Origin of the sequence: Paenibacillus sp. UMB7766-LJ446, from assembly GCF_030226665.1 — a bacterium.
Classification (GTDB): domain Bacteria; phylum Bacillota; class Bacilli; order Paenibacillales; family Paenibacillaceae; genus Paenibacillus; species Paenibacillus vandeheii.
Map to the genome: position 1 here is coordinate 230,687 of NZ_JASOYM010000009.1, position 42,880 is coordinate 273,566.

The following is a 42,880-nucleotide window of genomic DNA, read 5'->3' on the forward strand; positions in this document are numbered from 1 at the left end:
ACAGAAAATTCTCATTTTCAGCTGTTACACTAATGGACAAAACCGAATCAACATGGACAGTATGAGCAGCTGATGCCGGTGGTTTCTATGACGATAAAGGAGGATCGGCAAATGGAGTAGTAGACGCATAATCAGGAGGGCTTGATCCAGCCGCCCATGAGCCCGGGAAGACGGATGTTAAACAAAGTCTCGCAAGTCACCATCTTTTTTGGGATCATTAAAATCTTGGCAACGACCGTTGGGGAGACGGCAGCGGACTTGCTGATCCAAAACCTCAATCTTGGCCTGACCGTAACGACGCTGATGATGAAGGTGCTTTTGATCGGGGCTATGGCAACCAGTGTGGGAGAAACAACGCAGACTTCCTTATTAGTGAATGAAATATAATAAAGTTGTGGGAAACCACTTTAAAGAAAGGAAATTATATATGCAAGAAAACCAAAATAAAATGATAATTTTACTTAACAAAGTGCCACAAGTGACGATTTTCTTTTGGATCATCAAAATTTTATGTACCACTGTTGGTGAAACATTTGCTGACTTCATCAATTTCAACATTGGACTTGGTTTAACTCTTACTACCATTATTATGGGAGTTGCGTTTTTTATTGCATTGTTTTTTCAACTTAAAGCAAACAAGTATGTTCCAGCCATTTACTGGGTAACTGTAGTTCTTATAAGTGTATTTGGAACACTGGTAACGGATAATTTGACAGATAATATGAGCATACCACTTGAGGTTAGTACAGCTGTTTTCTCGGTGTTACTAGGACTGACCTTTTTATTTTGGTATCTTAGTGAAAAAACACTATCAATCCACTCGATTTTTACTATAAAAAGAGAAGTTTACTACTGGCTTACGATCCTTTTCACCTTTGCACTTGGAACAGCCGTCGGCGATTTATATTCAGAACAACTTGGTTTTGGTTATCTTAACACAGGGATAGGCGTTGTTATTATTATTGCTCTTGTGTTCTTAGCTTATAAATTTTTGAAACTTGACGGGGTATTAGCTTTCTGGATTGCATATATTTTAACTCGTCCTCTTGGAGCGTCACTTGGAGATTACCTATCTCAACCAAAAGTAAATGGCGGATTAGGACTCGGGACAACCGTTACGAGTGTCATTTTTCTTATCGCTATTTTAGCGATCATCGTTTTCCTTTCCGTTTCAAAAATGGATACAAATGCTAAAAGTGATACAGCGGAAACAAATCAAAGTAATGCAAATAAGAAACATGTGCTAACACAAACGATTGGTGTACTCGTAATTTTCTTAGTTGTTGGTATAGGCGGTTATAACTGGCTCAGTAATTATATTGCATCACAAGGTGCTGCTGAGCAAGTTACGTTAGGAGGTGAATTAAACGATTTTGTTAAAATTGAAAATGATATGCTAAACGCTGTAAATAAAAACGACTTTGCTACAGAAAAAAAAGGGGCAGATGAATTAGAACATCAATGGGATACACAAGAACCTAAGCTTCGAAAAATTGATGGCACTACATGGACGAAAATTGATGGAACAATTGATGTTGTATTAGCAGCAGGTCGTTCATCGAATCCTGATGTAAACAAGTGCAAAACAGCACTTAACAATTCACTTAGTACCATAAACGCAGCAAATAAATAATAATCTTAGGAATCGCCAACCGCGATTCCTTTTAAAATGAACTTTTTATTAGACTAAACTCCGTTAAGAATATTCCTTCACAACATCGATAAATTAACATACTTCATTTGCTAAAATATAAAAAAAATGCGTTTTGATAAAAGGGTTATGGTTCAACTGACTCCCAAGGAGTTTGGGAGTCAACTGGCCTAATAGGACAAGTAGCCCATCCAGAAAAGATTGTGACTAATTATGATAGTAGCGGTAAGCCAATGGATGTTAAACGCCTGTTCGGTGCACATCTCTCATCAAGTGAAATGGAGAAAGTTATGGATAATGTAGATAAACTGGGTGTAGCTACAGCAAGGCACCTTTTTTTACTATTCAGCGTTTAACCCTTTCCCAAGATCGTTTACCTACGTTCGGATCGGCACAACGTACCCAAGATCCCACCGATTCCAATATAGAAAATTTCTTTCATCGTTCAAGCCTCTCCCGGTTCATCGATCTTAAAGCTCTCTGCGCCGCTGCTGGTTTAGACGAATCTTGGATTCATTGCCTTGTTCCGTTGCTTCATAAAATACACGACGCGAAAGCTGCTTCGGTAAGTATTCCTGCTTCACGTAATGGCCCGGATAATTGTGCGGGTATTGATAGCCCTCATGTCCAAGCTTCACTGCACCGGAATAATGGGTATCCCGCAGATGAAGAGGGACCTCAGCAGATTTCACCTCATCAATGGCATTCATCGCTTTTGAGATCGCAGTGTACACCGCATTGGACTTCGGACTTTCAACAGCAAACAGAATCGCTTGGGCAATATTCAGCTTGGCTTCAGGCCAGCCATTATTGCGATAAGCATCCAGCGCCCCGATGGCCTGGGTCATCGCTTGCGGATTCGCAAGTCCAATATCTTCACTGCTCGCTGCAATCAGACGACGTATAAACGTCATCGGGTCCATGCCCAGCTTTTCCACCGCATACAAAAACCAGAACAGAGCCGCATCACTGGAACCCCGAATGCTTTTGTGAAATGCTGACAATACATCATATTGTGTCGATTCATCTGCCTTCACAATCGGACGACGAATAGACTCTTCCGCTACATCGAGCGTGATGTGAATGGAGCCGTCCTTCTCTGGCGGTGTAGTCAGTGCAGCCAGTTCCAAAGCGTTCAGCGCACGCCGAATATCGCCATTGGCCATCGTCGCAATATGCTCTAATGCCTCGTCGTCAGCCTGCAGGTCCATGAATCCCAAACCTTTATCGGCATCTGCCAGTGCCCGGCGCATCGCAATCAGGGAGTGCTCTTTGTTCAAAGACTCCAGCTGAAACAGCGTAGAACGGCTCATCAAGGCCCCATTCACATAATGAAAGGGATTCTCTGTCGTAGCGCCGATAAAAATGATCGTGCCCTTCTCTACTGCAGGCAGCAATGCATCCTGACGTGAACTATTAAAGCGGTGTACCTCATCCAGGAACAAAATGGTTTTTGTTCCGTACAACTGCTTGTTCGTCTGTGCCTGCTCAATAACTTCACGTACATCTTTAACCGAGGCATCCACCGCATTCAGACGAACGAACTGTCCCTGCGTATGCTGGGAAATAATATGTGCGAGGGTCGTCTTGCCACATCCCGGAGGACCGTAAAGCAAAATGGACGAGATCTGATCGGCTTCAATGGCGCGCCGAAGCAATTTCCCCGGTCCTATAATGTGCTCTTGCCCAATATATTCATCAAGCCGCTCTGGCCGCATGCGGTCAGCGAGCAGTCTTGCTTGAGGTTCTGAATCCTGCTGAAACGAAAATAAATCCATTGCTCATCACTTCCTTAACGGATTGCCTTTACTTGATCCTTACCAAAATCCTGATTAATCTCTATTCTCTATCATATCATACTCCTGAGGCATCATACCCATAAATGCGCCAAGAGCACTGCTGACAAAGGCATCCTTGCGCGTAATAAAATGAGTCATCATCCGATTCATGCCTGCGGGGAGAGTGTACTTTCGCAGTGTTCCACTTTCGATCTGGCGCCGAATGACGATCTCAGGTAACAGTGAAATTCCCATGCCGGAGGTGACCCCGCTAATAATCGCTTCAAGGGTTCCAAATTCCATAATGATCGGACGGGTTACGCCGCTAACCGACAACCATTCCTCCAAAACCTGACGATATGAACAACCCATGCTGTAGACCAGAATCGGTTTACTGGTGAGCTCTTCGTCTTCCGGTCCCATACCGGAGGAGACCACATATAGTTCTTCATCAAATACGGGAGTAGAAGCAATATCGGGGTGATCACAGGAACAACCGATAAAAGCCCCTTCCAATTCATACCCAATAACCTGATCCATAAGCACTTGGGAGTTCCCCGTAGTCAATGATAAGGAGACCGCCGGATGCAGTTTATAATATTTTGCAAAAAGCTCAGGCAACCGAACCGCTGCAGCAGTCTGCGTGGAGCCGATGCGCAGCGGGCCAGCTGGCACACTTGTAGAGCTGAGCGCTTTTCCAGCCTCATCAAGCAGGCCAATAATTTTATCTGCATATGTCAGCAGCATCTCACCTGCCGGAGATAATGTCATTCCCCGATTATGACGAATAAACAGCAGTGTCCCTACTTCGGATTCCAGATGTCGTATCCTTGCTGTGACATTGGACTGCACGTAACCGAGGCGCTCCGCAGCTCGGGTCAGATTTCCTTCTTGTGCCACACATTGAAATATCCTTAAATCGCCGCTCTCCATTGAATGAACCTCCCAACGCTGACCTTTATCAGTCAGACATCATTTAAAATGATATCCAATCCATTAACAATCATTATACAGTATAGCTACTTCGAGCTACAATCGGGGTATATCAGAACACAGCAACTTACTTTCGCTGAGTTCACTTAAGGAGTGTTAATGATGATGAACTGGAAGAACACCGTAGCTTTGGTTACTGGAGGGGGGACGGGCATAGGTCGAGCTACCAGTATATTGCTAGCTAATCGTGGAGCTACCGTTGCCGTCAATTACTCCCGTTCCCAGGATGAGGCTGAAGAGACAGTTCAACATATTCTGGATGCGGGAGGCCATGCTTTTGCCATTCGGGCCAATGTGGGCTCCGATGTCGAGGTTCGCCAGATGGTGGCCTCTGTCACTGAACAAGTTGGACCTGTAACTGCACTCGTTAATAACGCCAGTATCACGCATCATATCCCAATGAAAGATCTGGAAGCTGTAACGGATGACATATGGAATGAACTATATGACGTCAATGTTAAAGGCATGTTTTACACCGCACGGGCTGTAGCGAAGGGAATGCAGCAGGTTGGTCAAGGCGCAATCGTTAACCTCGGCAGCATAGCTGGCAGCACAGGATCAGGGTCCTCCCTTCCCTACGCCGTTTCCAAAGCAGCAGTACATGGGTTAACGAAATCATTAGCACATGCGCTTTCTCCCGATATACGGGTTAACGCCATCATTCCGGGTGCAGTTGCGACCCGCTGGTGGGCAGGAAAGGAAGAACAGATGAATCGTCTGGGTGGTACGTTATTGTTACAGCGAATAGCCGCAAGCGAAGACATCGCACATATGATATGCACCGCGCTGGAGCAACCGTCCATGACCGGACAATGGATTACAGTAGATAGCGGTCAGACGTTATGAGCACGGGAAACCAAAGGGAGGAAGGAAACCTGATGAAGTCTCTAAAATATACGTTCCTGATCATCGTAACCACTCTCATCATGGGAACCTCGTTTCCTGTAGGCAAAATCGGTATGATGTATGCTCCTCCCTTTTTGTTAATGGGACTTCGCTATATATTGGCTGGAGCATTACTTGCCTGGATCATCAGAAAACGCCCCTTGCCTGTCGGTTGGAAACACTGGATACAAATCGGTGTAATAGGTCTGTTCCAGTCGGCGGGCGTGATGGGCTGTGCCTACTACAGCATGAACTGGATCAGTTCGGGAGAGTCCGCCATTATCACGTTTACAAATCCTTTGCTTGTCATCATCCTGAGTGCTGCATTATACGGTGTGTCCTATCGTTTTAGCCAATGGACCGGTGTAATTCTCGGATTTGTCGGAGTGGCGTTGACCTTTGGAATGCATCTCAGCTTGAATCCTGGGACAGGGATTGGGTTTGGTGGTGCTATATCCTTTGCTGTATCCACGTTGCTTATTAAGCGCTGGGGGGCTGCTCATGATACATTTGTGCTTACCGCTTATCAAATGCTTGCTGGAGGCGTCGTACTGCTCTTACTGAGCGTTTTTACAGAGCAGCCTCATTTTATCGTAAATACAACGTCTATCGTTGTCCTGGTATGGCTGACGATTTTCTGTTCCATCATTCAGTTCACACTTTGGTTTTATTTGCTGCAAAACACAGATCCAGCCAAAACCAGTTCCTTTCTTTTTCTGGCACCGCTGTTTGGACTGCTGTCGAGCTTTGTCTTGCTGGAAGAGCATGTCGGCTGGATCGTCGGTGCAGGTGGAGTAATGATCTGTCTGGGCATTTTCCTGGTTAACCGTCATCCCAACAGGCATAATTCAACCTTGGATACACCGAGTTTGCCCCAACGAACACCTGCAAGTTAACTCCAGTAAAAGATCAACTACCAGATTGCAAATATACTTCGTGAATAACACACCTCTGATGATAACGTACAAAAGAGCATGGTGCTTGAACAGCGCCATGCTCTTTCCATATGAATACGATGTTCAACAAACAAGAATTCACTCTGACTCGCTGTCAGGCCAACCCTGAATGGCAACGGACTCGCCTTCCGAATTGTGAGTTGCAGCAGCATAGTCAGGCAATGGGCCAGCGTGAAATAACCACAATTCGTGCAATGCCCGTGTACAGCCAACGTATAACAGCTTCGCATCACCCGCATTAGGCAAATAGTGTTTCTCATCTGCGTCCGCTACGATAACGGCATCAAACTCCAACCCTTTTGACAAATAGACAGGTAAAACGGAGTGTCCGCCTGTGTACTGTTTTTTGCCGCCGTCAATCAAGTTCAGCTCCCAGCCTGCTGCCTGGAGTTCATGATGAAGCTCCTTTGCCTCATGCAGGGTACGGGTCAGAATGGAGACGGTGCGATAGTCTTTGACTGTCAACAGCTTCAAAGCCTGTTCGAGGCTTGCTGTACGTCCTTTTTCCCCATAGGACAATGTCCGTACAGGATCACCACTCCGGAATACAGGAATCGCCGTAATCCCGCTCTTGACGCCCCGCTCCAGAATCGTATTAGCATAATCTATAATTTCCATTGTCGAGCGATAACTCCGGGTCAATGCAAAATAAGCATTCTGTTCCTCGGGGAACAGCGAACTCATCTCGTCCCACGCATGAACACCACGGTACTCATGAATACCTTGGGACAGATCGCCCAGTATGGTGAAGGAATGTCCTTTGACGAACTGATCCAATAATGCCACATGAAAAGGAGAAAAGTCTTGTGCTTCATCAATGACGATGTGATCGAACCGCTCTGAACCTTCAATATCATGAACCAAGGTATGAATGTACACCAATGCAGGCAAATCCTCTTCACGGATAATATCCTGCTTCAGATCTGCTGCCGTTTGCTTCATCACCAATTTGGGGATAAGAGCGCTCAGCGAAGCAGGTACCGATCCACCTTTAACGACCTTGAACAGCTGTTTGTACAGCGTAAGCGGTTCATATTGAGGCCATTTTTTGGCGTAGGCTTTCTCACGGGTTGCCGCTTTCTTTTTACGCTCTTTGCGGACGGCTTCCGGGGAAGGCTTCTTGAGCTCCATCTCAATCCAGCGGTGAATACGCGCCATGACCCGCTCTTTCCGTTTCGCCAGCGGATAATGTTTGTATTCTTCCCCGAACCAGTTCTCAATTTCGGCTTTACGGAGCACCGCGCCATCCCATGGACTGAAGTCCATATCGGGTACGGACTCCTCTTCCATCCCGGACAGCCACTCGCGAATTAACTCCATAAAACGGATCGAGCCTTTATACCGCCCAGGCACATCATCATTGAGTTCAGGACGTGCATCCGGGGTTTCAAACCAGGTGTTCAATGTCTCCGACGTATCCGCCAAAGGCTGGTCCAGTCCCAGCAGGTTCATTGCCCAATCCGGGAATGTACGCTGCTGAATATCCCCTACACCGAGCTCTGGAAGTACATCTGATATGTAATCCAGGAACATGTGGTTGGGTGCAAAAATAACCATCTTCTCCGCAGATACCTGCTCCTTGTATTGATACAGCAGGAAGGCAAGTCGATGCAGGGCCACGGTTGTTTTTCCAGAACCGGCCACACCCTGAATGATCAATGCGGTGTTTCTTGCCGCACGAATAATCTGATCCTGCTCTGCCTGAATGGTAGATACGATATCGCGGAGCTTGTTGTCCTTGTTCTCTCCCAGTCGATACACGAGGAATTCATCCGATACGGCTGGCTGGTCGCTGTCCCGATTGTACGTATCTGCCACACGTTCCAAGATACGCTGTCGAATGACCACGTTTCGTTTCAGATAAACCAGGCCCTCAATGAGTCCCTCCGGGGCTTCATACGTTGCGGAGGCTTCCCCTCCTGTAAATGAGTAAAACAGGCTTGCGACAGGAGCACGCCAATCGATGACGAGCGGATGCTCTCCCACCTCTTCGCGGTCTACGCCGATTTTGCCAATATACAGCGGTTTCCGTGCACCACTGCCCTCTTCTTCGAAATCCAAGCGTCCAAAATAGGGTTGCTGCGCGCTCTTGGACAAGGCGGTGCGGCGCTCTTCGCGTCCGGCTTCCAGCACTTGTTCTGTGAAGTCGTGGCCGGTGTACACCGGAATATTGTGCAACCGTTCCAGCTGGCTGTCCACTTCCTTCATCGTTCGCTCTAACCTGTACTCTTCTTCTTGATAGGCACTTTGAAAGCTGTCTGACATGTTTCAGTTACCTCCTAAGAATATGTTTGTTCTGCATAGCCAATCACTGACGACACAAAAGGATACCCACTATATCATATTGATGTACAAAAAGCTACAGTAACCCGGATAGCAAAATGAAAGAAACCGCTGCTCCTGTTCGCAAAGAACAGATGAACAACGGTCATCCTTTTCATTACTCCGACTCCAAATCCGACTTACCATCCTGTGCCACAAACTGCTTCTGAGCCAGCTCTCGATATACTTGATGTGTACTGATCAGCTCCGCATGTGTTCCGGTTCCCGTCACATGGCCCTGTTCCAGAACAACAATCTGATCAGAGTCGACGACAGTGGACAATCGGTGTGCAATGACAACCGTGGTTCGTCCTTCCATCAGATTGGACAGGGCTTGCTGCACTTCATGTTCAGAGGTGCTGTCCAGACTGGACGTCGCTTCATCCAGCATCAGAATATCAGGGCTGCGCAGCAGTGCACGAGCAATAGCGATCCGTTGGCGTTGGCCACCGGAGAGCTTAATCCCGCGTTCTCCCACTTCCGTATCATAGCCCTGAGGCAGCTTATCAATAAAAGCGGAGGAATACGCCATCTCTGCCGCATGTCGAATTTCGTCCATACTTGCCTCACGGCCCAATCCGTATGTCATATTTTCCTTAATTGTACCTGCCATCAGTGGGCTTTCCTGAGAGACATATCCAATCTTGCTGCGCCAGGAAGCCAACGAATAATCCGTGATGGCTTGTCCACCATATGATATACTGCCCGACCCCGGAAGATAGAACTGCTCCAGCAGAGAGAACAGCGTTGATTTCCCGCTGCCGCTTGGGCCTACAATAGCCGTCACTTTACGGGCAGGAACGGTCAGATTAATCCCATGCAGTACCTCTTCCCCTGTTACATAAGAGAAGTGCAGGTTGTTAAATGTAATCGTCTCATTGCCCTTGGGAGCAATTGCTGTGCTATGACGCGGTTCTTCTTCATGAGCCAGAATAGCCTGAATGCGTTCTGTCGCACCGACAACCTTTTGCAAACGTGAATACAGTGTCGTAAATTGCCCCATCGGCATAATGACCTGGAACAACAGCAGAATGAAGGCAACCAGTTCCCCCGGAGACAGCAACCCCGAAGCCACCCGCATGCCGCCAACACCCAGAATTACAACCAGCACAGCCGTCATGACAAATGTAAAGAGTGGACCAATCAACGCCAAAATCCGAGCTTCCTGTAGTCCAAAAGCAAACATCTTGCCAATGCGGGAATCGCCTGCTTCTGCCTCCTGTTTCTCCGTACCATAAGCTTTCACTAAACGAATCTCGCCAATGACTTGGCTGAGTACGGAAGTAAGGCCCGCCATTTCGTCCTGCTGCTTTTTGGAGATTTTGTACATTTTACGTCCGACAGGTAACAGAATCAGCAGCGTTAGCGGGACCAGACTCAGGATAATAAGAGACATGACCCAATCCAGATAGAAAAGCAACGCTACCCCGCCCACAACCGCAACGATATTGGATACAAAAGAAACGAGATAATCCGCAATTAGCGTCATAATCTGACTCGTATCATTCGTAATTCGACTCATCGTATCACCCGTACGATTTCGGTCGAAATATGGCATCGGCAAGGATAATACTTTGTTCCACAGCTTCGTTCGCAATGTCGCAACTACGCGCTGGCCTGCATAGTTCAACATGTAGATGCTGATGCCTGAAGCAATGGCCTGAATAACGAATGCTCCCAGCAGCAGAAAAATAACGGACTTGTTCAGCGCGGACATCGTCAGCCCATCAATCAGGCCTTTGGTCATCAGCGGGACAATCAGGCCAGCTGTCGTCTGAATGAGTGTCAGGATTAACGCTATAATCAGAATAAGCTTCGGTGGATTTGTGGCAGCAATCAGCTTCACAAAATCCCTGAATCCTTTTTTCCCTACTTTCGGTTCAGCTTGACCCGCTTGTTGTTGCTCTTCCATTCACGTTCCCCCGTTCTCCCGATGTTCACCAGAGATCATACGTATGAGTTAACATAACGTTTCCTATCTTTTACAATATCCCGTGCAGAACAAAATTGGCCAAAAACAGAATGGCAATGCCATACATGACTTTAGGCACCTGCTTACCCTGACCCACCGCCAGCTTCGCTACGGGATACGCAATGAATCCAAATGCCATACCGTCGACGATGCTATATGTAAATGGAATCATGACCATGATCAGAAAAGCCGGGAAAGCCTCCGTAAAATCACGGAAATCCATGTCCTTCACATCCTGTACCATCAATCCGCCTATAATGATCAAAATGGGAGCGATGGCACTGTCCGGGATATAACCCAGCAGTGGAATAAAGAAGAATGTTGCACCGAATAGCACTGCGGTAACCAGTGGAGTCAAGCCTGAGCGCCCGCCTGCAGCTATACCCGCTGTTGTCTCAGCCGCAGCTACAGTAGGGCTGCTTCCAAAGATCCCGGCAAAAATATTCGAAATTGACAAGGCTCGCAAGCTGCCTTTGAATCTTTCGGGGCGACCAATCAAATGAGTCTGGGCCGTAATCAGCCCGATATTTTCAAATACAACAATCAGCAGCAACAGAAATACAGCAATCCAGAACGACAAGTCCACCAGGTTTGCGAAGGAAAGCTCAGCGAACAAACCGCCATATTGATGCAATGCTTCTGCGGCAGACACGGGGTCACCCGGTTTTACGGCCCCAAGCACATAAGCCAGTCCTGTTCCCGCCAGAATACTGATCAGAAGCCCACCCTGTACATTTCGTATAAATAGAATCAATGCAAGCACAAGTGTAACACAAGCAGTAATTACTCCAGGGTCGTTAAAATGCCCAATGGCTACAAACGTCGTCTGATGTGCGATGACGATTCCGCTTTTTTGCAAACCGATAAACGTCAGGAATAGACCAATTCCGACAGTAATGCCATGCTGCAGGTTTTTGGGAATGGCCTCACTGATCATTTTATATAACGATGTAAACGTCACGACCGAAAATAGCACACCTGTGACCGATACAACCGCCAAGGCTTCCTGCCAGCTCAATTTCATCGAATGTACGAGTGTGTAAGTGAAAAATGCATTGATGCCCATGCCAGGTACAACGATAATCGGTGATTTACCGCCAAATGCCATCAGCAAACAACCTGCAATGGACGTCAGAAGTGTGCCCACCATAGCTGCCTGCAGCGGCATTCCGGCATCCGCCAGAATTGTTGCATTGACCATCACGATATACACCACGGCAAAATAGGAAATGGCCCCCGCCATAATTTCCTTCTTCCACTGGTCTCCCGGCTCCAGGCCAAGTCGTCTGGCCATCCATCCTTGTTTCATTCGTTCCGTTCCCCTCTCTCTATATAAGCCGAACAAATGTATTTACACCCTACCACTGCGCGGACAGAACAACCTTCCGATTGCTGTTATCCCCAGATTTTTAGATTTATGTTTTTAAAGTTAAATCCGGTGATAAGCGTATGCTTCCGATGCAGCTTTCTTTCAGAAAGCTTTTAGGCGAACGCTTCACTTCTCCAGGTTTTTTCTGTCCTCTTCGTTCTTGTGTAAATCTTATATTCATCTTATATAGCTGCGATTTCTCTATGTATTAATCATCTTTTCGTGCAGCACCACATATCATACACGTTTTTGGGATCGAAGTACATCACGTAACCCTGACATTGGTTAGGGTTTTGCGCATTCAAAAAAAGCGCAGACACCTTGTCGGCATCTACGCTTTTCCCTTACAGCAAATTACTGCTGCTTGTTCTCTGCAATTTCAATCAGTTCCTTGACAGCAACACTGACCATGATCAGTCCGGCTACCGGAGGAACAAAGGCGTTACTCGCTGGTGGCTGTTTGGCCTTGCGAATTTCCGGCGCATTTTCAGGTACAATTTTCTGTGTTACATCTTCGCGTGGTTTGAGCGGCTTTTCGGTTGAAAAGACCACTTTCACACCTTTTTTAATACCGTCTTTGCGAAGTGTCGTACGGACAACACGAGCAATCGGGTCCATGGTCGTTTTCGAAATATCCGCAACCTGGAATTTTGTCGGGTCCATTTTGTTTGCCGCACCCATGCTGGAAATGACCGGAATCTTCCGTTTGAGGCATTCCTTGATGAGGTGGATTTTGTAAATGATCGTGTCGGAAGCATCCAACACATAATCCAGCTCATACTTGAACAATTCCTCATACGTCTCTTCCGTGTAAAACATATTCAGTGCAATTGCGTCACACTCTGGATTGATGAGCTTCACCCGTTCCACCATCAAATCTGCTTTTTTCTGACCCACGGTCGTTGTCAAAGCATGAATCTGACGATTGATGTTCGTGATGTCCACCACGTCTTTATCAATCAGAATGATACGGCCAACACCGCTGCGGGCGAGGGCTTCCACTGCAATACCGCCCACGCCGCCGATGCCGAGCACAGCTACTGTACTATTTTTCAAGGCGTTCAGACCTTCAGGTCCGATTGCCAGTTCTGTTCTTGAAAATTGATGGAGCATTGAGAATCGATGCCTCCTTTATTTCTTTTCCGCCACCGGTTTACGGGCTACACGGATGTGAAGTTGTTCCAATTGGGAGTTATCCACTTCAGAAGGTGCATTCATGAGCAGATCCGTTGCACTTGCCGTTTTCGGGAAGGCAATCGTTTCACGCAGATTCGTACGTCCTGCCAGCAGCATTACCAGACGGTCGAGACCAAAAGCGATTCCGCCGTGTGGTGGCGTTCCGTATTCGAATGCTTCGAGCAGATAACCGAATTTCTCGTTGGCTACTTCCGGAGAGAGTCCCAGGGCAGAGAACATTTTTTCTTGAACATCACGTTTATAGATACGCATTGAACCGCCGCCCACTTCATAACCATTCAGAACAAGGTCATAGGCTTGAGCGCGAATCGCACCCGGATCTGTGTCAAACAGATGTACATCTTCGTCTTTAGGACGTGTGAATGGGTGGTGCTCTGCTACATAACGTTTGGCATCTTCATCGTACCCGAGCAATGGGAAGTCAACAACCCATGCAAATTTGAATTTGCTGTCATCGATCAGGCCCAGTTGACGACCGATTTTCAGACGAAGCGCGCCCAGTACATCTGCAACCACTTTTTTGGTGTCAGCAGAGAAGAGCAGCAAGTCGCCTTCTTCAGCGCCAGTACGTTCTTTGACTGCTTCGATCTCTTCCGGTGTAAAGAACTTCACGATTGGTCCTTTGAACTCGCCGTCTTTCACTTGAATCCATGCCAAACCTTTTGCGCCGTAACGCGCTGCGAATGGACCGAGGTCATCGATTTCTTTACGACTCCATGTGCCACAGCCTTTAGCGTTCAGAACTTTCACTTCTCCACCTTTTTCAATGACAGAAGCAAATACTTTCACACCACTGTTTGCTACGATATCGTTCATTTCAACCAGTTCCATGCCAAAACGCAGATCCGGTTTGTCCGAACCGTATTTACCCATGGCATCTGCATACGTAATCCGTTGGAACGGCAGCTCCAGCTCAATACCTTTCGTCTCACGCAGCAATTTGGCCATCAGCTCTTCCATCATTGGCAGCAGGTCATCCTGTTGCAGGAAGGAAGTCTCGATGTCGACTTGAGTGAACTCCGGTTGACGGTCTGCACGCAAATCTTCATCACGGAAACAACGGGCGATCTGATAGTAACGCTCAAGTCCGCCAACCATCAGCAATTGTTTGTAAATTTGCGGGGATTGCGGCAGGGCGAAGAATTCACCTTCATGCACACGGCTTGGTACGAGATAGTCACGCGCACCTTCCGGGGAGCTCTTCGTCAGGATTGGTGTTTCTACTTCAACGAATTCTTCTCCATCCAGATAATCACGGAACACTTTGGATGCTTTGGAACGCAATTTCAATGTTTCGAACATTTCCGGACGACGCAGGTCCAGGTAACGATATTTCAATCGAAGGGACTCGTCGACTTCCACACCATCTTCGATGAAGAATGGAGGTGTTTTGGCTGCGTTCAGCACTTCAATCTCCGTAATTTGGACTTCAATTTCGCCTGTAGGCAGGTTTTTGTTTACGGTCTCTTCGTCACGTTTAACGACTTTACCCGTTACCGCGATAACATACTCGCTCCGTACTCTGTCAGCGATTTGCAATGCTTCGCCAGAGTAAGCCGGGTTAAAAACAACCTGTACAATTCCGCTGCGGTCACGCAGATCGATAAACAGTACGCCCCCCAGGTCACGGCGGGTCTGTACCCAACCGTTCAATGTTACAGTTTCACCGATGTGTGCGGGTGTTAACGCGCCGCAATGATGACTTCTTTTCATAACCAAACTCCTCATATGTGAATTTCCGTTCTGTATGGGCGGGCAGAGCCCGCTTTTCAACAGTGCGGTTGCGTGAAGACGATTTTATTCAAATGGTGTTACTGCTTACTTTCCACTTACCGTGGCAACAAGATCATCCAGCTTCACCGTTTGTTGTTCACCTGTATCCATGGACTTCAGGGCAATCTCGCCGCGCTCCAGTTCATCATCACCAAGAATGGCAGTGTAACGGGCTTTGAATCGGTCGGCAGATTTCATCTGTGCTTTCATCTTGCGACCGAGATAGTCGCGTTCACCGGACAGTCCGGATTGACGGAGCTTGAACAGCTGACGATTGACTTCACGATCGGCTGCTTCACCAAGAGCAACAAAATATACATCGAGCGGGGCAAGGGAACTAACATCAATGTTCTGGTGTTCCAGAATCAGTTGAATACGCTCCAGACCGATACCGAAACCAATACCAGGCTGATCAGGTCCACCGATATCTCCAACGAGACCGTTGTATCTACCGCCACCGCCGACTGTATCAATCGCGCCAATACCTTGGGCTTTCAATTCAAAAGCAGTCAAGGTGTAGTAATCCAGTCCGCGTACCAGACGATTGTTCACCGCGTAATCTACGCCAAAGTCATCCAGATACTCTTTCAGCTTGGCAAAGTGGTTCAGGGACTCTTCATCCAGACTATCCAAGATGGACGGTGCCCCTATGAACTTGTCCTGATCGACTTTGCAGTCGAGCACACGCAGCGGATTACGTTCCATCCGGGATTGGCAGTCCTTGCACAGACTGTCTTTCATTGGTCTGAGGAATCCAAGCAATTTTTCGCGATATTCCGCACGGCTGGTTGGGTTACCGACAGAGTTGATTTCGACTTTGACATCTTTCAATCCCAGTTCTACACACAGTTGATACCCAAGCGCAATAACTTCAGCATCGATCGCTGGATCAAGGGCTCCGATGGCTTCTACGCCGAACTGGTGGAACTGACGCTGGCGACCTGCTTGCGGACGTTCGTACCGGAACATCGGACCGATGTAATAAAGCTTGCTCACATCCGGTTCGCCATAGATTTTATTTTCCACATAAGCGCGGACAACCCCCGCTGTACCCTCTGGTCGAAGGGTCATGCTGCGGTCCCCTTTATCATTGAAGGTGTACATTTCTTTTTCAACAATATCGGTTGTTTCCCCAACGCCTCGTACAAATAAAGAAGTCTGTTCGAAGATCGGTGTGCGAATCTCGCGGTAATTAAAACGGTGACACAGATCACGCGCTTTTTCCTCTACGAACTGCCACTTTTCGACAACACCAGGCAGCAAGTCCTGCGTTCCAGTCGGTTTTTGAAAAGCCATCTTTCATCCCTCCAGCATCTATTTTTCTCTGTATAATAAAAAAATCCCTCGCCCTGTCGCTGTATAAACAGCAAACAAAGGGACGAGGGATTGTGTTTACACATTCACCCGTGGTACCACCCACATTCCGGAATCCCTGACACTTTCGCCGTTCAGGTGATCGTGTGATGATGCAGGGTTGCTCCAGGCAATCCGATCAAAACACAGATCATTCCGCTCTACGTATAACGCACGCCCTGCGCAGGCCAGCTAATGATCATCAGATATAAATCTAATGTGTTCGCCGTCTGTTCTCGGGGAAGTCATTCGTCCGCTCATCAAGAGAATCCTTACAGCCAGGGGATTCCTCTCTGTTCATGTGGGCACGGAGTACTTGGTCCCGTCATCAAATCATCAAGTTATATTATTGAATAACACCTATAGTTATTATATAACGTTTAAAGTTAATTTATTTTCTGATTGTAATGAACCGCAGTGCTAAAGTCAAGGGCTAACACAAAAAGATAGCACTAAAAAAAATTCTCACACGTTGTACGGGATGCGGAGTCCACAGATATCAAGGTTAATAGAAGCTGGATTCATCAAATGAATTCCAACTTCTATTGCCTTCTTACTATCTCTATTGTTTCAGCATCCACTTCAGCAGATCCGGCACATTCGCCCATAGACGGGAGTGCATAATGACATATTCAATCGCTTCGTCGGAATCCCCCATTCCGACAAAATCAGGGAGGTTATGCGGCAGCCGCTTCAAACCCAGCAGGTAGTCAGGCACATGCTTGTTCACACCCCGGGCCACACGGTACAGCATTTTGAGCTGGGAGGTGATTCCGTTCTTCTTATACTCCAGAATGATCTGGTCATAGGCAAAGGCGGCTGCGGCGTCACCTTTCCCATACTTCTCCAGCAGTTGCTCTGCCTGCTTCAATTGGTTGCTGTACAAATACACAGCAGCGAGCAGGTAACGCGCTCCGGTATTGTCTTCCGTGTTAAGCTCCAAAATATGCTCCAGGATTTGTGCCGCTTCTTCGGCATCTCCGCCAAACCAGCAGGATTCGGCGTAGCTTTTGCATATCCGGATATATGGACGAGTCTCATGAAGCCCCCAGAAGTCCCCCTTGTTCTTCTCAAAAAACAGTTCGCCCAGTTCGCGTTCGCCAGCAGCGATTCCAGCCTTGAGGTAAGCACGTGCATCAGACTCATTGTCCGATTCCTCAGCCAGAATAAGATACGCATCAGAGCTGTCAGAATACATCTCCAGCGCTGTTTTCGCCAGCTGTATTCTGCGTTTGGAAGAACTGGATTCCATCGCCTTATTCAGCAGAGCCTGCGCTTTGTCCTTCGGTTTGTCTGGGCTGTTCAGAATCATCAGCTCGTCCGTTTCGCCGCCCATGCCGTATTCTTCGATGTAATTGAACATCTCCTTAACCTTTCGGGAGATCGTTGCTGTCGTTACCTCATATTTAGCGGCCAGCTCATCTTTCGAAACATTGAAGCCGTATTCCTCGGACAGCAAATACTCGATTGCGGCACAGAACGAGCCTGTCTTCTTCACAGTAGGGCGGGTCTGACGGGAATAGCCATTCCATAGCACCAGAGCTTCCAAAATCAGCTCCCGCTCGTATTGGTTCCTCATGTTCTCAATAAGCTGCAGGGCCAGCTGTTCGTGAGCCGGATGCGCCCATTTCAGTTCGCGCTCCACCATCTTTTTCAGCTTGGTCAAGGTCAGTTTGCTCTCAGGCTGAACCGAGGCTTCCTGGACAGGCTGCTCGGTTGATATCAGCCGCAGTACGGATTCTACCGCAGAGGGCTCCTTGTCCAGACAGCATTTCTTATATTTTTTCCCGCTTCCGCATGGACATAAATCATTTCTTCCAACCTTACTCAAAACTAATTCCCCCTTAAATCTTTCACTAGCCATTTCGCATGAGAACACTGTTGCTTTAGCATTATAGGTTTCATTTCTCAAACGAGGCATTCTATATAACTGTCAATTTCCATAAGCAGAAACGGCTGCCCCGCTCTTATATAAGGGCGGGGGCCGTTTCAGCGAGTATATGTTCATCTGGAATATGACGGATCACTCTGGCGATGAATTCCTCACACTCTCTATCATAGGATTGGATTCGCCTGAGCCCAATCGCTAGAAGCTTGATTTACCGACCAATGTTGCCTAACTATGAAAACAATTCGCTTTAAAATATTTAATCCATCTCTCTATTCTAGCAAAAATTTAAATACGGGGTAAGCTTTGCCCAAAACATATACATTTTCATCTCAAAAAAAAAACCTGCACACGGTGTGCAGGCTCAAAGGATATATAAAAAAAGGGGGTCATGTTTGTTATTATAAACGGGCTATGTTAAAGGCTTATGTAACTAATATTACAGTAATATTACAAAAATGATAGCGCTTTATAATATATTTTTTTCTACATCATAAAAGCCCCTGCAAAGGCTCCTGACACGAATCCAGGCCTTGCAAGGGCTCTCTTTTACATGTTAATTCAATTCTTCCACATAAGCTTGGTTAGAGCGAAGTTTATGAACGATTTCCTCATAATCCTCATCCCTTACTTTGGCAGACAAAACATAATGCAGATCGTCATAGTCAGCCGAGGACACATCCGCAGCATCCAACAGGTCGCCATCCTCATTGACATTATCACGGGAACCTCTCTCGGTATCGTGATCTACATTACTGACGACCGGAATTACATTTTCACTAGCGGGAACCCCGGGAGCTGCACCCACACCCATAGCTCCATTGGTTCCTACGCCACCTGCTGTGTTATAAGGCACCAGAGGTACCATAATCCGCTTGTCTCTGCCAACTGCACTGTCCAGTTGCCCTACTTCCAAATGCTCTGTACGGAACGTCTGAAGTGAAGTTCTTGCTCCCTCCGCTTCGTCCTCGGTCCGAAAATACGCCTGAATATGCTTTGTCATGTCAAACCCTCCTTTATCGGAATAAATGCTGGATGAAACCTAAATTTAGAAGCTTCCAGTTCCACCCTATAACGTAATCATTTTTAACGGATAGTTATCTGATTCCATATCATTAAATAACTTTTAGCAGCTCCCGGACAAATGCTGGCTCATCGGCAGGTGTTCGGGAAGTAATATAGTTGCCGTCTACAACAGCTTCATGGTCCTTAAATTCTGCTCCCGCGTTCACCATGTCATCCTTGAGCGGTGGATAGGACGTAATTGTCCGACCTTTCAACAGATTGGCAGACGCCAAAATTTGAGGACCGTGACAAATCGCAGCGATTGGTTTCTTCGCACTGTTGATCTCCGTTACGAATTTCAGAATATGCGCATCTGTGCGTAGATTCTCTGGAGAAGATCCCCCTGGAATCACAACCGCATCATAATCGGAAGCAGAGACTTCGGAAATCGCTTTGTCTGAAGTGTAGGAGGCTTTACCACCTTTACCCTTCAGTGTCTCTCCTGCTTTCAAGCCGATAATTTCCACATCGTGTCCGGCTTTTTTTACCTCATCATATGGTACCTGCATTTCCGAATCTTCAAAATCATTCGCCAATAAAAAAGCAACTTTACTCATAACGTATGTTCTCCTTTCCGTGTTCGAAATTTCTTGAAATCGGGTAATCGCAGAAACTTATATTCTACATTTCTTGTTCATTGCCCGTAATAAACACTGAACCTGGCACGCCATCGTGCCTCGTTCTGTTATTACCCTAACCAGAGTCATTTATAACAAGACGAACCTGTATTATTTTGACTTTGATTAAACACTTCAACTCCGAAATGATTAAGCTTCCTAACAAAAAAAGTCTTGATTCGATGATCGAATCAAAACTTTTTCGCTTTTGTTACCTAAATATTTGATCGAATACTGTCAGCACTCAGTCACGCGGAAGACGGCTCTGCTCCCCTTTATCCGAATCCTGAAGGGCCCAAATTGTTGTTGCACATTCGGCAGCAGCACGAGCAAGCTTCAGGGACTCATACAAGTTTCCAGGTAGAAGCAAAGGTTCTATTCGGGAACGTGTTTCCTTGACGGATTGGCGCATAAGGGTAGGATACTCCTTTGATCATCTTATGTTATAAACCGAATTATCCCTCATTATGGCCTGTTCCCCAATCAATTATGCATGTGCCTCTTGACGAATAGGGCTTTCGAGCATTAAAGTCACGGGTCCCCAATTGGTAAAAGTCACATCCATCATCGCACCGAAACGCCCGGTTTCCACCTGAATTCCTTTATCCCGTAACAGCTGATTAAATGTTTCATACAACAATTCTGCCGCTTCAGGTCTGGCTGCCGCTGCAAAGCTTGGGCGTTTTCCTTTGCGACAATCCCCGTACAATGTAAATTGTGAGACAGATAATACAGCCCCGCCCACATCCATCAAACTGAGATTCATCTTTTCCTGCTCATCCTCAAAGATTCGAAGTCCAGCAACTTTGTCTGCCAAATATATGGCATCCTTCTCCGTGTCCTCATGTGTAATGCCCACGAGTAACATCAATCCGGATTCAATTCTTCCCGTCAGCTCGTCCCCAACGGTCACCTGAGCCTCTTTACAGCGTTGTACAAGCACCCTCATCTTACAGGCTCCTTACTGCATAATCCGATGCACAGAATAGACATCTTTCACCCGTTTGATTCGTTCCACAACCGAATGCAGATGCTCCGTATTACGTATCAGAATTGTGACGTGCACCAATGCTAATTTATTTTTATCCGTACGTCCGGTGACGGCAGATATATTCGTTTTACTTTCGGAGACAGCTTGAAGCACTTCATTGAGTAAACCATTGCGATCATGGCCCGTAATCTCAATATCCACACTGTAGTTGGCTTCAATATTCTCTTCCCACTCGACTTCAATGACGCGAGCTGCTTCATCTCCATCCGTACTGGACGGAATATTTGGACAGTCACTGCGATGCACGGAAACCCCGCGCCCACGTGTAACATACCCGATAATAGCATCCCCTGGTACAGGGTTACAGCAGCGCGCAAAACGAACAAGCAAATTGTCTATGCCTTTGACACGAATGCCATTGGTCGGACGGTTTTTGCGTTCAGGTGCAGGCTTCAGCTCACGCATCTCGGAATTCAGTTCCAGCAAGCTGGATTCTTCCTGCTCCTTGCGGAGTTTCTCCGTTGCTTTGGTCACAATCTGAGCAGCCGTAATGCCACCGAATCCAACCGCTGCGAGCATATCCTCAATATCATTGAAGGCATACTTTTTGGCTGCTTCCTGCAACTTATCGTCCGTCATCCAGGCAGATGGATCAAGCCCCATGCGCTTAAGTTCACGTTCGCAACTGTCGCGTCCTTTTTCAACGTTTTCTTCGCGCCGTTCCTTCTTGAACCATTGCTTGATCTTCGCTCGTGCGTGAGAGGATTTTGCAATTTTAAGCCAGTCCTGGCTCGGTCCGTAAGAATGTTTGGACGTCAAAATTTCAATGATGTCGCCCGTTTTGAGATGATAATCGAGCGGAACGATACGACCATTTACTTTCGCACCAATCGTCCGATTACCCACCTCTGTATGGATTCTGTACGCAAAATCCAATGGAACAGATCCGGTAGGCAATTCGATAACTTCACCTTTTGGTGTGAATACAAACACCAGATCCGAGAAGAAATCCATTTTGAGTGATTCCACAAATTCAGACGCATCCTGCGCTTCATTTTGAAGTTCAAGAATCTCGCGGAAGAACGTAATTTTATCTTCAAAATTATTTCCGTTCGCGGCGCCTTCCTTGTAGGCCCAGTGGGCAGCTATCCCGAATTCAGCAGTGCGGTGCATATCCCATGTCCGGATCTGTACTTCGGTCGGTTCACCGTTGGGACCTACGACCGTGGTATGCAGCGATTGATACATATTCGCCTTTGGCATCGCGATATAGTCCTTGAAACGTCCAGGCATCGGTTTCCATAACGTGTGTATAATTCCGAGCGTAGCATAACAATCCTTGATGTTATCCACAATAATACGAATCGCAAGCAGATCATAAATCTCGTTAAACTGTTTGTTTTTCGTAGTCATTTTTTTGAATACGCTGTAGATGTGCTTAGGACGACCCGACAGATCTGCCTGAATTCCCATCTCATCCAGCTTGCTCGTGATGCCGTCCATAACCGTATCTATATATTGCTCACGTTCCGCACGCTTTTTGTGCATCAGGTTTGCGATTCGGTAATATTGCTGCGGATTCAAATAACGGAGGGCGATGTCCTCCATTTCCCATTTGATCGCAGAGATACCCAGACGATTAGCAATTGGACAGAAAATCTCCAACGTTTCATATGAAATCCGGCGCTGACTCTCTTCCGACTGAAACTTGAGTGTCCGCATATTATGCAGACGGTCAGCCAATTTGATCACGATGACACGGATGTCCTGCGCCATGGCGATGAACATTTTGCGGTAGTTCTCGTTCTGCTGTTCTTCCTTGGAGCGGAACTGAATACGTTCCAGCTTCGTCAAGCCGTCAACAAGCATGGCACACGTATTGCCGAAATGATTGCGGATTTCTTCAAGTGAAACCGTAGTATCTTCTACTACATCATGAAGAAGCGCTGCAATTATGGAGATGGTGTCCATCTGCATGTTTACAACAATATCGGCAACCGCAAGCGGATGCAGAATATACGGTTCTCCCGATTTTCGCGTCTGTCCATGGTGGGCCTGATCAGCAAATTCGTAAGCTTCACGTATGCGCACCAGATCGGGTTCTTTGATATATGCCCCGGCCTTCTCGAGTAATTGCTCTATGCCCATTCTGATCTGTTCCGTGTCCTTTCTATACAAAATGGAACCCGTGACATAATATCAACACAGGTTCCCCGTAAAAGTAATTTCCTATAATTATGACGCTTCGCCCGTTTCCCGTCAACTACTGACGAATAAGAGCACATATCCAATTTTTTTATACGTGATGTGTCTTTCCCGAAAGAGCTTGCCCAGTCCTCCACAGGGCTCCGAGGTGATCCTCAATTACCATATATTATTACCGTTATTTACCGAAATAGAAGGATAGATTGTAAAATAAATAGAGCTTTCAATCCTCATCGGAAAAATGTTATTGCTAAATGAAGAGAAACTCTGTACTATATTGAAGATTTGTGTTTCGGAAAAAGGAGATGAACATTCATTGCAACGTGAAATTCAGGTTAATCAAAAAATGCCGCTTGGCTCAGGCTCACTGCTGAGTCTCCAGCATTTGTTCGCCATGTTTGGCAGCACGGTACTCGTGCCGAACCTGTTCGGTGTCGATCCAAGTATGATCTTGCTTATGAACGGTATTGGAACATTGTTGTACATACTCATGTGCAAAGGAAAAATTCCGGCCTATCTTGGGTCAAGCTTTGCTTTTATCGCACCTGTTTCTTCCGTGTTACTCGCACACCCTGATAACGGATACTCCATGGCACTTGGAGCGTTTATCGTAACGGGAGTTGTTTTCTGCATTGTAGCTCTTATCATCAAGTATGCGGGCACAGGATGGATTAACGTGGTATTCCCACCAGCGGTTATGGGTGCCATTGTTGCCCTAATCGGTCTCGAGCTTGTTCCTGTGGCAGCCGGAATGGCTGGTCTAATCAATTCAAGCCCTGCTCAGAATCCAAACTGGGTACCTCAAGCCAAACCGATTATTTTAGCCCTAGTTACTCTTGGTATCACTGTTATTGGTGCAGTAACCTTCCGTGGGTTCCCCAAGATCATTCACATTCTAATCGGGATTGTATCCGGTTACGTGCTTGGATACTTTATGGGTGAGGTAAAAACCGAGAATATAGCGAACGCTGACTTTATCTCGCTGCCTACCGTAACGACACCGACATTTGACTGGTCTGTCATCTTCACCATTTTGCCTGTCGCCCTTGTTGTCATTGTTGAGCACATCGGACATCTGCTTGTAACGAGCAGCATTGTGGGCAAGGATCTGTCCAAGGACCCGGGTCTGCATCGCTCCCTGCTCGGAAACGGTGTTTCAACCATTCTTTCCGGTTTTGTTGGATCTACGCCGAATACAACGTATGGTGAGAATATTGGAGTTATGGCTCTTACAAGAGTTTATTCCACCTATGTTATTGGCGGCGCTGCCGTTATCGCGATCGTGCTTTCGTTCTCAGGTACGTTCTCGGCACTTATAGCTAACATTCCCGTTCCGGTTATGGGTGGTGTATCTTTGCTTCTGTTCGGAGTTATTGCCGCATCCGGTTTGCGTATTCTTGTCGAACAGAAAGTGGATTTTGCCAAACCGACCAACCTGTTGTTAACAACCCTTGTACTCGTCATCGGACTCAGTGGTACTGAGATCACGTTTTATGGTATTCATCTTAAGGGAATGGCTCTGGCAACCATCGTCGGAATTCTGGTGAGCTTGTTGTTTAAATTATTTGAAGTACTGGGTTGGTCGAATGATCAAACGGAGAAACAGCCTTTAACCGAGAAAACGCCGGATTGATTTCTTGACGACTGATCTGAACGAATCATGTTTATTCATCTTCATTTTATACATCGTACAACGCAAAAAGCCTGCTCTCTCACCTTTACAGGTTGAGGGACAGGCTTTTTGCAAATAGTTAATGCTGTATATTATTTCCCGGGAAACGGGAGATCCAGTTCACGTGATTTAACAGCAATGAATGCTGGAATTCTAGTAATTCATCAATGTAAATACATCAATTCCCGGCAATTTTGCACGTCCATTCAAATCAGACAGCTCAATCAGGAATGCTGCACCTACAATCTTGCCACCCAATTGTTCAATCAGGTTAATGGAGGTAGCAATTGTTCCGCCTGTTGCCAGCAGATCATCCGCAATCAGAACATTTTGTCCTTTTTCGATCGCATCTGTATGCATAGCAAGCGTATCCTTGCCATATTCAAGATCATAACCGACTTCGATCGTCTCTCCTGGCAATTTTCCGCTTTTACGAATCGGAGCAAAACCGACACCCAGAGCGTACGCCAGAGGAGCGCCCACAACGAATCCACGTGCTTCAGGTCCGGCAATAACGTCAATTTTGAGATCCGAAACCATTACTTTCAGCTCATTGATCGCCTTGCGGTACATTTCTCCATCCTTCAACAATGTCGTAATGTCTTTGAAGCTGATTCCCGGTTGTGGAAAGTCAGGAATGACACGAATATAATCTTTAAAATCCAAAATAATCTCCTCCTAAAATAAATGCACAACTTCTATCTAAGATACGCCCTTCATCCGGGATATCATCCATTGTGTCAGTTGAGGGGTAGATGCATCCAGCATCACCTGCTCTGTCTCGGCCATACTTTCCAGCGCCTGATAATGTCGCGAAGCGGTTAGCTCACGCTTGGGCGGGTTATCCACAAACATAATCTTTCCATCTTCTCGGGTAATGAACGATAACTCTTCAAATACATCCAACATCATTGTAATCATGCGCGGTGTACAACCACACTGACGACTGAGCACAGGAGTGATCTCTTGTTCCTCCACTGGTTCAGCTCTCCATTTGGACACCAGCATATAAATACGCTTGAAGAGTTCTCTGGAAGGCATCTGAAGGCGATCTCGGCGATTGCCTGATCCGTGCAGAAGGATGATATTCTCGGCTCCGCTGAATAAGGCCAGCATTGCATCAAGTTGTTCCGGGGTTTCCGGCGTATCAAACACAAATAACGTCCGGACCTGTTCCTGCCCATAATGCTGCGCGGCAGCATTGCACGGAAACAACCCGACCTTTCTATCATATACCCAAAGGCACGGTTCATACAATGAATTTCCCTCGGAAACATTCGTTTCTTTCCGTACGATGGCACCAATAGAGCCTGACTTGTATCGTAAATGGACTTCAAGCGAGCTCAAGAACTGCTTCATTACGTTCAAAGGCTCCGTACTGCCTCGCAAATCAAACACTTGCGCATGTGGTACTTGAATGTCCTGAAGCATCAATTGTGGTTTTCTCATCCCGTTCCACTCATTGACGGACAACTCACCCATAACATCAATAATGGTGCCTGGTGGCAGAAAATCAGCCAATGCTCCCTTACCAAAAGCGACCGTCTCCAGCTGCTGCCCGTCCTGCTCCAAAACCAATTTCAGATGGCGTTTTTCGCGTCCCATCGTCCGTGTTTCTTTTACAGTCACATTGCGCAAAACAAACCGAGGAGAAGGATTACTCATGCCAAATGGCTGGAGTCTGTCGATCTCTTGAATGACCTGCAATGGCACATCACTGATTCTGCACTCATCATCCGCAAGACGATGGGGAACAAAGTCCTCCTCCGTCAGAACGGATGCCGCAAACTCATTCAGTCCGTCTTCCAGCTCTTTAAGCTGATCACGATGGAGGCTCATACCTGCTGCAGCTGGATGACCACCATAATGATCCATCGTGTGTTTACAAGCCGTTAATGCCTCATAGATGTCCAGGCCCTCTATGGAGCGTGCTGAGCCTTTACAAGCGCCGCTCTCCGGGTCGATTCCAAGGATAAGCGTTGGCCGATAATACCGTTCAAGTAACTTGGAAGCCACGATACCTACGACTCCAACATTCCAGCCTTCTCCCGCCAAAACGATGACATCCGGCACTGCTCCGGAGTTAAGCTGAATTTTCTGTTCCAACTGGGCTGTCGCTTCCAGAAGTATGCCCTCAACAACCTGCTGCCTTTCACGATTCAGCAAGTCCAATTGACCTGCCAGAGTGTGTGCCTCATCCAGATTCTCGGTTGTAAGAAGCGATACGGCTCTGCCAGCATGATCCAGACGTCCGCTTGCATTAATACGCGGAGCCATTGCAAAGGCAATATTAATTGAGGTGACCTGACTTTGATCCACACCACTAATTTCAAGCAGAGCACTAACACCAGGCAGACGCGTACCTCGCATGGATTCAATGCCATAACTGACGATAACCCGATTCTCGCCTTCCAAAGGCATCAAGTCGGCAACCGTACCGATCGCAGCAATCTCCATCCATTCTCCAGGCACTTCACCGATCAATGCCTGAGCCAGCTTCAACGCTACACCCGCACCAGCTAACCCTTTAAAAGGATAAGGACAGTCCGGAAGCTTGGGATTAATAAGCGTGTAAGCCTCAGGCAAAACTTCAGGCGGTTCATGATGATCCGTCACAATAACTTCCATGCCCAGTGTTGAAGCATAGGCAATCTGCTCTACCGCACTGATTCCGGTATCTACCGTGATAACCAGCGTGACGCCTTGTTGATGAGCCCAATCCAAGGCATGATTGTGTAACCCGTAGCCTTCATTGGAACGATGAGGGATATAAATATCGTAGGAAGCACCGAGATAACGCATCAGATGAATCATCAAGGATGTGCTCGATACTCCATCCGCGTCATAGTCCCCATATATTAAAATATGTTCTTCACGCTCAATGGCCTGCTGGATTCGAGGCACTGCTTCTTTCATGCCTAGAAGCAGATAAGGATCATGCATCTGATTCAGATCAGGATGCAGAAACTGTTCTGCCTCTAATTCATTATGAACCCCCCGACTGACCAGCAAACGTCCAACAAGTGATGAAACGGAAAGCGCCTGCGAGAGTCCCGCAGCCGCCTCCAAATCGATATTCGGTGTATTCCACCGGTATTGCGAATAAAGCAATGATAACGCTCCTTTCCTGATCTACTGGACCAAGCTTCATTACTGAATTAATGTCGCTTCAGGATCTGGCAGTTCATGATTGGATTTATAAGGATATCCGGGATCATAAGGTATAACCTGGATCTGTACTTCTTTAACATGACTGAAACGAGTCAGGAGAAGTGTCTTCGCCCGATTCGCAATCTCCTGTGCCTCGAGCACGGAAATTCTCGGGTTCACACTAATGACCAGTTCAATCGTAACATCATGTTCCTGTTCACGTGCGACCAGATGTTCAATTGTAATAATGCCATATACACGCTGCACCGTTTCTTTGAAGTCATGCGCTTCTTCCTGCTCCAATTCCTGAACAAGCGAACCATATACGGTATCCACAATCATTCTGTACCCTTTATGAAGCACAAAACAGGAAGCGATTAATGCAGCTGCCGGGTCCATATATCGAAGAATGCTCCACCCCGTTGTTTCTCCTGTCATGGAACCTACAATGCCGACCAAGACGATAAGTGAACAGTAGAGTGCCCGACGATGCTGCTGTGCATACGCCAGAGCCTGCGATTGATTTCGTTTACGAAAATATCTGTATTGATATTGAAAGATTGCTTCTTTCACAGCCAGTGCTGCAAAAGCCACGACAAGTGCATGGGTATACTTCTCTAGCGACTCTGGTTCATCTCCAGACAGACTACCCAAAGCGGAGATAGCAATCTGCAATCCTCCCATAAGGATGAGCACAGATAATAATACCGAAATTCCAGGTCTCGCGATACGTGAATGTTCCTTTGACCGCTCCCTACGAGCCTTTCTTTTGGTTTGTACAGACTTCGAGGGAAAGAGGCCGGACAATGAAGAAGCAGCTTCTGAAGCAGAGTGCAGGCCGTCTGCAAGCAACGATTTGCTGTTTGCCATATAACCGAACCCAGCCTTGATTACTGCGAGTGTCAAATTCCCGGCGATCCCGCTCCATGTGGCAGCGTGAACAGAAGGGAAACGTTCTCTGGTCATGGCGATGCCCCCCTTAATACTCTACCTAAAGTTGCAAAACCGCGCCTGGCAGACGCGGCTTGACAATACAATGTTTAGTTGGATGCTTTGACAGCTGCTTTAGGTTTCTCTGTTTGTTTACCTTTGAGCGCCAGCCACAATGGAGCGGCGATGAAGATTGAAGAATAAGCACCGAACAATGTTCCGATAACCATAGCAAGTGAGAACATGCGAATGGATTCTCCACCAAAAATAAACAAGCAGAGCGAAGCGATAAACACGGTGAATGTGGTATTCAAAGAACGTGTCATCGTTTGCGACAAACTGCGGTTGACTACTTCACGCAAATCGGCTTTTGTAGTCTTTTTAGCAAAACGCATATTCTCGCGAATTCGGTCAAAGATAACGATTGTATCATTGATCGAGAACCCGACAATGGTTAGTACAGCCGTAATGAAGGTCAGATTCACTTCCAGTCGGAAGATCGAAAATACGCTGATAACTACAAATGCATCATGGAAGAGCGAAACAACAGCAGCCACACCAAATCGCCATTCGAACCGGATAGCTACATAGATCATAATCCCGATACTTGCGATGAGAACCGCATATATGGCATTGCGTTCCAGTTCTTTAGCCATCTCCGGGTCAACCGTGTTGACTTCATACGAAGCGGTTGAATCCAGCTTGGTGAACTCTTGCTTAAACTTGCTTTCCTGATTCTCATCCAGCACGTTCGAGAAACGAACGTTAACCCGGTCAGCACCTGTTGTAATATGAACATCCTTTGTGTCAACGCCAAGGTCTTTCACAATAGGATTGATTTGTTCCGTTTTGATCACCTTTGATACCGAGATATCTACATTTGAACCGGCACGGAAATCTACCGCATAATTCAATCCCAGGGCCAGAATACTGATAATACCTGCAATCGTTAAAATAATGGAAAAGGTATAGGCAATTTTACTGCCTTTAACATAATCAAAATTCCAATTAAAGCGCACGAATTTCACTCTCCTTCACTCCGAAGTACTTAGGCTTCTTCAACACGTTAGCCCGCACAAGCAGGGTCAACAGGAAGCGGGAGAAGAAAATATTCGTGATAATGCTGGTTACGATGTCAAAAATCAGTACCAATGCGAAACCTTTAACCGCACCTGTACCCATGATGAACATCACTGAAGCCGCAATGATCGTCGTGATGTTGGAGTCAATGATGGTACGGAATGAACTCTTACCACCAGCTCTAACCGATGACAATATGGACTTACCACTCCGCATCTCTTCCTTGATCCGCTCATACGTGATGATGTTGGCATCCACGGCCATCCCTATACCCAGAATAAATGCCGCGATCCCTGGAAGGGTAAGTACAAATTCTCCCAAGTAGAAGATTGCAAGTACCAGCCACGTGTGTGTGATTAAGGCAAAGCTCGCAATAATCCCCGGAATACGGTACAAACCAATCATGAACACCAAGATAATTACGGAACCAATTAATCCCGCTTTTATCGTCTGGTCCAGAGATAGCTTACCAAGCGTTGCACCAACGCTTTGAGAGTACTTTTCTGTCAGTTTCAACGGCAACGCGCCCAAATTAATCGTATCGCGAAGCTGATTGGCTTCCTCACGTGAGTAGTTACCCGTGATTTGCGCAGAACCGTCACTCAGTTGCTGCTGCACGGTTGGAGCAGATAACAGCTGATCATCCAGATAAATCGCCAAAGGTTGTCCAATCAAACGTTTGGTGATTTCAGCAAACTTGGCTTTGTCTTTAACCTGGATATCGATCATCGGTGCGTTCAATTGGTTAAATACCACTTTGGCACCATTCTCCACGAACTCATTTCCCCGAAGCTCGATTTTGGTGTATTCGCCTTCTTTGTCATTCTCAGCTTTACTGCGGAAGGTCATGACAGCAGGTTCTTTCATTTTGGCTCTGACTTCAGCCTCGTCGGTAACCCCGGCCAACTTCAAGCGGATCCGGTTAGTTCCTTCAGTTGTTACTTCCGGCTCGCTTGTTCCGAGCGCATTGGCACGGCTCTCCAAACTTTTTGCTGTTTGCACCAAAGATGCTTTGGTGACTTCTTGTCCTTTTTCCAGCGGCTCTGCTTCATATAAGATCTCGTAGCCTCCTTTTAAATCAAGGCCCAAGCGTATATTTTTGAGCAGCCCTGGACTTGTGCCCAACATTACTCCTGCGGTCACAAGCACGACCAAAATGAAACTGACGATTCTTTTCATGCCGTTCCTAGATCCCCTTTCGTTCTCAATATTCCTATTATAGCGATGCCGTAAAAAGCAGTCAATTTCCAACAAAAAAGATCCCTTTCGTTTAGAAAGAGGACCCCCGGTATGCAGACACGGTCATAAAGTTCATAAAGCTTGTTGCTTTCAGTGACAATATGTCGTTCACCAGTTGGTGAAGCGGTGGAATGCCCTGCTTTTCATATTTATGACTGATGCAATTCCAGACATCTTTGCTGGTGACATATTCGTAACCGACAAGCCTTAATTCCTCTGCTTTGCTGCGGCAGAGCATCTCTATAGACTGTTCCAACTCCACATCATTCATTTCCTCCAACGGGGAGCCTCCCTTCATACATCCAAGCCTTTATGCGGCATCAATATTACATCATTCGACTTTACCCGATCATATTCCTTCTTGCTGTTGATGGATCTTTTTGTTAATCGTGTCCAAGTTGTCATGAGAAGATATTGGACTGGCATAGGATGAAGAACGAGGGATTTGTCCCGTTTATGAAAACCTGCACTCCAACCGGGAAAGAGGGGTAGTCTTGAAGAAACAGACATTTATCCAGGGAGCCATGATCCTGCTCGCCGCAGGCATTATTAATCGGATTCTCGGTTTCATCCCGCGCATTGTGCTGCCACGGGTCATCGGTGCAGAAGGTGTTGGCATCTACCAACTGAGCTATCCCTTTTTCATCGTACTCGTCACATTGATCACTGGTGGTATTCCATTGGCTGTAGCCAAGCTCGTAGCCGAAGCGGATACAGGTGCCAACCGTTATTCACCCCAACGGATTCTGCAAATCAGCCTGAGCTTCACACTGACCCTTGGTGTTGTGTTTATGTTTTTGTGTATTATTTTCGCTCCATGGGTCACCCGGTATGTTCTGACCGATGAGAGGGTCTATCACACGTTTGTCAGCATGAGCCCTATGATTGCCATTATCGCCGTATCTGCAGTCTACAGAGGTTATTTCCAGGGAAAGCAAAACATGATGCCTACGGCTGTTTCATCGATCGTTGAAACGGTCATTCGCATTATCTGTGTGATCTGGTTCTCCTGGCTCCTTTTGCCCAAAGGAATTGCCCAAGCTGCAGCAGGAGCCATGCTGGGAGCCCTTGTCGGTGAATTCGTCGGTATGCTCGTATTATTGTGGAACTATGCCAGACAGAAGAAATATCTCGAGCAACATCAGCCAATACTCGAAACTCCAATCAAACCCAAACCTGCTCGTTTAAAAAACTCAACCGGATCAGAACCTGGACTTCTCCGTCGTTTACTCGCGATTTCTGTCCCCGTAACTGCCGGGCGGTTAGTCGGTTCCCTATCCTATCTAGCTGAGACGATTGTAACCGCACAGAGTCTGGCTATTGCAGGTATCTCCAAAGGGCTTGCAACGGCCCAGTATGGAGCATTACAAGGCATGATTATACCGCTACTTCTACTGCCAGGAGCATTAACGTCCTCGTTAGCCACGTCACTCGTTCCTTCATTGTCTGAGGCCTCGGCTCAAGGTGACCGTGCGCTCATTCATAAACGGATGCATCAGGCTTTGCGGCTAGCGCTTGTAACAGGTGCTCCATTTTCTGTGTTTATGTATGTGCTTGCCGAACCGATGTGTCTTGTCCTGTATAATGATGCATCGATTGGAAGCATGCTTAAGCTTATGGCTCCTTTTGCTTTGTTTATCTACATTCAAGCTCCTCTTCAAGCCGCTCTTCAGGCACTTGATCGTCCGGGGAAAGCACTGCTCAATACGTTTATTGGTGCTGTTATCAAAATTACGCTGATTTTGGTACTCGCCTCCCGGCCGGAATACGGTATTTTTGGTGCGGTGATTGCCATTTGTGTCAATTCAACAGTCGTTACTCTATTACATGCAAGAAGTGTGCGCAGCCTGTTACAGTTCCGTTTCAAGATGATGGATTGGGTCAAAACAGGTGCTGGTATGCTCATCATGGGCGGCGCTACTCTGGTGATTTACGAACAGACTGCGACCCTGCTTCCGTTCTGGCTCAGAATGCTTCTCGCGCCACTTGTTGGTCTGATCGTTTATTTCATGGTTATGGGCTGGACCAAAATGATTGATTTTCACGATCTTTCCCGTGCTCCCATTATCGGTTCCTGGTTTAAACGCCGTTCACATAAATAAATTCACTTTTCATCTTTCAAACTTACGTATACTTTTCCATTATGGTCTATGGAACATAAAAATACATCTTTGAAATCAAGAATGCCCTTCCCCTGCATCTGATTTTTAAGCCAAAATCGTGTTTTCTGAATCAGCTCAAGGTTCTGGTCTTGCACTTTGCCATCCATGATCAGGGGCAGGGGCAGCCCTTCATATTTGATATTTTGGAATCCATCGACCTTTTCTTTTCTCGCTTTTTGAATGCTATTTATAGTTCCATCCTTGCCAGAGGCATTATTACCACTGGAGGAGGACTGGTTTTTGGGAAAAACGGTTAACTTGCCTGTCGTCTCCAAAATGGCAAATTCCACTTCATCGATGCTGTCGATATTTTGTTCGCGCAACTGAAGCAAAAGATCATCCAGGTTATACCGCTGCTTACGCATCTCATCCCGATGCAATGTTCCCTTGGAAATCAACACAGTAGGTTTCCCGTCAATCATTAATCGTAACTTACGACTCTTGAGACTGAGAAAAGCCATGACAATCTGCACAACAAGTACTGTGAGCATGGGCACGATACCATGAAACAAGGGTTTATTGGTATCCTCAATCACAAATGCCGCAATCTCTGCAAGCATAATGGAAACAACCAGATCAAACATGGATAGCTTCCCGATTTCTCGTTTGCCCATTAGTCTGATTGCACCGTAGACAATAAAATACATCAGTATAGTTCGAAAGATATGTGCTCCGACATCTGAGAAATTCACAACAGGGTTCCTCCTTCGGATCTGAATTTTATACAGGTACCTGAAGCGTAATCTCTATTTTGGCCTGAAGCTTACATGCTCATGCAAATATAAACCGTTCATTTAATGGAAAATTCAGTTCATAAGTCGGAGGGCTTGACCATACACTGTATTAATTTCAAACTTGTACAAGGGGGTTGCTTCATGCAGTTGATTCGCCGAATGGTTTCATTTCGAATGTCTAACCCGGTTCTTTCGGGCCTCTGTCATGCTTTTGTCTGGATGATGTTAGGCGCACTGATTCTATCCTTCTTTCTCTGGATGACCGGAATGCGGGAACAGGATCTTTCCCTGTATACGTACGTTATACATGGCTTGTCCTTGCTGGTCGGTGGATTTGTATCTGGCAAGAGGTCAGGTGAGCGAGGCTGGTACCACGGAGGAATTACCGGAATCGTTTACGGACTAATTGTATTGCTGATCGGATTTTTGGCACTCGACGCCTCGTTCAATTGGAAAGACAGTCTGCAGCTTGCAAGTGCCTTCCTTATTTCTGCACTAGGCGGTATATTTGGAGTCAACACACGAAGATCATAGAAGATCGGGGTGTAACGGTTACTAAAAAAAGAAAAAGAGAACCGGGTCTCCAAGGAGATCCAGTTCTCTGACAATGAAGAATACGCTGCAAACGTACTCATAGCCTTACAGGCTTTTTAACATCTAGGATTTATTCAGCCGTATCGCGGGCAACTGCACTGCTGATCGCATTACGATCGAATGTCAGTTTAGTTACATCGTTTACACGCAATACAACCACATCATCCGTGATTTCAGCGATCGTTCCGTGAAGACCACCGATGGTAACAATTTTATCGCCTTTTTTCAATTGACCTAACATGGAATTACGTTGCTTTTGTTTTTTGTTCTGTGGACGAATCATCAAGAAGTAAAAAATCGCAACCATAAGTACCAAAGGTACTATCAGAGATACAATTCCACCGCCCGCATTTCCAGTTGTTGCTGTTAATCCTTGGAACATTCAAACTCCCCCTTATCGACTATACTTACAAGTAAAACTTGTTACTTCGGCTCCGCAAAAACCCCTGATCAGAAACCTCTGTCATTGTCATGAAGACCATATTGATCGAAAAATTCATCCCGGAAATCAAGCAAACGATCTTCCATTATGGCTTTACGCACATTGCGCATCAAATTCTGCAAGAAATGAAGATTGTGGATGGTCGTCAAACGTAAGCCAAACGTTTCATCCGCTTTGATTAAATGACGCAGATAAGCTCTGGAATAGTTACGGCAAGTGTAGCAATCACATTCAGGGTCTAGTGGCCCAAAATCAGTTGCAAACTTGGCATTACGAACTACCAGACGTCCTTGACTGGTCATTGTAGTTCCGTTACGGGCAATTCGGGTAGGCAGAACACAATCGAACATGTCCACTCCGCGAATCGATCCCTCAATCAATGCATCGGGTGAACCAACACCCATTAGATAGCGTGGTTTATTGGACGGCAACAAAGGAACGGTGTAGTCCAACACACCATACATCAAATGTTTCGGTTCTCCAACACTCAGTCCACCAATAGCATACCCCGGGAAATCCATGGAAGTCAAATCTGCCGCGCTCTGGCGGCGAAGATCTTCATGCATGCCTCCCTGTACGATAGCAAACAGCCCTTGATCATTTGGACGAGCATGACTTTCCAGACAACGTTCTGCCCAGCGACTCGTTCTTTCAAGTGATTTTTTTACATATTCATACTCTGCCGGATACGGCGGGCATTCATCAAAAGCCATCATAATATCGGAGCCCAGTGCATTCTGAATTTCCATTGCCACTTCAGGCGAAAGGAACTTTTTGTCCCCATTGAGATGGGAGCGGAAGTTAACGCCTTCCTCCGTAATTTTGCGCATCTCACTCAGAGAAAACACTTGGAACCCGCCACTGTCAGTCAAAATCGGACGATCCCAGTTCATAAATTTGTGCAGTCCGCCTGCCTGACGTATAATTTCATGCCCAGGTCTCAGAAAAAGATGATAGGTGTTACTCAAAATGATTTGAGCATCCATCTCTTTCAGCTCTTCGGGACTCATCGTCTTCACCGTCGCCTGTGTTCCTACAGGCATGAAGGTTGGTGTCTCAATAATACCGTGAGGTGTATGTACACGTCCCAAACGGGCTCCGGATTGTTTACAGGTTTTGATATGTTCATACGTAATTGCTGCCATTGGTTTTAATCATCCTCTAAAAATTAATCGTAATACCTTCACAACTTAATAAATCAACATGGCATCGCCAAAGCTAAAGAAACGGTATTGTTCTTTAATTGCTTCCTCATATGCATGCATGATTTGTTCTCTGCCCGCAAGTGCACTGACCAGCATGACCAATGTGGATTTGGGAAGATGGAAATTCGTAAGCATCCCGTCGATCACCTTGAACGTATATCCCGGGTAGATGAAGATTTTGGTCCAGCCGCTGCTCTCTTGCAGCTGCCCGTCTTCAAATTTGCTCCCCACCGTTTCAAGTGTTCGACAACTTGTCGTTCCTACAGCAAATATACGGTTGCCACGTTTTTTCGTTTCATTAATCAGATCCGCCGTCTCTTGAGACAAGGAATAGTATTCCTCATGCATGACATGCTCTTCAACTTTATCAACCGACATAGGCCGGAATGTTCCGAGTCCCACGTGAAGCGTGATGAAAGCTATATTAACGCCTTTATCCCGTATCCGGTTCAGCAGTTCATCCGTAAAATGTAATCCTGCTGTCGGCGCAGCAGCCGATCCTTCATGCTTCGCATATACCGTTTGATATCTTTCGCGGTCATCCAGTGTCTCTCTGATATAAGGAGGCAGCGGCATTTCACCCAGACGATCCAGAATCTCCTGAAATATTCCATCATAGGAGAACGTAAGCAATCGCGCTCCCATCTCGCCTTCTTCATCAATAACAGCTCTGAGCTCGTCGCTAAAAACGATGACCGAGCCGGTTTTCAGCTTCTTGCCTGGTTTAACCAGAGCTTCCCAACGGTCGCCCTCCACGTTTTTGAGCAGGAGTACTTCCGCCTTTGCCCCCGTATCTTCTTTGGTTCCGAACAAACGGGCTGGAAGAACTCGTGTATCATTCAACACCAGCGTATCTCCAGGCTGAAGGAAGTCGATAATATCAGGAAACGTGTGATGGTTAACCTCACCGCTTTCCTTGTTTAAGGTAAGCAACCGGGACGCCGTGCGGTCAAGCAGCGGCGTCTGTGCAATCAATTTCTCCGGCAATTCAAAATCATATAAGTTCACATTCATATTCTATTCATTCCTTAACAATAGTCACATTTTGATAATAGTGTTTCAATATTGCCTGGTAATCATACCCTTCATCTGCCATGCCTTTGGCACCCCATTGGGACAAGCCCAATCCGTGCCCGTTGCCCTGACCGATAAACATGAAGCTTTGGCCCTGAGTTACAGCTCGAGCTTGACCATCACCACTCATAACCACAAGAGCATTACTGGATGAAGTTCCTGTGCCTGAGGCAGATAGTACAGCAGCACCCTGTGAGCCGGTTTTGCTTGCTGTTTTGCCGTCAGCGCCTAATACAGTATAACTTCCGGTCCCTGCAATATCAAATAAAGTACTCGGTAATCCACCTAAAGCTGAGCGGTATGTATCTGCATATTTTACCGACATAGGCTGGCCATTCGCAGTGACTTCAAGTGCTCTTCCTGATGGCCCACGCTTGGTCACTTCCAGCGTTGAAATCGAAGATGGAACAGTAGAAGTCGTTTTACCCTGCAAGGATTTAACCAATTGCGCTGACGTGAATGGTCCTCTTACCCAAGCATAATCATTGGATTGCGGCACTTTGGCCAGAACAACAGCCTCGTTGCCTGGATTTATTTTCGCTACCGGTTCAACATTGGATTGAATTAACGGAATGGGACGCACATTGGTATTTTGCGCAGTAACGGTCACTTTGGCTAAACCCGCATCCGTTTTGGTCGTTAATTCTTTTATATTATCCTCACGGATATAGCCGCTGACTCCTGTACTCAACAGCACATGATACCATGTTTGTAATCCAGCTTGGGCCGATGTGTCTCCCGGGCTGTCCACGTTACTGAACACACCCGCGCCTCCGTTCCATACCTCGGATGGGTCAGCAGTCTGTCCCCCTGCGTTGGAAGAGAATACAGCTTCCACGATCTTACCACCGCTCTTGATAACTTCTCCAGAGGTGGCATCAACCGCGCTGGAGACCTTATCATTCTCTGAGCCCATTCCGTTGTATGCCTGACTGAGCGTGGTATCCACGACATTGGCAATTTTAAAACGGTCCCCTTGTTGAAGTGCATAAGAACGTGCAGCGACAGCCTGTACTTTCAGTGCTTCTGCTGGCCAGGATGAATAAACTTCTGCACCAACGACGGAGTATAAATATTGCTGCAGTGGAACGACATTAACCAAAGCCAAATCGCCACTTACAATGCTAATTTCCATGTTACCGCGATAGGTCCGCCCTGAACGTTCCACCACTTTGATTCCACTGCCGTCTCCTTGAACTAACGCCTTGGCTTCACTTCCAGCAATGGTGTAGTGCGGTGCTGTTTTAAGTGTATCGGTACTTAACCCGGCATCCTGACGGATGATAAGTGCCGCACTATTACTGTTTACCGGAGATAGGGATACTCCTGGAACACTGGCTTCCACACTCTTTTTGAATGTTGCCAGCTCAGCATCTGTTGAGGCTTCACCAACCCATACGGTATACCCTTGACTTCCTCCATCCAGTTGAAGCACCGTATAAGCACTAATTCCTGCCGATAAAAAGGACGCTTGCGCTGTTTCTGCCTCTTGAAGTGAACTGTAGACTCCAGCCGATAGACGCTTGCTGCCCGTCACCGCTGGTTTTTGTCCCCCCAGTTGGGCTGCGGCCACTTTTTGCACGCGTGCTACCGCTTGTCCGGCCAACGCTTCTGTAGCATAGTTACCAGTGTAGAGCTGATAGGTTGCTTTACCATTCAGAGACGTTGTAAACAACAACGGTTTATCGCTGGTGGCCTGCAACAATTTCGCAGCTGCTGCTGCCGTTTTGAAATCCCCTGTTTCCAACACTTTGACGCGGAATCCATCCGCACTGAAACGGATTTGTCCTGCCGGAAGGGTTATGCTTGCTCCGCTTTCGGAACCAATATTCCATTTCCCACTCGACTCAAGCGTAATCAGTGGTGTAGTCGATTTATACGTACTCCCCAGGTTCGCAAACATGGCTACCCGGATCATCTGTCCATCACTTTCAGCGGCATACACAGGCACTTGCAGACACCCTACCGTCAACAGAGCTGCGGCCAGAACCTTCAAACGCCGACTCCACTTCTTTGTTTGCATTGCTTTCCCCACGATCAGTCTCCTCTCCATGTTTGTCCCAAGTTGTATTTTGAAATGAATCTCTTTGATATATAATCACAATTTATTTGGCATCTCTCGGTGGAACAGGCAAACCCAGATGATGATAGGCCTGGTCCGTTACAATTCTGCCCCTCGGTGTACGTTGAAGCATACCAATCTGCAGCAGATAGGGCTCGTAAACATCCTCAATGGTTTGACTCTCTTCACCGATCGTAGCGGCAATCGTATCCAGACCCACCGGGCCTCCACGGAAACTGTTAATCATTGATTTGAGCATCTTGTGATCGATCTCGTCCAGACCGCGCGGATCAATCTGAAGACGTTGCAGTGCTTCTTCCGCCAGAGTCTGTGTGATGATACCATCACCCCGTACCTGAGCAAAGTCACGCACTCTTTTTAGCAGACGATTGGCAATCCTTGGCGTCCCACGGGAGCGCAATGCGATCTCCTCAGCGGCATTACCAACAATCTCCACCCCTAGAATCTCGGAGGCTCGTGAGACGATGTAAGCCAGCTCGTCCACCGTGTAGAATTCCAGCCGACTAATAACACCAAACCGGTCTCTGAGAGGCGCAGACAGCAAGCCTGCACGGGTTGTAGCACCAATCAGTGTAAATGATGGCAGATCAAGACGTACAGAGCGGGCACTTGGGCCTTTTCCGATCATAATATCCAACGCAAAGTCTTCCATCGCGGGATACATTACTTCTTCTACCGTACGATGAAGGCGATGAATCTCGTCAATAAACAGGACATCCCCTTCTTGCAGGTTAGTCAGCAACGCAGCCAGATCGCCTGGGCGTTCAATTGCGGGTCCTGATGTCGTACGCAAGTTAACACCCAATTCATTGGCAATGATATTCGCAAGTGTTGTTTTCCCAAGTCCAGGCGGGCCATATAACAACACATGATCGAGCGCCTCATTACGCATTTTGGCGGCTTCAATGTATATTTTCAAATTCTCCTTGGCCTGGTTCTGCCCGATATATTCATTCAAATACCGGGGACGAAGGCTGAGCTCCACAGCTTGATCTTCCATCATCAGGTTCGCGGAAATAATCCGGTCATCCATGTTCATCCCTACCTTTTTTATGCGGCTTACTGCTCTATTATAGAGGCAAAATTAATTATCCTGTAAACAGCATTTGCAGTGCCCGTTTCATTAACACATCAACAGAATCAGCCGAAGTAACATCTTTCTTCAGTTTGAGCCATACTTTATCGAGCTCACTGTCGGTATAACCCAGCGCCTTGAGACCTTCACGAGCCTCATCCCAGGCAGAGCCGCTTCCTGCTTCTTCTGAAGGAGGAGCAAACAAACCTGTTGCATACGTGGCAGCACCGAAACCATCCAATTTGTCCTTGAGGTCCAGTATCATACGCTGCGCTGTTTTCTTGCCAATTCCCGGAAGTTTGGTCAGGAACGTCAGATTCTCTTGATAAATGGCCGTCACGACATGATCCGGCGTACCGCCAGCAAGTATACCCAGAGCAACTTTGGGGCCAATACCTGATACCTCGATCAGCTTGCGAAATAACTTCTGTTCCTCCCGAGTAGCAAAACCAAACAGCAATATCGCATCTTCACGTACATGGTGATGGGTATACACTATAATTTCGCCCTCTTGCTTCGCAAATGCAAAAGGGTTCGGGCAGAACACACGATAACCGACTCCGTGCACATCAAGCACAATATATTCGTTCTCCAGATGTATAAACTGTCCTCTTAGAAAATCAATCATTTTCGCAATACCTCATTCAACTTGGAATTTAATGTATAGGAGTGTGCATGGCACACGGCTACAGCCAAAGCATCCGCTACGTCATCCGGCTTCGGAATTGCCTGTAAACGCAAAAACATTTTGACCATCTCCTGCACTTGCCGCTTCTCCGCTTTTCCGTATCCAACAATTGCCTGCTTAATCTGCATCGGCGTATATTCGGCAATAGGCAGTCCCTTCTGGGCAGCAGCCAGTACCATGACACCTCTCGCCTGACTGACAGACATCGCTGTTGTGACGTTACGATTGAAAAAAAGTTTCTCCAGCGCTACCGCGTCCGGTTTATATTTATCAATCAGCTGTACCATGCCCTCATATACATGAAGCAGCCGTTCTTCTTCAGGGGTATGAGCTTCAGTCTGAATACAGCCATACTGTACAGGGGTTACCTTACTGCCGATTTTATCCACAAAACCAAAACCGACAATCGCAATCCCCGGGTCAATTCCCAAAAAACGCAAATCCATCTCTCCCTTACAAAAGCGAACATATGTATCGTTCATTTCATTATAACAAAAGATAGACCCTGCGGCAGGAAAAACTTTGTCCTTCCTTACACTCGCCTGAATTTCGTGAACAACCTGCATTCGTTATCTCCCATATTCAGGTGTTTCGGTCATGGAACGACAAAAAGGACATCTTTCGATGTCCTTCGTTTCACTTCGTATGTTGTATAAGCTGTGAATGTCCTTCGAGCAGGTACTTCTCTCTATCCGATGTAAACAAATACGTTCAATACAGATCAGCCTATTTATTTATCCGCCATTACGGATTTCTTTATTGGCTTCTTCCACCGCATAATCGCTGAACGTCGAAATCACACTATCATACTCATCCTTGTCCTGAATACGGATCCCCTGCTGCAACTGCTCTAACACACCTTCCGGCAATGAAGTCTCCAACGTTCCTACGTCCATTTGAAAAAAAGTACGGATGACTTTCTCTTCTGCTGGTCTCCCCTCATAAAGGTTGAGATTGCCCACAGCATCTATACTAATATACGCCTGCTCTTTACATAGTGGAGAAAGATCGTCCACATGTTGCTTAACGCGTAACACTGCTGCTGACTCAACCTGAGCATCCCAATCCGGATGTTGAACGAGCAGCATCTTCCATTGAGGAACAGCCATCTTTCCCAATTGTTCCGTCTCTACCCCACATATATATTGCGTCTCCAGCACAACACTCGTTAAACGGTCCGGATCAGACCCGAGTTGTTCCATCAAAGTCTGAATGTCTTGCTCAGACCTTTGTTCACTCGTAACAGGTCCCATTACAGATACAGCCTCGCTGAAATTGGTCGTTAGTAAACGCTCAATCGCAGAAGAAATCGGCAAACCACTGTAAGCCAATATAGCTACAGCAGCCAGCGCTGCAGTCATCCATACTGTTCGTTTCCACCGACGCCAGCGTCTCTTGAATTGTTTTTTGAAGTTAAACGTGTTCACATGAACCCCTTCTATCACTTTTTAAACCTATTGTGACCGAAAGACTTGGGGTTTATGCAAAATCAACCTAAGGCATCAGTAATGCGCTGCACTTGAGCGCAAACAAGATAAAAGCTATAGTTATTCCCTTATTAAAGGTTGCCATGAGTGAAGAGGTTGTTATTGCTCAGCATACTTCAAAATATAAATAAAAAGACAGACTATCTATGAAAAGATAGTCTGTCTTTTTTGAGATCGGGATGACACGATTTGAACATGCGACCCCCTGGTCCCAAACCAGGTGCTCTACCAAGCTGAGCTACATCCCGTT

35 protein-coding genes, 1 tRNA gene and 1 pseudogene are annotated in these 42,880 nt (G+C 46.7%); 7 read left to right on the plus strand and 30 right to left on the minus strand.

Annotated elements, in window-relative coordinates; translation table 11 throughout:
- Positions 1-174: 174 nt before the first annotated feature.
- Both QP794_RS21990 and QP794_RS21995 read left to right on the plus strand, forming a co-directional pair.
- Positions 175-387: a hypothetical protein gene (locus QP794_RS21990; RefSeq protein ID WP_483311937.1), complete on the plus strand. Its 213-nt coding sequence runs from the start codon at positions 175-177 to the stop codon at positions 385-387.
- 40 nt (positions 388-427) lie between these two features.
- Positions 428-1,189, plus strand: a pseudogene (locus QP794_RS21995) (COG4705 family protein); the annotation flags it as partial.
- A 932-nt stretch (positions 1,190-2,121) separates the two neighbouring features.
- Here the strand turns inward: QP794_RS21995 and QP794_RS22000 are convergent.
- The gene (locus QP794_RS22000; protein WP_285078892.1) at positions 2,122-3,429 is read right to left on the minus strand and encodes a replication-associated recombination protein A; all 1,308 of its coding nucleotides are present in this window, start codon (positions 3,427-3,429) and stop codon (positions 2,122-2,124) included.
- Positions 3,430-3,483: 54 nt separating this feature from the next.
- Entirely contained in the window at positions 3,484-4,362 is an 879-nt protein-coding gene (locus QP794_RS22005) for a LysR family transcriptional regulator (RefSeq protein ID WP_285078894.1), read from the minus strand.
- Between the two features lie 165 nt (positions 4,363-4,527).
- Here QP794_RS22005 and QP794_RS22010 point away from each other — a divergent pair, with 165 nt between their 5' ends.
- Together QP794_RS22010 and QP794_RS22015 are read left to right on the plus strand one after the other, a co-directional pair.
- Positions 4,528-5,268, plus strand: a complete 741-nt coding sequence (locus QP794_RS22010) for an SDR family NAD(P)-dependent oxidoreductase (protein ID WP_285078931.1) — start codon at positions 4,528-4,530, stop codon at positions 5,266-5,268.
- Positions 5,269-5,300: 32 nt separating this feature from the next.
- Complete coding sequence (locus QP794_RS22015; RefSeq protein WP_285078895.1) at positions 5,301-6,203, plus strand: DMT family transporter; 903 nt, start codon at positions 5,301-5,303, stop codon at positions 6,201-6,203.
- A 138-nt stretch (positions 6,204-6,341) separates the two neighbouring features.
- Here QP794_RS22015 and QP794_RS22020 read toward each other — a convergent pair whose 3' ends face one another.
- The 12 genes from QP794_RS22020 to QP794_RS22075 form a co-directional block, all read right to left on the minus strand.
- Positions 6,342-8,528 (minus strand): HelD family protein, encoded by a 2,187-nt coding sequence (locus QP794_RS22020; protein ID WP_285078897.1) that lies wholly within the window; start codon positions 8,526-8,528, stop codon positions 6,342-6,344.
- A gap of 175 nt (positions 8,529-8,703) precedes the next feature.
- Positions 8,704-10,497: an ABC transporter ATP-binding protein gene (locus QP794_RS22025; RefSeq protein ID WP_285078899.1), complete on the minus strand. Its 1,794-nt coding sequence runs from the start codon at positions 10,495-10,497 to the stop codon at positions 8,704-8,706.
- Positions 10,498-10,567: 70 nt separating this feature from the next.
- Positions 10,568-11,866, minus strand: a complete 1,299-nt coding sequence (locus QP794_RS22030; RefSeq protein WP_094939099.1) for an NCS2 family permease — start codon at positions 11,864-11,866, stop codon at positions 10,568-10,570.
- Positions 11,867-12,280: 414 nt separating this feature from the next.
- The gene (locus tag QP794_RS22035) at positions 12,281-13,039 is read right to left on the minus strand and encodes a tRNA threonylcarbamoyladenosine dehydratase (RefSeq protein ID WP_024633055.1); all 759 of its coding nucleotides are present in this window, start codon (positions 13,037-13,039) and stop codon (positions 12,281-12,283) included.
- Positions 13,040-13,057: 18 nt separating this feature from the next.
- The gene (aspS, locus tag QP794_RS22040) at positions 13,058-14,836 is read right to left on the minus strand and encodes an aspartate--tRNA ligase (RefSeq protein ID WP_079350693.1); all 1,779 of its coding nucleotides are present in this window, start codon (positions 14,834-14,836) and stop codon (positions 13,058-13,060) included.
- A gap of 105 nt (positions 14,837-14,941) precedes the next feature.
- The gene (gene hisS / locus QP794_RS22045) at positions 14,942-16,192 is read right to left on the minus strand and encodes a histidine--tRNA ligase (protein WP_285078903.1); all 1,251 of its coding nucleotides are present in this window, start codon (positions 16,190-16,192) and stop codon (positions 14,942-14,944) included.
- Between the two features lie 619 nt (positions 16,193-16,811).
- A complete protein-coding gene (locus QP794_RS22050; RefSeq protein ID WP_285078905.1) occupies positions 16,812-18,080 on the minus strand; it encodes an SEC-C metal-binding domain-containing protein in 1,269 nt (422 codons plus the stop codon).
- Between the two features lie 613 nt (positions 18,081-18,693).
- A complete protein-coding gene (locus tag QP794_RS22055; RefSeq protein WP_285078906.1) occupies positions 18,694-19,140 on the minus strand; it encodes a hypothetical protein in 447 nt (148 codons plus the stop codon).
- Positions 19,141-19,252: 112 nt separating this feature from the next.
- Positions 19,253-19,759 (minus strand): type 1 glutamine amidotransferase domain-containing protein, encoded by a 507-nt coding sequence (locus QP794_RS22060; protein ID WP_024633050.1) that lies wholly within the window; start codon positions 19,757-19,759, stop codon positions 19,253-19,255.
- A gap of 304 nt (positions 19,760-20,063) precedes the next feature.
- Entirely contained in the window at positions 20,064-20,231 is a 168-nt protein-coding gene (locus QP794_RS22065) for a hypothetical protein (RefSeq protein WP_160319650.1), read from the minus strand.
- A gap of 75 nt (positions 20,232-20,306) precedes the next feature.
- Entirely contained in the window at positions 20,307-20,768 is a 462-nt protein-coding gene (gene dtd / locus QP794_RS22070) for a D-aminoacyl-tRNA deacylase (RefSeq protein WP_285078907.1), read from the minus strand.
- Positions 20,769-20,780: 12 nt separating this feature from the next.
- Positions 20,781-22,958, minus strand: a complete 2,178-nt coding sequence (locus QP794_RS22075; RefSeq protein ID WP_285078932.1) for a RelA/SpoT family protein — start codon at positions 22,956-22,958, stop codon at positions 20,781-20,783.
- Between the two features lie 373 nt (positions 22,959-23,331).
- On the opposite strand from QP794_RS22075, the gene uraA reads away from it, so the two are divergent.
- A complete protein-coding gene (gene uraA / locus QP794_RS22080) occupies positions 23,332-24,648 on the plus strand; it encodes a uracil permease (RefSeq protein WP_285078908.1) in 1,317 nt (438 codons plus the stop codon).
- Between the two features lie 192 nt (positions 24,649-24,840).
- On the opposite strand, the gene QP794_RS22085 is transcribed toward uraA, so the two are convergent.
- From QP794_RS22085 to QP794_RS22110, 6 genes are all read right to left on the minus strand, one after another.
- The gene (locus QP794_RS22085) at positions 24,841-25,353 is read right to left on the minus strand and encodes an adenine phosphoribosyltransferase (protein WP_024633046.1); all 513 of its coding nucleotides are present in this window, start codon (positions 25,351-25,353) and stop codon (positions 24,841-24,843) included.
- A 36-nt stretch (positions 25,354-25,389) separates the two neighbouring features.
- Entirely contained in the window at positions 25,390-27,798 is a 2,409-nt protein-coding gene (gene recJ, locus QP794_RS22090) for a single-stranded-DNA-specific exonuclease RecJ (protein WP_285078909.1), read from the minus strand.
- A 39-nt stretch (positions 27,799-27,837) separates the two neighbouring features.
- A complete protein-coding gene (locus QP794_RS22095; RefSeq protein ID WP_285078910.1) occupies positions 27,838-28,803 on the minus strand; it encodes a cation diffusion facilitator family transporter in 966 nt (321 codons plus the stop codon).
- 74 nt (positions 28,804-28,877) lie between these two features.
- A complete protein-coding gene (gene secF / locus QP794_RS22100) occupies positions 28,878-29,786 on the minus strand; it encodes a protein translocase subunit SecF (RefSeq protein ID WP_285078911.1) in 909 nt (302 codons plus the stop codon).
- Positions 29,776-31,026, minus strand: coding sequence for a protein translocase subunit SecD (secD, locus tag QP794_RS22105; RefSeq protein WP_094939105.1), 1,251 nt, complete (start codon positions 31,024-31,026; stop codon positions 29,776-29,778). The genes secF and secD overlap by 11 nt, the downstream gene beginning before the upstream one ends.
- 91 nt (positions 31,027-31,117) lie before the next feature.
- The gene (locus tag QP794_RS22110; RefSeq protein WP_175383441.1) at positions 31,118-31,357 is read right to left on the minus strand and encodes a post-transcriptional regulator; all 240 of its coding nucleotides are present in this window, start codon (positions 31,355-31,357) and stop codon (positions 31,118-31,120) included.
- 223 nt (positions 31,358-31,580) lie between these two features.
- Here QP794_RS22110 and spoVB point away from each other — a divergent pair, with 223 nt between their 5' ends.
- Positions 31,581-33,188, plus strand: coding sequence for a stage V sporulation protein B (spoVB, locus tag QP794_RS22115; protein WP_285078912.1), 1,608 nt, complete (start codon positions 31,581-31,583; stop codon positions 33,186-33,188).
- A 2-nt stretch (positions 33,189-33,190) separates the two neighbouring features.
- Here the strand turns inward: spoVB and QP794_RS22120 are convergent, their stop codons facing one another.
- Complete coding sequence (locus QP794_RS22120) at positions 33,191-33,895, minus strand: DUF421 domain-containing protein (protein WP_285078933.1); 705 nt, start codon at positions 33,893-33,895, stop codon at positions 33,191-33,193.
- 228 nt (positions 33,896-34,123) lie between these two features.
- Between QP794_RS22120 and QP794_RS22125 the strand changes: the two genes are divergently transcribed.
- Entirely contained in the window at positions 34,124-34,516 is a 393-nt protein-coding gene (locus QP794_RS22125) for a TIGR04086 family membrane protein (RefSeq protein WP_285078913.1), read from the plus strand.
- Positions 34,517-34,646: 130 nt separating this feature from the next.
- Here QP794_RS22125 and yajC read toward each other — a convergent pair whose 3' ends face one another.
- From yajC to QP794_RS22170, 9 genes are all read right to left on the minus strand, one after another.
- Positions 34,647-34,958 (minus strand): preprotein translocase subunit YajC, encoded by a 312-nt coding sequence (gene yajC, locus QP794_RS22130; RefSeq protein WP_079350717.1) that lies wholly within the window; start codon positions 34,956-34,958, stop codon positions 34,647-34,649.
- A gap of 68 nt (positions 34,959-35,026) precedes the next feature.
- Complete coding sequence (gene tgt, locus QP794_RS22135; protein WP_094939106.1) at positions 35,027-36,163, minus strand: tRNA guanosine(34) transglycosylase Tgt; 1,137 nt, start codon at positions 36,161-36,163, stop codon at positions 35,027-35,029.
- Positions 36,164-36,208: 45 nt separating this feature from the next.
- A complete protein-coding gene (gene queA, locus QP794_RS22140) occupies positions 36,209-37,237 on the minus strand; it encodes a tRNA preQ1(34) S-adenosylmethionine ribosyltransferase-isomerase QueA (RefSeq protein WP_285078914.1) in 1,029 nt (342 codons plus the stop codon).
- A 7-nt stretch (positions 37,238-37,244) separates the two neighbouring features.
- A complete protein-coding gene (locus QP794_RS22145) occupies positions 37,245-39,320 on the minus strand; it encodes a SpoIID/LytB domain-containing protein (RefSeq protein ID WP_483311940.1) in 2,076 nt (691 codons plus the stop codon).
- A gap of 82 nt (positions 39,321-39,402) precedes the next feature.
- Positions 39,403-40,413: a Holliday junction branch migration DNA helicase RuvB gene (gene ruvB, locus QP794_RS22150; protein WP_024633033.1), complete on the minus strand. Its 1,011-nt coding sequence runs from the start codon at positions 40,411-40,413 to the stop codon at positions 39,403-39,405.
- Between the two features lie 55 nt (positions 40,414-40,468).
- Positions 40,469-41,083 (minus strand): Holliday junction branch migration protein RuvA, encoded by a 615-nt coding sequence (gene ruvA, locus QP794_RS22155; RefSeq protein ID WP_079350721.1) that lies wholly within the window; start codon positions 41,081-41,083, stop codon positions 40,469-40,471.
- The gene (ruvC, locus tag QP794_RS22160) at positions 41,080-41,583 is read right to left on the minus strand and encodes a crossover junction endodeoxyribonuclease RuvC (RefSeq protein ID WP_024633031.1); all 504 of its coding nucleotides are present in this window, start codon (positions 41,581-41,583) and stop codon (positions 41,080-41,082) included. The genes ruvA and ruvC overlap by 4 nt, the downstream gene beginning before the upstream one ends.
- A gap of 294 nt (positions 41,584-41,877) precedes the next feature.
- Positions 41,878-42,570: a BofC C-terminal domain-containing protein gene (locus tag QP794_RS22165; protein ID WP_285078916.1), complete on the minus strand. Its 693-nt coding sequence runs from the start codon at positions 42,568-42,570 to the stop codon at positions 41,878-41,880.
- 234 nt (positions 42,571-42,804) lie between these two features.
- Positions 42,805-42,878, minus strand: a tRNA-Pro gene (locus QP794_RS22170).
- Between the last annotated feature and the right edge of the window lie 2 nt (positions 42,879-42,880).

Coding starts and splice junctions, on each gene's coding strand:
- QP794_RS21990 (WP_483311937.1), top strand. CDS start 175: ATGTTAAACAAAGTCTCGCAAGTCACCATCTTTTTTGGGATCATTAAA.
- QP794_RS22000 (WP_285078892.1), bottom strand. CDS start 3,429: ATGGATTTATTTTCGTTTCAGCAGGATTCAGAACCTCAAGCAAGACTG.
- QP794_RS22005 (WP_285078894.1), bottom strand. CDS start 4,362: ATGGAGAGCGGCGATTTAAGGATATTTCAATGTGTGGCACAAGAAGGA.
- QP794_RS22010 (WP_285078931.1), top strand. CDS start 4,528: ATGAACTGGAAGAACACCGTAGCTTTGGTTACTGGAGGGGGGACGGGC.
- QP794_RS22015 (WP_285078895.1), top strand. CDS start 5,301: ATGAAGTCTCTAAAATATACGTTCCTGATCATCGTAACCACTCTCATC.
- QP794_RS22020 (WP_285078897.1), bottom strand. CDS start 8,528: ATGTCAGACAGCTTTCAAAGTGCCTATCAAGAAGAAGAGTACAGGTTA.
- QP794_RS22025 (WP_285078899.1), bottom strand. CDS start 10,497: ATGGAAGAGCAACAACAAGCGGGTCAAGCTGAACCGAAAGTAGGGAAA.
- QP794_RS22030 (WP_094939099.1), bottom strand. CDS start 11,866: ATGAAACAAGGATGGATGGCCAGACGACTTGGCCTGGAGCCGGGAGAC.
- QP794_RS22035 (WP_024633055.1), bottom strand. CDS start 13,039: ATGCTCCATCAATTTTCAAGAACAGAACTGGCAATCGGACCTGAAGGT.
- aspS (WP_079350693.1), bottom strand. CDS start 14,836: ATGAAAAGAAGTCATCATTGCGGCGCGTTAACACCCGCACACATCGGT.
- hisS (WP_285078903.1), bottom strand. CDS start 16,192: ATGGCTTTTCAAAAACCGACTGGAACGCAGGACTTGCTGCCTGGTGTT.
- QP794_RS22055 (WP_285078906.1), bottom strand. CDS start 19,140: ATGACAAAGCATATTCAGGCGTATTTTCGGACCGAGGACGAAGCGGAG.
- QP794_RS22060 (WP_024633050.1), bottom strand. CDS start 19,759: ATGAGTAAAGTTGCTTTTTTATTGGCGAATGATTTTGAAGATTCGGAA.
- QP794_RS22065 (WP_160319650.1), bottom strand. CDS start 20,231: ATGCGCCAATCCGTCAAGGAAACACGTTCCCGAATAGAACCTTTGCTT.
- dtd (WP_285078907.1), bottom strand. CDS start 20,768: ATGAGGGTGCTTGTACAACGCTGTAAAGAGGCTCAGGTGACCGTTGGG.
- QP794_RS22075 (WP_285078932.1), bottom strand. CDS start 22,958: ATGGGCATAGAGCAATTACTCGAGAAGGCCGGGGCATATATCAAAGAA.
- QP794_RS22095 (WP_285078910.1), bottom strand. CDS start 28,803: ATGACCAGAGAACGTTTCCCTTCTGTTCACGCTGCCACATGGAGCGGG.
- secD (WP_094939105.1), bottom strand. CDS start 31,026: ATGAAAAGAATCGTCAGTTTCATTTTGGTCGTGCTTGTGACCGCAGGA.
- QP794_RS22110 (WP_175383441.1), bottom strand. CDS start 31,357: ATGAATGATGTGGAGTTGGAACAGTCTATAGAGATGCTCTGCCGCAGC.
- QP794_RS22120 (WP_285078933.1), bottom strand. CDS start 33,895: ATGTATTTTATTGTCTACGGTGCAATCAGACTAATGGGCAAACGAGAA.
- QP794_RS22125 (WP_285078913.1), top strand. CDS start 34,124: ATGCAGTTGATTCGCCGAATGGTTTCATTTCGAATGTCTAACCCGGTT.
- yajC (WP_079350717.1), bottom strand. CDS start 34,958: ATGTTCCAAGGATTAACAGCAACAACTGGAAATGCGGGCGGTGGAATT.
- tgt (WP_094939106.1), bottom strand. CDS start 36,163: ATGGCAGCAATTACGTATGAACATATCAAAACCTGTAAACAATCCGGA.
- queA (WP_285078914.1), bottom strand. CDS start 37,237: ATGAATGTGAACTTATATGATTTTGAATTGCCGGAGAAATTGATTGCA.
- QP794_RS22145 (WP_483311940.1), bottom strand. CDS start 39,320: ATGCAAACAAAGAAGTGGAGTCGGCGTTTGAAGGTTCTGGCCGCAGCT.
- ruvB (WP_024633033.1), bottom strand. CDS start 40,413: ATGGATGACCGGATTATTTCCGCGAACCTGATGATGGAAGATCAAGCT.
- ruvA (WP_079350721.1), bottom strand. CDS start 41,083: ATGATTGATTTTCTAAGAGGACAGTTTATACATCTGGAGAACGAATAT.